Source organism: Clostridium sp., assembly GCF_047777555.1.
Taxonomy (GTDB): domain Bacteria; phylum Bacillota; class Clostridia; order Clostridiales; family Clostridiaceae; genus Clostridium_H.
Map to the genome: position 1 here is coordinate 1 of NZ_JBKEEV010000005.1, position 57,671 is coordinate 57,671.

General features: G+C 30.3%; 61 protein-coding genes, 2 tRNA genes and 2 pseudogenes (1 of these 65 running past the window's edge). 11 read left to right on the forward strand and 54 right to left on the reverse strand.

Annotated features, from left to right (window positions below; genetic code table 11):
- Positions 1 to 619 (reverse strand): annotated as a pseudogene (locus ACFWTK_RS09125) (BadF/BadG/BcrA/BcrD ATPase family protein); the annotation flags it as partial.
- A 306-nt stretch (positions 620 to 925) separates the two neighbouring features.
- Here ACFWTK_RS09125 and ACFWTK_RS09130 point away from each other — a divergent pair.
- Positions 926 to 1,600, forward strand: a complete 675-nt coding sequence (locus tag ACFWTK_RS09130) for an ABC transporter ATP-binding protein (RefSeq protein ID WP_415875712.1) — start codon at positions 926 to 928, stop codon at positions 1,598 to 1,600.
- 212 nt (positions 1,601 to 1,812) lie between these two features.
- Here the strand turns inward: ACFWTK_RS09130 and ACFWTK_RS09135 are convergent, their stop codons facing one another.
- The 3 genes from ACFWTK_RS09135 to ACFWTK_RS09145 form a co-directional block, all read right to left on the reverse strand.
- Positions 1,813 to 2,043 (reverse strand): hypothetical protein, encoded by a 231-nt coding sequence (locus ACFWTK_RS09135; protein WP_415875713.1) that lies wholly within the window; start codon positions 2,041 to 2,043, stop codon positions 1,813 to 1,815.
- 97 nt (positions 2,044 to 2,140) lie between these two features.
- On the reverse strand, positions 2,141 to 2,308 hold the full coding sequence (locus ACFWTK_RS09140; protein WP_415875714.1) for a hypothetical protein: 168 nt from the start codon (positions 2,306 to 2,308) through the stop codon (positions 2,141 to 2,143).
- Between the two features lie 314 nt (positions 2,309 to 2,622).
- Positions 2,623 to 3,933 (reverse strand): transposase, encoded by a 1,311-nt coding sequence (locus ACFWTK_RS09145; RefSeq protein WP_415874814.1) that lies wholly within the window; start codon positions 3,931 to 3,933, stop codon positions 2,623 to 2,625.
- Between the two features lie 281 nt (positions 3,934 to 4,214).
- On the opposite strand from ACFWTK_RS09145, the gene ACFWTK_RS09150 reads away from it, so the two are divergent.
- The 4 genes and pseudogenes from ACFWTK_RS09150 (at position 4,215) to ACFWTK_RS09165 (ending at position 7,329) form a co-directional block, all read left to right on the forward strand.
- The gene (locus tag ACFWTK_RS09150) at positions 4,215 to 5,828 is read left to right on the forward strand and encodes a recombinase family protein (protein WP_415875715.1); all 1,614 of its coding nucleotides are present in this window, start codon (positions 4,215 to 4,217) and stop codon (positions 5,826 to 5,828) included.
- A 29-nt stretch (positions 5,829 to 5,857) separates the two neighbouring features.
- Positions 5,858 to 6,043 (forward strand): annotated as a pseudogene (locus ACFWTK_RS09155) (spermidine/putrescine ABC transporter ATP-binding protein); the annotation flags it as partial.
- Positions 6,036 to 6,845, forward strand: coding sequence for an ABC transporter permease (locus ACFWTK_RS09160; RefSeq protein ID WP_415875716.1), 810 nt, complete (start codon positions 6,036 to 6,038; stop codon positions 6,843 to 6,845). The pseudogene ACFWTK_RS09155 and the gene ACFWTK_RS09160, both read left to right, overlap by 8 nt.
- 91 nt (positions 6,846 to 6,936) lie before the next feature.
- On the forward strand, positions 6,937 to 7,329 hold the full coding sequence (locus tag ACFWTK_RS09165) for a tetratricopeptide repeat protein (RefSeq protein WP_415875717.1): 393 nt from the start codon (positions 6,937 to 6,939) through the stop codon (positions 7,327 to 7,329).
- Here the strand turns inward: ACFWTK_RS09165 and ACFWTK_RS09170 are convergent.
- The 34 genes from ACFWTK_RS09170 to polA form a co-directional block, all read right to left on the reverse strand.
- A complete protein-coding gene (locus ACFWTK_RS09170; RefSeq protein WP_415875718.1) occupies positions 7,326 to 7,901 on the reverse strand; it encodes an accessory gene regulator ArgB-like protein in 576 nt (191 codons plus the stop codon). The genes ACFWTK_RS09165 and ACFWTK_RS09170 overlap by 4 nt on opposite strands.
- On the reverse strand, positions 7,885 to 9,237 hold the full coding sequence (locus ACFWTK_RS09175) for a sensor histidine kinase (RefSeq protein WP_415875719.1): 1,353 nt from the start codon (positions 9,235 to 9,237) through the stop codon (positions 7,885 to 7,887). Before ACFWTK_RS09175 ends, ACFWTK_RS09170 begins: the two co-directional genes overlap by 17 nt.
- Positions 9,238 to 9,329: 92 nt before the next feature.
- Positions 9,330 to 9,473: a cyclic lactone autoinducer peptide gene (locus ACFWTK_RS09180; RefSeq protein WP_415875720.1), complete on the reverse strand. Its 144-nt coding sequence runs from the start codon at positions 9,471 to 9,473 to the stop codon at positions 9,330 to 9,332.
- Between the two features lie 737 nt (positions 9,474 to 10,210).
- Positions 10,211 to 11,386 carry a transglutaminase domain-containing protein gene (locus ACFWTK_RS09185; protein ID WP_415875721.1) on the reverse strand — a complete coding sequence of 392 codons (1,176 nt, stop codon included), beginning with the start codon at positions 11,384 to 11,386 and terminating at the stop codon, positions 10,211 to 10,213.
- Positions 11,379 to 12,227 carry a recombination regulator RecX gene (gene recX / locus ACFWTK_RS09190; protein ID WP_415875722.1) on the reverse strand — a complete coding sequence of 283 codons (849 nt, stop codon included), beginning with the start codon at positions 12,225 to 12,227 and terminating at the stop codon, positions 11,379 to 11,381. The genes ACFWTK_RS09185 and recX overlap by 8 nt, the downstream gene beginning before the upstream one ends.
- On the reverse strand, positions 12,227 to 13,480 hold the full coding sequence (locus ACFWTK_RS09195) for a M16 family metallopeptidase (RefSeq protein WP_415875723.1): 1,254 nt from the start codon (positions 13,478 to 13,480) through the stop codon (positions 12,227 to 12,229). The genes recX and ACFWTK_RS09195 overlap by 1 nt, the downstream gene beginning before the upstream one ends.
- A gap of 126 nt (positions 13,481 to 13,606) precedes the next feature.
- Positions 13,607 to 15,190 (reverse strand): glycoside hydrolase family 57 protein, encoded by a 1,584-nt coding sequence (locus tag ACFWTK_RS09200; protein WP_415875724.1) that lies wholly within the window; start codon positions 15,188 to 15,190, stop codon positions 13,607 to 13,609.
- Positions 15,183 to 15,578: a DUF4912 domain-containing protein gene (locus ACFWTK_RS09205; protein ID WP_415875725.1), complete on the reverse strand. Its 396-nt coding sequence runs from the start codon at positions 15,576 to 15,578 to the stop codon at positions 15,183 to 15,185. Before ACFWTK_RS09205 ends, ACFWTK_RS09200 begins: the two co-directional genes overlap by 8 nt.
- A 371-nt stretch (positions 15,579 to 15,949) precedes the next feature.
- Positions 15,950 to 16,978, reverse strand: a complete 1,029-nt coding sequence (locus tag ACFWTK_RS09210; protein ID WP_415875726.1) for a CsxC family protein — start codon at positions 16,976 to 16,978, stop codon at positions 15,950 to 15,952.
- A gap of 116 nt (positions 16,979 to 17,094) precedes the next feature.
- Positions 17,095 to 17,724 carry a DUF4489 domain-containing protein gene (locus tag ACFWTK_RS09215; RefSeq protein WP_415875727.1) on the reverse strand — a complete coding sequence of 210 codons (630 nt, stop codon included), beginning with the start codon at positions 17,722 to 17,724 and terminating at the stop codon, positions 17,095 to 17,097.
- A gap of 193 nt (positions 17,725 to 17,917) precedes the next feature.
- Positions 17,918 to 18,715 carry a CsxC family protein gene (locus ACFWTK_RS09220; RefSeq protein WP_415875728.1) on the reverse strand — a complete coding sequence of 266 codons (798 nt, stop codon included), beginning with the start codon at positions 18,713 to 18,715 and terminating at the stop codon, positions 17,918 to 17,920.
- 138 nt (positions 18,716 to 18,853) lie between these two features.
- Entirely contained in the window at positions 18,854 to 19,717 is an 864-nt protein-coding gene (locus tag ACFWTK_RS09225) for a CsxC family protein (protein WP_415875729.1), read from the reverse strand.
- A 177-nt stretch (positions 19,718 to 19,894) separates the two neighbouring features.
- Positions 19,895 to 20,059: a rubredoxin gene (rd, locus tag ACFWTK_RS09230; RefSeq protein WP_415875730.1), complete on the reverse strand. Its 165-nt coding sequence runs from the start codon at positions 20,057 to 20,059 to the stop codon at positions 19,895 to 19,897.
- Between the two features lie 160 nt (positions 20,060 to 20,219).
- The gene (gene mgsA / locus ACFWTK_RS09235; RefSeq protein WP_415875731.1) at positions 20,220 to 20,591 is read right to left on the reverse strand and encodes a methylglyoxal synthase; all 372 of its coding nucleotides are present in this window, start codon (positions 20,589 to 20,591) and stop codon (positions 20,220 to 20,222) included.
- A 12-nt stretch (positions 20,592 to 20,603) separates the two neighbouring features.
- Positions 20,604 to 21,722 (reverse strand): rod shape-determining protein RodA, encoded by a 1,119-nt coding sequence (gene rodA, locus ACFWTK_RS09240; RefSeq protein ID WP_415875732.1) that lies wholly within the window; start codon positions 21,720 to 21,722, stop codon positions 20,604 to 20,606.
- Between the two features lie 104 nt (positions 21,723 to 21,826).
- On the reverse strand, positions 21,827 to 22,093 hold the full coding sequence (gene minE / locus ACFWTK_RS09245; protein ID WP_415875733.1) for a cell division topological specificity factor MinE: 267 nt from the start codon (positions 22,091 to 22,093) through the stop codon (positions 21,827 to 21,829).
- Between the two features lie 12 nt (positions 22,094 to 22,105).
- Positions 22,106 to 22,903, reverse strand: coding sequence for a septum site-determining protein MinD (gene minD, locus ACFWTK_RS09250; protein ID WP_415875734.1), 798 nt, complete (start codon positions 22,901 to 22,903; stop codon positions 22,106 to 22,108).
- Between the two features lie 14 nt (positions 22,904 to 22,917).
- A complete protein-coding gene (gene minC, locus ACFWTK_RS09255; RefSeq protein WP_415875735.1) occupies positions 22,918 to 23,550 on the reverse strand; it encodes a septum site-determining protein MinC in 633 nt (210 codons plus the stop codon).
- Between the two features lie 140 nt (positions 23,551 to 23,690).
- Entirely contained in the window at positions 23,691 to 26,720 is a 3,030-nt protein-coding gene (locus ACFWTK_RS09260; protein ID WP_415875736.1) for a penicillin-binding transpeptidase domain-containing protein, read from the reverse strand.
- A gap of 17 nt (positions 26,721 to 26,737) precedes the next feature.
- Positions 26,738 to 27,229, reverse strand: coding sequence for a rod shape-determining protein MreD (gene mreD, locus ACFWTK_RS09265; protein WP_415875737.1), 492 nt, complete (start codon positions 27,227 to 27,229; stop codon positions 26,738 to 26,740).
- 11 nt (positions 27,230 to 27,240) lie between these two features.
- Positions 27,241 to 28,086, reverse strand: a complete 846-nt coding sequence (gene mreC / locus ACFWTK_RS09270; RefSeq protein ID WP_415875738.1) for a rod shape-determining protein MreC — start codon at positions 28,084 to 28,086, stop codon at positions 27,241 to 27,243.
- A gap of 9 nt (positions 28,087 to 28,095) precedes the next feature.
- Positions 28,096 to 29,196 (reverse strand): rod shape-determining protein, encoded by a 1,101-nt coding sequence (locus tag ACFWTK_RS09275; RefSeq protein ID WP_415875739.1) that lies wholly within the window; start codon positions 29,194 to 29,196, stop codon positions 28,096 to 28,098.
- Between the two features lie 26 nt (positions 29,197 to 29,222).
- Positions 29,223 to 29,909, reverse strand: coding sequence for a RadC family protein (radC, locus tag ACFWTK_RS09280; RefSeq protein ID WP_061857146.1), 687 nt, complete (start codon positions 29,907 to 29,909; stop codon positions 29,223 to 29,225).
- A 15-nt stretch (positions 29,910 to 29,924) separates the two neighbouring features.
- The gene (locus tag ACFWTK_RS09285) at positions 29,925 to 30,500 is read right to left on the reverse strand and encodes a Maf-like protein (protein WP_415875740.1); all 576 of its coding nucleotides are present in this window, start codon (positions 30,498 to 30,500) and stop codon (positions 29,925 to 29,927) included.
- A gap of 10 nt (positions 30,501 to 30,510) precedes the next feature.
- The gene (locus ACFWTK_RS09290; protein WP_061857148.1) at positions 30,511 to 30,771 is read right to left on the reverse strand and encodes a DUF4321 domain-containing protein; all 261 of its coding nucleotides are present in this window, start codon (positions 30,769 to 30,771) and stop codon (positions 30,511 to 30,513) included.
- A gap of 148 nt (positions 30,772 to 30,919) precedes the next feature.
- On the reverse strand, positions 30,920 to 31,609 hold the full coding sequence (locus tag ACFWTK_RS09295; RefSeq protein ID WP_415875741.1) for an SPOR domain-containing protein: 690 nt from the start codon (positions 31,607 to 31,609) through the stop codon (positions 30,920 to 30,922).
- 264 nt (positions 31,610 to 31,873) lie between these two features.
- A complete protein-coding gene (locus ACFWTK_RS09300; protein ID WP_415875742.1) occupies positions 31,874 to 32,455 on the reverse strand; it encodes a C40 family peptidase in 582 nt (193 codons plus the stop codon).
- Positions 32,456 to 32,622: 167 nt separating this feature from the next.
- Positions 32,623 to 33,105, reverse strand: a complete 483-nt coding sequence (locus ACFWTK_RS09305) for a GNAT family N-acetyltransferase (protein WP_415875743.1) — start codon at positions 33,103 to 33,105, stop codon at positions 32,623 to 32,625.
- Positions 33,106 to 33,251: 146 nt separating this feature from the next.
- On the reverse strand, positions 33,252 to 33,851 hold the full coding sequence (locus ACFWTK_RS09310) for a hypothetical protein (protein ID WP_415875744.1): 600 nt from the start codon (positions 33,849 to 33,851) through the stop codon (positions 33,252 to 33,254).
- Between the two features lie 82 nt (positions 33,852 to 33,933).
- Positions 33,934 to 34,368: an ACT domain-containing protein gene (locus tag ACFWTK_RS09315; protein ID WP_415875745.1), complete on the reverse strand. Its 435-nt coding sequence runs from the start codon at positions 34,366 to 34,368 to the stop codon at positions 33,934 to 33,936.
- A 260-nt stretch (positions 34,369 to 34,628) separates the two neighbouring features.
- Positions 34,629 to 34,713 (reverse strand) — tRNA-Leu (locus tag ACFWTK_RS09320).
- A gap of 63 nt (positions 34,714 to 34,776) precedes the next feature.
- Positions 34,777 to 35,379 (reverse strand): lytic transglycosylase domain-containing protein, encoded by a 603-nt coding sequence (locus ACFWTK_RS09325; protein WP_415875746.1) that lies wholly within the window; start codon positions 35,377 to 35,379, stop codon positions 34,777 to 34,779.
- A complete protein-coding gene (gene coaE / locus ACFWTK_RS09330) occupies positions 35,360 to 35,986 on the reverse strand; it encodes a dephospho-CoA kinase (protein WP_415875747.1) in 627 nt (208 codons plus the stop codon). Before coaE ends, ACFWTK_RS09325 begins: the two co-directional genes overlap by 20 nt.
- 41 nt (positions 35,987 to 36,027) lie before the next feature.
- The gene (gene polA, locus ACFWTK_RS09335) at positions 36,028 to 38,673 is read right to left on the reverse strand and encodes a DNA polymerase I (RefSeq protein WP_415875748.1); all 2,646 of its coding nucleotides are present in this window, start codon (positions 38,671 to 38,673) and stop codon (positions 36,028 to 36,030) included.
- A gap of 244 nt (positions 38,674 to 38,917) precedes the next feature.
- On the opposite strand from polA, the gene ACFWTK_RS09340 reads away from it, so the two are divergent.
- Positions 38,918 to 38,999: transfer RNA gene (locus ACFWTK_RS09340), tRNA-Leu, on the forward strand.
- A 104-nt stretch (positions 39,000 to 39,103) separates the two neighbouring features.
- On the opposite strand, the gene ACFWTK_RS09345 is transcribed toward ACFWTK_RS09340, so the two are convergent.
- From ACFWTK_RS09345 to ACFWTK_RS09375, 7 genes are all read right to left on the reverse strand, one after another.
- The gene (locus ACFWTK_RS09345; protein WP_415875749.1) at positions 39,104 to 39,808 is read right to left on the reverse strand and encodes an ABC transporter ATP-binding protein; all 705 of its coding nucleotides are present in this window, start codon (positions 39,806 to 39,808) and stop codon (positions 39,104 to 39,106) included.
- Between the two features lie 2 nt (positions 39,809 to 39,810).
- Positions 39,811 to 40,584, reverse strand: coding sequence for an ABC transporter ATP-binding protein (locus ACFWTK_RS09350; protein WP_415875750.1), 774 nt, complete (start codon positions 40,582 to 40,584; stop codon positions 39,811 to 39,813).
- Positions 40,571 to 41,512: a branched-chain amino acid ABC transporter permease gene (locus ACFWTK_RS09355; RefSeq protein WP_415875751.1), complete on the reverse strand. Its 942-nt coding sequence runs from the start codon at positions 41,510 to 41,512 to the stop codon at positions 40,571 to 40,573. The genes ACFWTK_RS09350 and ACFWTK_RS09355 overlap by 14 nt, the downstream gene beginning before the upstream one ends.
- 11 nt (positions 41,513 to 41,523) lie before the next feature.
- Positions 41,524 to 42,408, reverse strand: coding sequence for a branched-chain amino acid ABC transporter permease (locus ACFWTK_RS09360; RefSeq protein ID WP_415875752.1), 885 nt, complete (start codon positions 42,406 to 42,408; stop codon positions 41,524 to 41,526).
- Between the two features lie 99 nt (positions 42,409 to 42,507).
- Positions 42,508 to 43,686 carry an ABC transporter substrate-binding protein gene (locus tag ACFWTK_RS09365; RefSeq protein ID WP_415875753.1) on the reverse strand — a complete coding sequence of 393 codons (1,179 nt, stop codon included), beginning with the start codon at positions 43,684 to 43,686 and terminating at the stop codon, positions 42,508 to 42,510.
- A gap of 440 nt (positions 43,687 to 44,126) precedes the next feature.
- On the reverse strand, positions 44,127 to 44,453 hold the full coding sequence (locus ACFWTK_RS09370) for a hypothetical protein (RefSeq protein WP_415875754.1): 327 nt from the start codon (positions 44,451 to 44,453) through the stop codon (positions 44,127 to 44,129).
- A 61-nt stretch (positions 44,454 to 44,514) separates the two neighbouring features.
- On the reverse strand, positions 44,515 to 44,718 hold the full coding sequence (locus tag ACFWTK_RS09375; protein ID WP_415875755.1) for a hypothetical protein: 204 nt from the start codon (positions 44,716 to 44,718) through the stop codon (positions 44,515 to 44,517).
- A gap of 134 nt (positions 44,719 to 44,852) precedes the next feature.
- Between ACFWTK_RS09375 and ACFWTK_RS09380 the strand changes: the two genes are divergently transcribed.
- Entirely contained in the window at positions 44,853 to 45,776 is a 924-nt protein-coding gene (locus ACFWTK_RS09380; protein ID WP_415875756.1) for a S66 peptidase family protein, read from the forward strand.
- Positions 45,777 to 46,179: 403 nt separating this feature from the next.
- Here ACFWTK_RS09380 and ACFWTK_RS09385 read toward each other — a convergent pair whose 3' ends face one another.
- A complete protein-coding gene (locus ACFWTK_RS09385; protein ID WP_415875757.1) occupies positions 46,180 to 46,533 on the reverse strand; it encodes a hypothetical protein in 354 nt (117 codons plus the stop codon).
- A 163-nt stretch (positions 46,534 to 46,696) separates the two neighbouring features.
- On the opposite strand from ACFWTK_RS09385, the gene ACFWTK_RS09390 reads away from it, so the two are divergent.
- Positions 46,697 to 46,861 carry a hypothetical protein gene (locus tag ACFWTK_RS09390; protein ID WP_415875758.1) on the forward strand — a complete coding sequence of 55 codons (165 nt, stop codon included), beginning with the start codon at positions 46,697 to 46,699 and terminating at the stop codon, positions 46,859 to 46,861.
- Between the two features lie 142 nt (positions 46,862 to 47,003).
- On the opposite strand, the gene ACFWTK_RS09395 is transcribed toward ACFWTK_RS09390, so the two are convergent.
- From ACFWTK_RS09395 to ACFWTK_RS09415, 5 genes are all read right to left on the reverse strand, one after another.
- Entirely contained in the window at positions 47,004 to 47,138 is a 135-nt protein-coding gene (locus tag ACFWTK_RS09395; RefSeq protein WP_415875759.1) for a hypothetical protein, read from the reverse strand.
- 91 nt (positions 47,139 to 47,229) lie between these two features.
- On the reverse strand, positions 47,230 to 48,138 hold the full coding sequence (locus ACFWTK_RS09400; protein WP_415875760.1) for a ribonuclease Z: 909 nt from the start codon (positions 48,136 to 48,138) through the stop codon (positions 47,230 to 47,232).
- Positions 48,139 to 48,301: 163 nt separating this feature from the next.
- Positions 48,302 to 49,183 (reverse strand): hypothetical protein, encoded by an 882-nt coding sequence (locus ACFWTK_RS09405; protein WP_415875761.1) that lies wholly within the window; start codon positions 49,181 to 49,183, stop codon positions 48,302 to 48,304.
- 162 nt (positions 49,184 to 49,345) lie between these two features.
- Positions 49,346 to 49,486, reverse strand: coding sequence for a hypothetical protein (locus tag ACFWTK_RS09410; RefSeq protein WP_415875762.1), 141 nt, complete (start codon positions 49,484 to 49,486; stop codon positions 49,346 to 49,348).
- A gap of 22 nt (positions 49,487 to 49,508) precedes the next feature.
- The gene (locus tag ACFWTK_RS09415) at positions 49,509 to 49,667 is read right to left on the reverse strand and encodes a hypothetical protein (protein ID WP_415875763.1); all 159 of its coding nucleotides are present in this window, start codon (positions 49,665 to 49,667) and stop codon (positions 49,509 to 49,511) included.
- Positions 49,668 to 49,870: 203 nt separating this feature from the next.
- Here ACFWTK_RS09415 and brnQ point away from each other — a divergent pair, with 203 nt between their 5' ends.
- Complete coding sequence (brnQ, locus tag ACFWTK_RS09420; RefSeq protein WP_415875764.1) at positions 49,871 to 51,184, forward strand: branched-chain amino acid transport system II carrier protein; 1,314 nt, start codon at positions 49,871 to 49,873, stop codon at positions 51,182 to 51,184.
- Positions 51,185 to 51,398: 214 nt separating this feature from the next.
- On the forward strand, positions 51,399 to 51,881 hold the full coding sequence (locus tag ACFWTK_RS09425) for a DUF4883 family protein (protein ID WP_415875765.1): 483 nt from the start codon (positions 51,399 to 51,401) through the stop codon (positions 51,879 to 51,881).
- 112 nt (positions 51,882 to 51,993) lie between these two features.
- Here the strand turns inward: ACFWTK_RS09425 and ACFWTK_RS09430 are convergent, their stop codons facing one another.
- Positions 51,994 to 54,918, reverse strand: coding sequence for an insulinase family protein (locus tag ACFWTK_RS09430; RefSeq protein ID WP_415875766.1), 2,925 nt, complete (start codon positions 54,916 to 54,918; stop codon positions 51,994 to 51,996).
- Between the two features lie 220 nt (positions 54,919 to 55,138).
- Between ACFWTK_RS09430 and ACFWTK_RS09435 the strand changes: the two genes are divergently transcribed.
- Complete coding sequence (locus ACFWTK_RS09435) at positions 55,139 to 55,975, forward strand: PHP domain-containing protein (protein ID WP_415875767.1); 837 nt, start codon at positions 55,139 to 55,141, stop codon at positions 55,973 to 55,975.
- Positions 55,976 to 55,993: 18 nt separating this feature from the next.
- On the opposite strand, the gene ACFWTK_RS09440 is transcribed toward ACFWTK_RS09435, so the two are convergent.
- Positions 55,994 to 57,409, reverse strand: coding sequence for an aminopeptidase (locus ACFWTK_RS09440; RefSeq protein ID WP_415875768.1), 1,416 nt, complete (start codon positions 57,407 to 57,409; stop codon positions 55,994 to 55,996).
- 116 nt (positions 57,410 to 57,525) lie between these two features.
- Positions 57,526 to 57,671: the 3' portion of a magnesium transporter CorA family protein gene (locus ACFWTK_RS09445; protein ID WP_415875769.1), read on the reverse strand. It continues 796 nt past the right edge of the window; only the last 146 of its 942 coding nucleotides appear in the window; the start codon falls outside the window, past its right edge — the gene reads right to left on this strand; it ends in the stop codon at positions 57,526 to 57,528.

Below are 57,671 nucleotides of genomic sequence, written 5' to 3' on the forward strand. Positions count from 1 at the left end.
TAGGTTTACCGCAGGCAAGTCCACTAATAGTCTGATTAACTACTGCTTGAAATACAGAAGCTGCTAAATCTTCCTTTGCCGCTCCCTCGTTTAAAAGAGGTTGTATATCGCTCTTTGCAAAACCCCACATCGTGAAGCTATAGGATAGATTACTTTATGCTTCTTGGCCATTTCATTTAACCCTTGAGCATCAGTTTGAAGCAGTGATGCCATTTGGTCTATAAATGCTCCAGTACCTCCTGCACATGTTCCATTCATTCGTTGCTCTATACCATCTTTAAAATAGGTTATTTTAGCGTCTTCTCCACCAAGCTCAATAACTACATCTGTTTCAGGTATAAATCTTTCTACAGTCTTAGTTGATGCAATTACCTCTTGGATAAAAGGTACATCTAGCCATTTGGATACTGCAAGTCCACCTGAACCTGTTATCATTATAGTTATTCTGCTATCACTAAATTTTGTATATGCTTCTTCAATTAAATCAACAATAGTGCTTTTGATATCTGAGAAATGCCGTCTATATCTACCATAGATTAAATCATCATTCTCATTCAAAGCCACTAAATTTAACTGTTGTTGAACCTATATCCAATCCTAAATGTAATTTTTTCCTCATATCTTCCTTCCTACTCTTTTTATTTTTATACATGCTTTAAAGAAGTATAAATAACCTCTTCAAGCATAAATTATTTTAATTAAACTCGTCAATTAACTAATTATAAAGTTTTTAATTATTTTTTTCAATATCAGGTTTTGCTCCTTTTTCTCACATTTTTTGAATATATTCTTGATTTATTAATATTAATATGAATTAGCTATTTTAATCTATGATTTGTTTTTATTATCTATTAATACTCTCTATGCTTTAACATTATTTGTTGTAATTCATATAATGAATTAGAACATCTTAGGAGTTGATGTTATGAAAGAATTAAGGATATCTCATGTTTATATGAACTATCATACTTTACAAGGTGAAACTAAGGCATTAGAAGATGTTTCTTTTTCAATATATGACGGCGAATTCGTAAGTATTGTAGGACCTTCAGGCTGTGGTAAATCTACTATCCTAAACATTATTGCACAACTTTTAACTCCATCAAAGGGTGAAGTATTAGTGGATAATAAAAGCCTTATTGAAGCCAATCTAAAAATAGGATATATGTTTCAAAAGGATCATCTATTTGAGTGGCTAACCGTATGGGATAATGTACTTTTAGGTCTTAAAATACAACATAAAGTAAATAAAGAAAATGAAACTAAAATTACAAAACTTCTTAAGGATTATAACCTTTGGGATTTTAGAAGTCACTATCCGAATCAGTTATCTGGAGGAATGCGCCAAAGGGTAGCTTTAATAAGAACTCTTGCCTTAGACCCTAGTATACTTCTATTAGATGAACCTTTCTCTGCTCTTGATTATCAAAGTAGACTGAATGCAAGTGATGAAATATTTAAAATTATAAAGCATGAGAAGAAAACTGCTATTATGGTTACACATGATATAGCAGAATATATTTTTATAAAAATATTACTATCAAAAAAATTCCTACATTATTATATATACTATTTTATACTTACACTAATTACTTTATAATTCAGTAAGATATATACTTTATGCTTACAATAACTACTTTATAATTTAGTAACATATATACTTTATACTTACAATAACTACTTTATAACTCAGTAACATATACTTTATAAAATAGACAAACTGACATCAGCTCATTTTTTAACCTTATGTAATACCATATCTATAAAATTACTTAAACGAATTCTAGTAAAATAAAAAGCCTTAGATTAGCTCTAAGACTTATTTTTTTCTATTCCTATAGGAGATAAAGCTGTAAATTTTCCTTGTTCCTGCGCTTGTTTAAGAATACTGTTATAAATCTCTTCTATTTCTTCAGGACTTGTAATTCCAACTCTATCCTCTTCTGCTGTATAATCCTCATAATAACGTTTAGCTTCCATATGCTCATTTATCAAAGTTCTTAATACAATGATTAACTTGCTATCTTCTAATTCTATTTTCATATTATTCCCCCTTTCACTTCTGATAATAAAAAATATTCTATAAATATTATAAAATTCCTCTAATTTTGTATGCTAAAAGGTTTTTATAATTTGTAAGTCAGCCATTTAATTTCTTATCTTTAATTGGATCTTCTATTATAAACTCTTTAGATTTTTCCTTTTTATGCTCCCACCAAATGTCAAACAAGGCATTAGTGAAGTTGATGCTGGCCACTTCTAGCGCTTCTGGATTAACAATTTCCACTGCAATCTTTTTCTTAGCCATGTTAACTCCCCCTATTCCTTTTTATAACATAATATGTTTTAAAATATTTCCCTATGACATCTTTAATAGATAATGAGAAAAGTAAAAACTGAAATGAAAATAAATAATCTTCATCAAGCAGAAGGAAATGCTTTATATCTTAGATATGAGCATAATTAAATAAAAAATAAAACAATAAAAGTTAAATTATTACAATTTTTACTAAGCGTAGCTTAACTATCTAAAATGGAACTTAAATTGAAATGAAAGAAACAAAAAAAGGGCAGACTATCCCCTTGGTAAAATTGATGCTTAAAAATTTTAATATAACTTATTTAAGCTGTTCTTCTTAGTGCCGATAGGGATTTTGATTTATCAACACAACCAGATTTTATAGCAGCAATTGCAACAGTTAAAAGACAAATGTGTCCTATAGTATTCAGATTAGTAACAGAGTTAATATTTTTAACATAAGCTTGTTCAGTATTAAGATTTTTCCATCTAGAATTGTATCTTTCCGATTCAGTTCTTAGACTATATGTTTTCTTAAAAAATATAGAATCACGATTTATAGAGGCTCTATAATCAGTGCCAATGCTTATGTATTTTACACAACCTCTGTTTTTCTTACCGTTAAAGAATTTTTCATGTTTACATGGGCATAAAGAATCATCTTTAGAAGTTCTATAAGGGCAGCAAAACTTTTGCTTAATATAGGAATCAAAATATTGTTTACCATCTTTATGCATAGCTAAACCGCCATCACATATAACATTACCAGTGGATGTTAAGTTATTTTTCTTAGTACCACGCTTATTTAAGGCAATGAAGGCAAGACCTTTAAGGGTATTGCGAATAAAATCATGATTTTGCTTTGAATCATAGCCTTTATCAGCAATAATGTAACTGCCTTTGAGTGAAAACCATTCATTTGTAGCAGTAAGAATTTCTATAAGGTTAGAAATTTCATTGACATCAGCGGTTGTAGTAAATTCAGCAATAGGCAGACCAGATATAGCATCACAAATAACATGATTTTTGTATCCCCAATAGAATTCATATTTTTTCTTTGAATTATTGGGCTTATCTTCTGAAACTTGAACATTCATGGAGTTATTAGCGGTATGAACTCCTAACCTACAATCTTTATCAGAAGATGGAGGATTGTTTTTAGAAAATTTGTTATTTGAAAAACATTTAGGATTATTAAATTTAGTATTAGCTTTAACAGGAGTGGCATCAACTGATATAAAATTGTTGTCAATAAACCCTAACTCTTTAAGAACGTTAACTTGTTTTTTCATGATTTCTTTAAGATAAGAGTTAGATAAATTTTTAATAAATCTCTGAAAAACCCAGTATGAAGGTAATGGTTTAAGAATATTGAAACCGCAAAGCTGGGCTATGATTAAATTATTTTCTAAAAAATCTTTAAGATCAGTAATTTGGGCAAACTTCTCACATTTCATGACAATGAAGGCTCTGAAAAGAGCATGTCGTGAAAAGCCTGTAGGGCCATATTTAGAAGGCACCCTATCGGGTAATGAGGATAAATCAAGGTTATCGAAGATTTTCGTATAAAAATTGATAAGCTTTTGAGAAGTAAAAAGTTCAATTATGTTAAAGATTTCTTGACGTTGGTACATAGAGATTTTCTCCTTTTTAATAATTTTATTTTTAGTACTTATAAAATTCGACAAAAATGTGAGAAAATCCTATGATATATATTTGAGTGATAAAAAAAATTAGCCCTAACGGGCTAGTAATACCAAGGCCTTAGAGTTATGCTCAAGGCTATTATATCTGATATTGGAGGTGATAAAATTAATTTGTTAAGAGTAAAAATGTTATAAATATCAGTAGTTTAAAGCTTTTTAAATAAGATGAGATAAAAATCTAATCTTATTTTTTATAGGGAGTGATAATGATGAAAGCAGCTATATACTCTAGAAAATCTAAATTTACAGGGAAAGGCGAATCCATTGAGAATCAAGTGCAATTATGTAAGGAACATGCTGCTAAATTGAACATAACTGAATATATGGTATACGAAGATGAAGGTTTTAGCGGTAGTAATATAGATAGGCCTCAGTTTAAAAGAATGTTAAAGGATGCTAAAGCTAAAAAATTCGACGTCCTGATTTGCTACAGACTAGATAGAATTAGCAGAAACATATCTGATTTTTCTACCCTTATAAATCAGCTGGAAGCTCTTAATATAGACTTTATTTCAATCAAAGAACAGTTTGATACCTCAACTCCTATGGGAAGAGCTATGATGTATATATCAAGTGTATTTGCTCAGCTGGAACGTGAAACTATTGCTGAGCGTATAAAAGATAATATGTACCAGCTAGCTCGTACTGGAAGATGGCTTGGTGGCAAAACCCCTACTGGATTCAAAAGTGAAGCTATAAGATACTTTGACAGCGAAATGAAGCCTAGAAAGATGTATAAGCTCACTGCTATTCCCGAAGAGCTTGAAACAGTAAAGCTCTTATTTGAAAAATATATTGAGCTTGGTGGAATTCATAAATTGGAAGGATACTGCTTTGAGAATAATATAAAGTCTAGAAATGGCAATAACTTTAACACATCATCACTTATATTTATATTAACTAACCCTGTCTATGTTATGGCTGATCAGCTTTTTTATGAATACTGTATATCAAAAAACATGGACATAGCCTCTAAAATAGATGATTTTAATGGCATTAATGGAGCCATGGTCTATAATAAAAGAATTGTTAAACCTGGTAAAAGTTTGAAACTCCGCGATACATCTAAGTGGATTGTATCTATTGGTAAGCATAGAGGAATTATCTCATCTAAAGATTGGATAATAGTTCAAAATCTATTAAATAAAAATAGCGTCAAAGCTCCAAGAGAAGGAACTAGTCGAATTTCTTTATTAACTCCCTTACTTGTGTGTGCTCACTGTGGTAATAAACTAAGAGCAGTTTATAAATATAGTAACGGTGAAGTTAAACATCATTACTATAAGTGCCGACTAAAAGAACGTTCAAGGAAAACCCAATGTAATATACCTAATCTTAATGGAGCTGAAGCTGAAAAACTAGTAATAGAGGAACTAAAAAGACTAGCTGTTAACAGAGGAGCACTTGCTAAAAAATTAGATAAAACTAAAAAGAAAATAAATAGTAATTTTAAAAATGTAGACAATGAGAAAGAAAAGTTAGAAAATAATATAAAAAACTTAGAAAAATCCATAGAAAATTTGACTATACAGCTTGCTCAAAATTCTTCTTCCACTTCTGCACCTTACATTATAAAACAAATTGAAAAATTGGATAAAGACTTAAATAGCCTTAGGCTTAAACTTAACGCTATTGAAGAAGAAAATAATAATACTCTAGTAGAAAAAATAAATTTGGAAATACTGCAGCAGCAATTAAGTAAATTTAAAGCTAATGTAGATACTATGGATTTTGATATCAAGAAAAAATTACTTACGAGCATTGTTAAAGAAATTGTATGGGATGGAGAGAAGTTAAAGATAAAGCTATTAGGAGCTGACTAATCTCTTTTTTATATAGTTACATTTATATAGATATAGCAGAAGCTATTTCTATGTCTAACAGAGTAATAATTTTATCTAAACGACCTGCTAGAATAAAAAAAATAGTGGATATTGAATTATGCAAAGAAAACGACTCTCCATTAAAATGCAGAGAATCTCCTGACTTTAGGGTATATTTTAACACTATTTGGAAGGAGATGGATTTAAATGAATAATTTTAGCTTAGAACACCAAAATTATATAAATCAGATAAAGAAAAACAGAAGAAAGATAATGTCTGTGAGAATATTGATTTTGGTTGCTATATTCGCATTTTGGGAAATAGCTGGCGACATAGGCTTAATAGACCCCTTCCTAACTAGCACCCCATCTAGGATGTGGAAAAGCTTAGTAAAAATATATAGTGAAGGTACCTTATTTAAGCATATTTTGATTACATGCGGAGAAACTGTTCTAGGCTTTATATTGAGCACAATACTAGGTACTATTATAGCCACTCTCTTATGGTGGTCAGATTTTGCTTCAGATGTGCTGGATCCTTATCTTGTAGTTTTAAATGCTCTTCCTAAAGTCGCCCTAGCCCCTATTATTATATTCTGGGTAGGAAATGGAGTAAAAGCTATAGTGCTAGTTACACTTTTAATATGTATAGTTACAACTATATTAGGAATATTAAATGGGTTTAGAGCAGTAGACAAAGATAAAATTAAACTTTTAAAAACTTTTGGAGCAACAAAATTTCAAATTTTACGTTATCTTATAATACCAGCTAACTTTCCTACCTTAATATCTGTTTTAAAGATAAATGTTGGTCTCTCTTGGGTAGGAGTAATTATGGGAGAATTTTTAGTAGCTAAAGATGGTTTAGGTTTCTTAATTATATTTGGCGGTCAGGTTTCTCAATTAGATATGGTTATGATGAGTATATTAATACTTTCAATATTAGCCTTCTTTATGTATCAAATTGTAGCTATACTTGAAAAGCGTCTAGTACAAGGAAGTACTCACAAAAATTAGAAAATATTTTATAAATACTTTCTATATTTGAGAATATTTTCTCTAAAATCTGATAATAATTAAACATGAGCACCGATATAAATATACGCTCATGTTTAATTATTTTTTACTGGATTTTAAGGAGGAAAATATGAGTTACTTTGAAAAAGCTAATGACTTATATAATAATAAAGAGTACGAAAAAGCCATAGCCGCATATAAAAAAGCTGTGGAGTTTAGCGAAAACACCTCAGCTTCATTATATAATATTGCTGTATGCTTTATAAAACTTAACAACTATGAAAAAGCTATACCTCTATTAAAATCTGCCATAAAAGAAAAGGAAGATAGTAGATACTTCTTTAATTTAGGCTACTGCTACGCAATGCTCAAGGATTTAAAGAAAGCTTTAATATATTTTAATACTGCTTGGGCTTTAGACCATGAAGATTATGAATGTGAAAAAGCTATAAATTTAATTGTTAACAGCTATAAAAGTAGCTAATACTTTACTTTTTCCTTTCTATTAAAATAGTAACCCAAAGGAAGAGTTATGCTTTCTACAAATATAGAAAATAAAATAACTTTTCCTGCACTTCCTCTCAAAAAGATACTTATGCCTGCTAATAAAATAAATATGCATAGTGAAATAATTTTTAAACGATTACGTCTACTTTCACTTATTATAGGCTTATTATAATGATCAACTGGTGCATAAATAATAATAAGCACAATAGATAATAATATAATTATACCTTTTACATAAGTTGACAAGGTAAGTTTAGTTCCACACATAATAATAATGCACATTAAAATAAAACTATTTATAAGACATTGTAAATATGTATTATCATGATATCCTCCTGCCGTAGATCTTAATATGGTAAAGGATAATAAAGCTAATAAGAAATATTTTGTAAGAGATAATATGCTGAAAACTGCTAAATATATTAATATCTTAGAAATTTCGCTTAAAAAACACTCTAATCCAAATTCAATCTTTTTTAGCTCTATATTGGTTAAAGAAGAATTATTCTCATATATAACATTTGTTAATTTTTTAGCTATCTTTTTCATAATATCCCTTCTTTAGTTTTAAGATAATGAGAAACTCCGTTTCTTCTTCTGAACTAAAAAATGTAACCTCTCCTCTGTTCTTCTTAACAAGCTGTTCTACGATAAATAATCCAAAGCCATGGTCATTCTTATTGTCGATTTTAGTAGAAAATCCCTTTTCAAATATTCTAGTTTTAGATTCTTCTGGTATCATTGGTCCATTATTAGCTATAGACAAGTTATACTTATCATTTTCTATATACCCATATAAAGAAACTACTTTTTTTCTTTCCCTTGTATCCCTCAAAACTGCCTGAAATGCATTATCTATAATATTTGATATAATTGCAACTAAGTCATTATCGTTTATATCCAATGCCTCTAAGGAAGACTCAAAGTCTACATCTAAACAAATATTATTTTCAAAAGCATAATTGCTCTTAACAGCAATCAATCCGTCTATATATGTATTTCCTGTATCGCAAAATTTATAGGAAGAATTTAAGTTAGCAATAGAATTCTTTAAATAATTCTTTATCTTTTCGGTGGTATCTGGCTTATTTAAAACGCACATAGCATACACTGTATTTATATGATTAGAAAAATCATGTTTTTCTCTTCTAATTATATCCATTATAGCTTCAAGATTATTTATATATTCTTCTTTAACTTGATATTTATGTTTTATATTCATTAATTCTAACATCTTCTTATAGTTAATTATTCCGATTATTAAAAAAAAGACAAATAATAAAAATAATAAGATATTATATAATAGCATATTGACCCTATTTGAGTTAATAAAATTAACGCTTATAATAACTAATCCTACAAGCACCATATTTAAAGCCCAATAAGCAATATTTCCATCATTTATATCACTATCGGATAAATTTAAAGTATACTTATCACTCCTACCTACTGTAGCCATAAATAATAATCCTTCCGCAATCTTTACAGACACAGCAAATGGAAGTCTTATCCTTTGTAGTTCTTCTGCATTAAAAAGATTAATTCCACTTATATTAGAAGCTAAAACCATAGCAATTAATTCAAAGACTATAAAATATATATGGTAAGCAAGCACCCCTATAAAAGAAACTTTTATTTTTGTTGAGGTGAGCATTGATAATACCATCACAACTAATACCATAATAAAAAAAGTGTGATATACAGTTGGAACAGAAATTGAAATCCAACTAGAAAATATGGCATAAATTAATACAAACAACACTATTTTTAACTTTTCCTTCTTAAAATAATACAACTTTTGTATTAATGTTAAATATATTAAAATTATATCAACCGCTTCAATGGTGCAAATTAACATTTCCACAAAAAAATTTTTTACGTCCATATGTACTATCCTCCTAAAAATATGAGATGCTTATTGATTATATATTTGACAAGCATCTCATATCCATCCAATATGCTTATTAAACAGTGCTTTTATTTAATAAGCTCTTTTGGACATTGAGGTTGATGCAATAATAAAGCTGAAGTACTTGAAGCTGCACTGACACCTATCACTAAAGCTAGGCACCCTAGCAGTCTTAAAGAGTTGTTTTGAAGAACTTTTAATAATTTTTTCATAACAAAATACCCCCTAAATTATTTAATTATGTTTGTTATATGAACATAGATTTCCCTCAATCTATTGGAATACAATAGATTTAACACAAGCACGTTATTTATCAGAAGGAAGAGAGAAATCAATGAACAAAGCTAACAAAAATGAAATATCCATAAAACACATATCTCAATATTTGTTTAAAAGCTTTAATTTGAAAGTATCTCATGGGACTATTGCAAATTGGACTAAAAGCTTAACGTGTACTTAAAATTTAATAAGTTGCCAAGATATGTGGACTCGTTAACTCTTGACGAATAGTGTGCATATGAAATTTTTGTATTTATAAATGGTAAGCGCCATTACATATGGCTTGTTATAGATTATGAAAGTCGATTAGTTATTTTTTTATTATTTGTATCAGTTCATATAGAGATGCAAAATATGCTTTAGCTTATTCTATAATGCCAAAACCTAGAGTCACCTACAGCAATAGTTACGGAGAAGCTTTTATTATACATATAATGTTTAAATAAAATCACTATTTAAAAAAGTAGTCCTCACATAAAAGTACAATCTTTTTAAAAAATTTATTTATGCGTTTGACTTTTTAGACAAATTATGTATAATTATGTAACTCCTTCTTAATAATATAATACATCATATAAAAAATATGTCAATATTGTTTTAATTTTAATACTTATCCTTTAACAATTTTAATAAGAAGGCTTTGCCTAAGCCAAAACCTCCTTATTAAAAATTAAGCTGCTATTTTCTCATTTCTATGGTCAAGTTTAAATATAGTACTATCAAAATAATTTCCACCTTTATAAAAAGTAGTATCTACATTTATCCAACGCTCCTCTTCTTCAATGTAAACTTGATTCCATGCATGACTAACCCAAGATGTACCGTTAAAACCTTCTCCTGTAATAATTCTTACTTTAATTCCATTTGCCTTTGCCATGACAGAATAAAGGCATGCGTAATCAAAGCAAATCCCTTTTCTTGTATAGTAAGTATTAATAGCTCCAGATTTTATGCTAAAATCATTATTTAGTATTTTTTCTACTTTATCATAATCATATTCAACATTCTTGCCAATCCATTCATAAATGGCCTTCGCCTTTGCTCTAGTTGTCTTTTTATCTTTTACCAGATTTCTAGCAAAATTATCTATTTCTTCATTTGATTTAAGCCCCTCTTCTAGAGTTATGCCGTTATAATAGACAATAGTACCACTTGAATTATTGGCTTGTTTTTCTAAATCATTCTTTACTACTATCTTAAAAGAATCATTAATTATATTAGGAAGTTGCTTTGCAAAATTGGAATTTGTTATAGGACTTACTATTTCGTTGCTCAAAAATTCATATACCATTGATCTTTGTAAACTTTTATTATAATCCTCACTTATGTCTGCCATTGTAAGTAAATTTAATACAAAGGTGCTAAGTAATACATAACATACTGCTTTAGGAAGTTGAAATAAAGACCCTAGAATTCTCTTTGTGCAACTGCTTTTCTCTCTCATCCAAGTTTCAATTCTATCTAATAGGGGATATATAGTAATCCTATTTACAATTCCTATAGTTATTTCTACTATTTTATATATTATAAATATAGTAATAGGCATAATTACTATATAAATAAACATAGGTCTATTCTGTATCAAAGATATAATACTATCTGGAATACAGTCATATATTTTTTTATATACTTCCCTATTCCGATTAATAAATATTCCTTTAGATAGATATACTCCTGATATAGAACCTATTATAAAAGCACTATAGCTTGATGCATCCTCTATATCATTTTTTAAATTTTTTGATGAAAATTTAAATAAAAATCCTTTTACAATAGGATATAAAAAAATTATTATTAATCCTATATCTACTGGATTTTGTACTATAACTTCCATTATTTTATTCATTGCTCCATATTTCCTTTAATATTTTTTTAACATACTCCCACCTATATCCTCTTCTAATAAGATACTGGCTTAGCTTTCTATACAACTTTTCAGGATCTCTTTCCGACTTAATTAATATATTATACCTTTTTTCCGCTAAAGTTTTAAGCACTTCTAAGTCGTCTTCCTCTCTTGAATAATCTCCTTGTTGTAAATTATGTGAAAATAAATCCTCTCTTTTTATTACTTCATTTAATGTACTTTTTACTATGTCAAAATCATAACCTCTGCTTACTAAATAATCTCCTAGTTTCTTATATATTTTTTCAAAACTGCTTTCCGATTTAATTAAAGAAACATACTTTTTCTCTGCTAATTTTAAAGCATGGGCCTTTTCATCATCTTCTTTAATGCTGTTAAGTTTATTTTGTATAATATCTTCACTTATACCTTTTTTTAAAAGAAGATATTTTATTTTATTTTTCCCATTAGAAGAAAGCTTTTCTTTTATAAATGTTTCTGCATATTTTTCATCATTTATGAAATTATATTCTTTAAGGAAAGCTATTATTCTAATAACAGTTTTTTCTCCGTACCCTTTATTAAGAAGCTTATCTTCCATCTCCTTTTTGCTTTTATAGCTTTTCTCTATTACCTTAAGAGCATAATTTTTACCTTTTAAATAATTATCTTCTTCAATTATTTCTTCTAACAAGTCTAAATCTACTTTTTTTCCTTTTTCTAAACTATAATGATAAACCAAGTCTGCACTGCATGCAAATGCAAATTCTTCATCTATAAATACGTTAACTCTACTTTTGTCATTTTTTTGTACTTCTATCTTGCTTATAGCCTTTTCCACTACCTACCACTCTTTTCTCGAAGTAATATGTGTATTGTTGGATTCTTTAAAACCTTTCTTGCTACTTTATATATATCTTCACTTTTTATCTTTTCCATATTGTTTATATCATCTACAAATTCATATACATCTTCTTCATCTATAATCTGATGAAGTATATAGTTTGAAAGCTGAGTGGAATCCTCCAATGTACCTGCTACTGCGGTTTTTAGGACCTTTTTCATTAGATTTATATTATTATTATCTAAAACTATTTTCTCATTATTTATGTCGTGTATAATATTGTTTATTATTTTTAGAGCCTCTTTTACATCTTCTTCATTTACAGCAGTATATATGCTCATGAGTTTTACAGATTTTGTAGTATTTAAATCAGAATAAATATCATAAGCTAGTCCTCTTTCTTCTCTTAACTTTCTAAATAATATGGAGTTAGCACTTTCCCCCAGCTTATAATTGAGTATTCTAAGAGCAAGCTCCTCCTGCTTACTTAAATTATGAAAAGTATATAAATAAACTATAGTGCTCTGCTCAATGTCTTTTTTATACGAAACAATTTTTGCAGGTATATTGTCTTCTACTATTACATTTTCTCTAACAAATTCTCCTTTTTTCCAATAAGCAAAATATTTATTAACTAGGTTAAAGATATCATCATGTTCTTGTGGAGAAACTATACTTATATATGCATTATTAGGTACATAATAAGTTTTATAAAAGTTAAACAACTGCTCTCTTGTAAAAGATTTAACTGTACTTTCCTTTCCAATAGTATCTATCTTTATAGAGCTATTTTTAAAAGCATTCTCCATAGTCTTCCTATAACTGTAATCTTCAACATCATCTTTACCTGTTCTTATTTCTGCTAAAATTACTCCTCTTTCCTTTTCTATCTCTTCCTTTGGGAAAGTTGAATTTATGAGCATATCAGAAAATAGCTTTAAAGAATTCTCTACTTCATCATTTAAAGCAGTTATACTGTATACTGTACAATCATAATCCGTATAAGCATTATACTCACCTGCTCTTTGTTCCAACTCTTCGTTCAATTCTTCATTATCCCTATTTTTGGTTCCTTTAAACATCATGTGTTCGACAAAATGTGCTATACCTTTTTCTTCTTTCTTCTCATATATTGATCCTATCTTAACTCCTACATGAATAGCTGCCAGCTGGGTATCCTTTTTTATTGTTACTAACTTAAGCCCATTATCTAAAGTGTATGTTTTTAAATCAAAAATTCCTCTGTTCATATAATCTCCCTTTTCAACCAGTTTTAACCTAAATGATGTATTTGATCTAATCTATATTCTATAAAAACTATTATAGTTTATATTTAATAAAATAAAAAGAAAAATTGCGAAAGGATGCTTCGCAATTTACCTAGACTTATATATTCTATAGTCTATGTTAGGAAAGATATTATCTAATTCTTCTATGCTGGAAAGCCACCTTCCGTCTATTGAGGCTTTTGTTATCTGTTCATATAATTTATTAAACCTATCAACATGAATATTTATTCTTTTTATTGCATATTCTACAGCGGTATTGTTCTTTATTATAAAAGGCCAATCAGAGGATTCTGCTAACATAAGTTCCCTTGCAGCTTGATTTAAAGCTCTTTCTTCAAGCCCTCTTGATTCCAAATAAGTATTTGAAAGTCTTATCATTTTTTGTTCGCACTTATGAAGATCCTTATATACCCAGTGATTTGATGGATTTAGCCATACTGAATAATCACTATTTTCTCCCCAACTTGATGGGCACGGTCTACAGCATTGAACCACAGGGTACTTTTTTAAATATTCTCCTGGAGTAGTAAGCTCATAGTATATCCAATCTTCTGAGCTTTTCCTTATAAATTCATTTATAAAATCCGGTCCTTCAAACCACCAATGGCCATATAATTCTGTATCATAAGGACAAACTATTATAGGTTTAACTTCCATATCCTGATGCAGAGAAACTATTTGATAGTTCCTTCCTTCTGCAAAATGAGCTGCGTGTTCTTTAGCCTTTCTTATAGCATTTTCTCTGTTATAGTACTCTTTAATATCTGTCTTTCCAGTTATTTTATAATATTTTATTCCAGTATCAACTCTTATTCCTGCTCTATTTATATATGGAGCTATGTATTCCATAGGTGCATCATAGCCTAAATCCCTATAAAACTCTCTATAATTAAAATCTCCTGGATACCCCATAAAACTGCTCCAAACCTGCCTTGAGGATTCCATATCTCTGCCAAAAGCGCATATTCCATTAGAGGTAGCAATAGGCGCATGAGTTCCATATCTAGGTCTAGGTTCAGCATGTAATATAGCTTTGCTTTCAGAAATAAAATACTCTATTCCATATTTCTTTAATATATCATCTAAAGAATAATCATAAGCACATTCTGGAAGCCATATGCCTTTCGGTTCATGTCCTATACAATCTGTATAAGATTTCACAGCTGTAGCAATTTGAGCTCTTACAGCCTCTGGATTTATACTTATAAGAGGAAGAAGGGCATGAGTAGCTGAGCAGGTTATTATTTCTAAATATCCAAGTTTATCAAATTTTTTAAATGCATTCATAAGCCTATAGTCATAAGACTTATATATAGATAATATCTTTTTAAATCTATTATTATAAAAAATAGCTAGTTTTTGTAATTCCTTATCCTCCTTTGTACGAACAATCTCTTTTTCTGTTAACTCTATTGATTGTTTTAGATATTGAATATATCTATTATTTAAATATTCATCCTCCAGCATAGACATAAGAGGCGGTGTTATGGACATAGTAATCTTAAATTTTATATTATCCTTTATTAAACCATCGTATACTTCAATCAATGGTATATAGCATTCACTCATAGCCTCAAATAACCATCTTTCTTCAAGAGCATCCTCCGCTTCTGGATGTCTTATAAATGGCATATGGCTGTGAAGTACTAGTGAAACATATCCTTTAGTCAAGTCTATTCCCCCTTATATTTATATAATGCACCTCTGTATTTTCTGATTCTGTATCCCTTGGAGTAGTCACACTATTTGAAGCAGCAACAGATACAAATTTTCCTGTAGGCAAAAGCCTTCCAAGCTTTACAAACACATTTAAATTAGATTCTTTTAAATTAATGTACCAATTATCTGCGAAACTATCCAAATGTATTGTTTCTATCTCTCTTGTAATTCCATCTTTTACTTCACAAACCTTTAAGATAGGCTTAGAATTTTTCCAAGAATCTTGTCCATAAATATCCTCGAATTCTTTTATAGTCATAGGAGAAACATTATAATAACAAAATACTACATGAGCACTTTGAACCATAAGTACTACATTAGATTTTTCATATTGTGTCATATTTATCACCTCGCTTACCTAATTTATTCTATTATACCTTATTTTGGAATATATGTCACTTACTTAATATATATAACTTACCCTTTTAGCATAAAATAATATATAGTAATTTTTAGGAGACCTTTATGCTAAAAAGTAAATTTTCTTCTCCATTTTTTAAGCTACTGATTTTATTAATTTTTATAATCATAATGGAAGCTGTTATAATCTATATAGGATACAAAACTTCCTTAGATTTTCTTCATCTAACTATATTCCTAGAGTTTTTATATTAAAAAAATTAGAAGTTTAGGAAGTTTAGATTTTTATTCACTTCTAAACCTCTTAACTTCTAATGTTATTTTAACTTCAGTTTTATTAAATAATTTTTGCTACTGATTAAATATTTCCTGATTCTGAATTAGGCTAAGTTTTAAAGCTAATATTACTTTTTTCCGCATACCTTTAAAAGTTTCCGCGTCTTCTAATGTATCTTGTAAAAGACTTATATTTTCTTTTATGTTTGTTTCCATTATTTTTATTTCATTTAATTTGCAGTAAATTTTTTCATTAAGGAATTTAAAGTATTCATAATCTTTTTCACCAATGTCTGTGCCATTTTTATCAGGATTGATAACTTCTAATTCTATCATTGAAAGGTCTTTTCGAATTATTGGTGGGACTGTAAAAGAAACCTTTGTAGAACATTGTAAAGGAATATTGAAAGTAGCTTTTTTTATATCTCCACTGATTGTATGTGTTCTAATATTACTTGCAGTGGCATATTCTATGTCTTCCTTTAAAAAGCCTTTTATAAATAGCTTATCTGTACCTAGGATTAAATCGCATTTACTTAAAAAAACACTTTTTTCTAAGGATTTTATCTGAAAAACAGGTTCTGGAAATTTTATAAGTGCTTCTATAAAAATATGCATCTCAAATTCTGACAATACAATAGGTATTTTAGCTACTCCCGACTTAAATGATAGATTGCTATTTAACTCCTCGCTCCTAACAAGTTCAATGGTAGTACTTTCACAAGATATAACCTTTGAACTTGGGATGATTTCATAATCTCTATCTTCTAGCTCACTTGCACTATCTTCTTCTATAACATCTTCAGTATCATAGAGTTTACTTGAATTATTTACAGGATCTATATCATCCATTTTTTTTATAACTTCTACATCATGAGATCCTTCGTTATTTTCATATGTATCTAATGTATTATATTCCTTTTTTAAATCTATACTATCCTTTGGAACTTCTTTTATTCTCATGTTGCTTTCTTTGATTTTTTCAATTAATGCTTTTAAAATTATAATAACTGCAGCCAATTTTTGCTCTGATGTCAAATCTTCCGCTGAATACACTTTATCATCATGGTCACTGTGATGATTATGTTTATGTTTTTTTGACATATAATATCCTCCCTATTATTAGTGCTATAAATTTCAAGGAAACCTCGGAATAGAGGTTTCCTTATACTTGAACTTCTGTTAGAGTATAAATTCTAACAGAAGAAAGTTTATATTATTTAGCAAGCTGATTTAGCAAAAACTGAAAGTGTTGAATTGCTTACATCAAGAATATTATCAGGATCTCCATTTACGGCTGCAATTATCTTAACCGTGTAAGTGCAGCATCCTGGGCAGCTATTGCATTCACAGTGGCTAAAGCTATAAGAATTAGTAATCTGTTCACGACTATCTCTAAAGTCAATTACATAGTCCCAAGTTCCACATTGTATTTCATCGCCATTTTCACATTGTTTGAATAATGCAAAAGTTAATCTAGTTGGAACAGCTACATCATCAAGATTTATATGCCTTATAATAGCACTAAAATTGAATAATACTACTGGATTTTTTAAACAAGTTGTGTCAATAGTAACACATCCTAATGATCTAGGTTCAAAACGTGTTGTACCTGTGTCAGTTCCTGGTATTGTTGTTCCTGTCCCTTGAGCGCATTCGAAAATTATTGGATAAGGGCATGGATTTTTAGGGCAGCATTTTTCATACTTGTGCTCATCACAGCATGATTTCTCATAATAACCGCATTTATCATATCTATCATAATCGTCTTTTTTGTAGCATTTCTTTTCCTCACGGCAATCACATTTCTCATAATCGCGTTTGTCTTCATAGTCGTAATAAACTTTCATAATATAAAATCCACCTCTATTATCCTAGCGTGTCTAATTTTTTAACTTTTGGAAAGCGGCACTTCTCTTATCAATTTTATAGATAGCTAGTCTACTTTTAATATTTCTGCATTATATACTTTTTAGTTTTTAAAAAGTGCACACCCTTCTAATATACTATATGATTAATTTCCATAACGGTTACAGAAATTTATCAATATTTTTCTGGCATGCATTTGTCACATTCACATTCGTCAAATTTATCTTCTTCATCATAGTCGCATTCTTTATAATCTGGTTTTGGGATATACACCTGTTGATTTTGTAATAATTTAATTCCCATATAAACTACCATTTTTTCAGTGAATCTACGGAAACAATTTTCCTCTGTAAATCCTTCAGCACAACGTCTATCGCGATCATAAATATCTGATTCTAAAATCTTTACCCATTCTAATTCACAAAAAACAGGTTCATGATATCTGTTGTAGTGTACCCAAGAATCTTCCTCATCACTTGGACAAATCATAGTATCATCTATAGGTGTTAATCTTTCTTTTACAGACTTTCCGTATATAGGATATCTATCCAACTTAATAGCTGTACAGCAGTGGAAAGGAACATTAACAGTAGTATGCTGTACATTACCACTTATACTATCTTCGCTGACACATTCCACAGTAGAGTATTGGATATTTTTTTGAATATATCCTCTAAGGAATAATTTATTTGTGTGAGGTACTAGATAGCATTGAGTTAAGCATACTTTTTTATCTATTGTTTTTATATCAAATGCACGCTGCTCTAACCTAATATCTGCCTCTACATCTATTTGCACCTTACATTCTGATAACACAACTGGAACTTTAACTACCATTGGGCCTTTATTTCCCATAGGTTTGAAGCACTCACTATCGCATTCACATAAAGTAACTGGTCCAATAACTGCAGACTCACATGCAGCACTCTGTTGATTACATTCAAAATCATTTGCTGAATTGTTTATAATCATTATTCCATCTCCCTTTATACTCTTTAGTATATGAAACTTCAAAATTAGTTAAACTAATCTTAAAGCTTCACACCTACTAATATAGTATTCACAACTACAAAATTTGCTACTTTCTCATGTCCAACATTTCAAATTGAGCTATTCTTCATCATGCTTATAAATGGAGACTTCCCTTCCAATCATTCCCCTTTCAGGATCAAATCCAACTTCTATATTTATATATTCATTATCTTTATCCTTATCGCATTTCTCTACTATTAGCACATCCCCATTAGGCTCTGGAATATAAACTTGTTGATTCTGCAATACCTTTAATCTAATATATATAACCATTTTCTCAACTATTTCTAGAATAGGTTTTTCATGCGGATCCATATTATAATATTGGCATTGGTCATTTAAAAAATCTGTTTCTAATATTTTTGCCTGCTCTAATTCACAGTAAATTGGTTCATATAGTTTACTGTAGTGAATCCATGAATCCTCTTGTTGATTTTTACTAAGCATATTTTTGTCTAAAGAGTTTAACCTTTCTTTATACTCTTTTCCATAAATAGGTTCCTTGGAAAATTTAATTTTTGTTACACATTTAAATGGAATATTAACTGTGGTATGTTGTATATTGCCACTTGCACTTGATTCATTGGAACAATTAACAGTGGAATATTGTATGTTTTTTTGAACATATCCTGCTATAAAAAGTTTATTTGTATAAGGTATGAGTTTGCACTGAGTAAGATAAACATGTTTATCTACAGTTTTAATATCTAAAGCTGCTTCTTGTAACTTTATCTCTGATTCTACATCAACTTGCACTTCTAGTTCAGATAATACTACGGGAACTTTAGCTATTAATGGACCTGTACGCCCCATAGGAATATAATATTGATTTTTACATTCGTTTAAAATAGTTGAGTCTACTACCTCAGATTCACATTTTAAATTACATCGAGTAACTTGACTGTCAATACTTATTGGATTAATAGGATTTTCATTTAACATATACTTTGCCTCCCTGTTTTTGCTCCTAAGGAAAATTCATATAACACACTAATATAATATTCTTAAAAAATAGATGTGCAACTAATGCTCATTATAAATTTTGTTTTTCTATTATTTTAGTAAAAAAATAAGCTTTAGAAGAGTACATTCTCTTTCTAAAGCTTAAGATATTTTATATTATTCATCTATTGGTTCAAATTGATCTTTTCCAACTCCGCATATAGGACATACCCAATCATCTGGAATATCTTCAAAGGCTGTACCTGGTTCAATTCCGTTATCTGGGTCTCCCTTTTCTGGATCATATATATATCCACATGGTATACATACATATTTCTGCATATTTTTTCCTCCTCAGCTTTTATCGTAATCTTAATAGACTCATACTAGTATTTTTACCAAGTATTCTTATAAAATTCGTTTATTCTACTAATTAATTAAATTGAAAATAAAGCTATTGAACTTTTGCTAGTTCAATAGCTTTAACTTTAAGTAACTTTCCTTATCTTTTAGACAAAAGCGCTTTTATAAATACTTCTGCAGAGCCTACATTTGTTGCAAGGGGTACACCATGAACATCACATATTCTTAAAAGTGCAGAAACATCTGGCTCATGAGGTTGAGCTGTTAATGGATCTCTTAAAAAGATAACCATATCCATATCTCCTGTAGCAACTCTTGCTCCAATCTGCTGATCTCCTCCTAAAGGACCAGATAAAAATCTGTTAACTTCTAACCCAGTTTTCTCATTAATACGCATTCCTGTAGTACCTGTGCCATATAGTTCATGGCTTTTAAAAACTTCCTTATATCTTTCTACAAGCTCAACCATTTCATCTTTCATATTGTCATGCGCTATTAATGCTATTTTCATTAAAATCCCCCCCTAAAAATTAATTTTTTTCCTTCGCATGCCTACATTTAAAACTAATCCTATAGACATAAAGTTAGATAAAGTAGAACTTCCTCCATAGCTCATAAGAGGCAATGTTATTCCTGTAATTGGCATAAGTCCAATTGTCATACCTATATTTTGAAATATTGAAAATAGAAATGATGAAATAACTCCTACTGCTATTATGGAACCGAACAAATCCTTAGATCCCTTTGAAATCTTTATGAATTTATAAAGCAATAATCCATATAAAAATAATAGCACTAGAGCTCCTATTAACCCCCATTCTTCTCCAACTACTGCAAATATAAAATCAGTATGAGCTTCTGGAACGTTATTTCCTGCAACTTGAAGTCCCTTAGTAAAACCTGATCCTAAAATTTTACCAGATCCTATTCCCATAAGAGATTGATTAAGCTGAAAGCCTAATCCTTGTCCATGAGCTTCAGGATTTATAAAAGAAAGAAGCCTACCTTTCCAATAACCTTTCATAAGTGGAGAATTCCATATGATCACTATAAGAGCTGCTATTCCAGTAAGTCCACCAAAAATCACCCTTAAGTCTAATCCTGCTATAAAGAATATGCCTAGAGCTATAAAAAATGTAACCATAGTCATACCCATATCTGGCTGTATTACTATAAGAGTCATAGGTAATATAGCATAAAATGCTAGCTTAAAGAAGTTTCTAGGTTCATTTACTTTTCCCTCCATATCATCTATAAGCTTAGCTAACATAATTATCATACCTAGTTTAGCGAACTCAGAAGGCTGTATAGCACGAGATCCTATTCCTATCCATCCCTTAGCACCCTTATGAACGCTTCCTAAAACAAAGTTGTTTAATATTAGCAGTATTATGCCTGCCCAATATATAATACTCGCATAATTACCTATTACCGCATAATCTACTAGCAGTATTAAATATACCACCAAAAGCCCCATAAGCATCCATATGAATTGAAGTTTAGCATAATATATACCTACATTTCTGAATGTAGCGCTATATATATTTATACAACTAAATAAAACTATGAGTACTGCTATAACTATTACACTATAATCCAGCTGCCTTAGAAGTTTTTTGCTTATCTTAAATCTTTTTAGCACTATAATCCCTCCATACAAAGAAAATTATATCATATAAATAACAAAAAGCTATGCGCAAATTTATAATTTTATGCATAGCTTCTTGTTAAATTTGGGATTCCTGATTATCTTTCCCTCATCTTTTTTATAGGTATACTAGCTACAAGGGCTGGAGAACTGCATTCTACTTCCTCTGTTCTCGTAAGCCTTACATCAACTTCACTATCATCAATTATTACATACTTTGAAATTACATTTAATATATCGTTTTTCATCATCTCTAAAAGTTCTGGAGAGACATTTGATCTATCATGAATTAAAATCAGCTTAAGCCTATCTTTAGCTACTTCTTTAGAGGAAGGTTTGCTTGAAAACAACTTAAATAAGTCCATATAATTTCCTCCTTATCTGCGCTTAAATATTTTTTTTAGCGAAGCTAAAAAACCTGTTTCGCTAGTACTCAATGTCATAAAAGGCACTTTTTCACCTAAAATTCTCTTTGCTATATTTGTAAATGCTTGTCCTGATATAGCCTTATCATTTAGTACTACTGGTTCCCCTTTATTTGTAGCTACAGTTATCTCTTCATCTATTGGAACTATTCCTATAAGTTTAATAGCTAAGCTATCTAAAATATCATTTACATCAAGCATATCTCCTCTTTTTACCATATCATAACTCAAGCGATTGACGATCAATTGATGATTCTCGAGCCCTCTTGCATCTAACTTTCCAATGACTCTATCAGCATCTCTAACAGATGTGACCTCTGGATTAACAACTACAAGTGCCCTATCAGCTCCTATAATTGCGTTTTCAAATCCTTGTTCGATTCCTGCTGGACAATCAATAAGTATATAATCAAATTCTTCTTTTAACTCTTTTATCAAATTTAACATCTGCTCTGGACTTACTTCATTTTTGTCCCTTGTCTGAGCAGTTGGAAGCAGAAATAAATTAGGAAATCTCTTATCTTTAATAAGAGCTTGCTTAACTCTGCATCTTTCTTCTACTACATCAAGAAGAGTAAATACAATTCTATTTTCAAGACCCATAAGTACATCTAGGTTTCTAAGTCCTGTATCTCCATCTACTACAACTACCTTTTTCCCAAGTGATGCAATGGCAGTTCCGATATTAGCAGTGGTTGTGGTTTTCCCAACTCCACCTTTTCCTGATGTTATTACTATAGCTTCACTCATAATCTTTTCCTCCATTATACAAATTTATTAGGTAAATATGGTTCTACTATTATAGTGCCATCTTTTATTTTGGCAACTTCAGGGTAATAAGGTTTTTCATCATCTTCTGGAGCACGTGTCATTACATTTGCTATCTGGAGAATCTTTGGCTGAAGTCTAAAAGCAGATATAATCGCCTTCGTATTGCCAGAGTTTCCGGCATGAACGTTTCCTCTTAAATTACCTAAGACAATTACATTTCCTCCAGCATAAACTTCAGATCCTGGATTTACGTCTCCAATTATAACTATATTTCCTGGATATCTAATGATTTGTCCGCTCCTTAAAGTTTTACGATAAAACTTTGTTCGTCCTTCATATACTCCTAAAAAAGTTTTACTTTTTGATTCTTCTATTTCCTCAAAAATGCAATCTTTAATCATAAATTCATCGAATAAAACATCCTTCAATACAATTATCTGCTTTTCATTAAATTCCTTTAGCTGTGTTATGATTTTTATAGTTGCATTCCTATAAAATTTTTTGCCAAGGGTTAACCTTTGTACAAAGTCCTCCATCATATCATCAAAATTTTCAAATTTATTCATGTCAATTACTACACTTAAGCCATCTTTATTCCCTTTTAATATTATACCGTCTTTCAACATATTAACCCTCCATAAACGCCCTATGGTTATATTTCAACATTGTTTTCATAATTCCTTCTTTAATTAAAATAAATTTTAAAAAAACCAGATATATATCTGGTTTTTTACTGTTGCACTCTATTTACTTCTAATTGAGTCTTTTATTGAGACTTATTACTAGTGTTATCTACATTATAATTATACATAGGTACATATTCTGGATACTCATTCTTTAATCTATCCTTAAAATACGTCTCATATATAGCTCTTGCAACAGGGGCAATGCTTCCACCATGGCCACCGTCATATATAACAATTGCAACTGCTATCTCTGGATTATCATATGGAGCAAACCCTACATATACACCATAGGATGCTCTTCCATAATTATCTTGAAACTTATTATAAGTTGCTGAACCAGTCTTTCCACCATTTTTTATAGGAAAGTCTGCAAGAGCACCGCTTGCTGTACCTTCACTAGTAACATCCTTCATTCCTAATTTTACAATTTCAATTGTCTCCGGCTTTAAATTTACCTTCTCAATAATTTCTGGTTTATATTCTTTAACTACATTACCATCTTGATCCAATATCTTATCTACTAAATGCACACTATACCTGTTTCCTCCATTTACAAGGGTTGCAATATAATTTGCAAGCTGTAATGGGGTAAATTGATTTGTACCTTGACCAATGGATGCATCATATACGTTATTTTGATTGTTAATATTAAAATTAGCGTCATCAATAGAATACACAATAGCCAGCCAAGCCTGCTCTATTTGATCTTTAACATATTTATCGTAGCTGAGTTTTTTGCTAACATCACCAGTATAGCTTTTAGAGTACTGAGCATATCCGTTTTCATATTTATTCTTAATGACATCATCTTTTTCAGATAGTTCAAATAGCATATTCTTTATATCTTCTGTACCCTTCTTTTTATACTGCATTTCTTCCAGTATTCTACTTCTTAGTTTTTCTTTAAGCTTTTTAACATCTTCATCATCATTTTCATTATTACTAATACTTATTCCAATGTAATGAGTAGCATATCCTGATGTTCTAGAGTCAGTTCCTTTAGCCAAATAGCCTAATAGGGAGTCTAAATACAGTGTAGAAAATGTCCTTCTTCCTGTCTCTAGATTATATACTTGACCAAACCTTTCAGAAATTTCAATACCAGTTGCTGGCTTTACTCCTTGTGGCGCACCTAGCCCAAACATCCAAGCATAGTGAGCTATAGCATCAAATCCGCCATTATATTTCTTTTGTTGATATAGTCTATCTCCTAACTCAAAAAAGTAATAGTTAATAGATTTTTCTAAAGAAGTTATTAAATCTACTTTTCCATAGTTTATACTATTAAAGTTTCTGCCTTGATATCCATGCTTCGTAAAGATGCTTGATGTGTATATAGATTCATTTCCGTTTACAACTCCTTCTTCTAAAGCTGCAACAGCCGTCAATGGTTTAAAAGTAGAACCAGGAGGCGTAAGTCCTTTTGTAGCATAGTTATATAAAGGTTTCGGATATATGTCATAATAGTCTTGCCTTATAGTAGTGTTATTTTTTATAGTCTTATCTATTGGAAATAGCTTATCCACTATCTGTTGTATAGACATTCCTTTGTAAGCATCTCTTGCTATATAATTTGTTTTTAATAAATTCTGAACATATTTAGTTCCAAATGCTTCTAAATCTGGGCTAAAGTATTGCTGCTGCAATTCTGGAGTAAGTCTACCCGGTACAGCAAACAAATTAGGGTCATATCCAGGCTTACTTACCATAGCTAGGACTCCTCCAGTTTTTACATCTAGTACTACAGCCGCTGCCCTTGTAGCATTAGATGTATCTACGTCGCCTACCCTACCTGCTGCTTGAAGTTGCTTCATTACATCCTCAAGGGACTTTTCAGCGGCATATTGTAAATCTCTATCTACTGTAAGCTGAACAGTCTTTCCTGGATATGGTTCTTTTCTTCCAAGCTCTTTCATTATTCTTCCTTGCTTATTTATTTGAACAATTTTAGTTCCTTTAGAACCTCTTAAAGTACTCTCAAATGCGCCCTCTATACCTGATGCACCTATATAATCCGAACTAGTGTCATACCCTTTTTCTTCATACTGCTCTTGCTGTGAAGAATTAATTTTAGATAGATATCCCAAAAAAGCTGAGCCTAACTCTCCGTAAGGATAAACTCTTACAGGTTCCATAGTAACTTCTATTCCAGGAAGTTCCTCATATTCCTGCATAGTTATAAAAGCTGTATTCTTCTTTATATTTGATGCCACTACTACTGGCTTAAATCCATAATAGCTTTGAAGTTTCATAGCATCCTTAACAAGCATGAATCTTCTTTTTATTTCAATAGAATATTTATTTTTGTTTATATTATATTTTGATACAAGTCCGTCAAAAACTTCATTTGGCATATTTTTATAAAGCTGAGCAAATTGTTCATCTTTTTCTTTAGCCTTTACATTATATTCCTTTAAATAATGTTGTAAATTTTCATTTTCATTCGAACTATTTTCTAAGGCTGTAAACAGTTCAGTATATACTAATTTATTTTCTTCTTTATTTATTCCATAAAGATCCAATAGGTAATTGAAAGTGTCCTCTGGAGTTTTCTTTAAAAGTTCTTCATCAATCTTTGCTTTTTCATCATCATCTAATTCATCCTTTTTCTTATCCGGGAATAGTTCTTGCCTTATCTTATCATCCATTCCTCTATCTTTTTTAAATCTTAGCTCCAAGTTTTTTCTTGTACTAGCATTATCAGTGCTGAATTCAAATCTAAATGGATTTATCTTAAGCTCAAAATCGTCCTTTTGGACCTCTCCATTTTCATCTAAAATTTTAAATACCTTAGCCATAGTTGTAAAAAAATTTTTTTTACTTTCATTTGTTTCTGTAAACACTAAAGTATATCCCTGCTTACTTTCAGCAAGAATATTTCCTTTGGAATCTATTATATTACCCCTTGGTGCAGTTATAGAGATGTTCCTAATAGACTTATTACTTGTCATCTCTTTATACTCATCTGCTTTCACTATCTGAAGATAGACAAGTTTTGATATAATCAAAGAGAATACAATTACCATAATAATCACTAAAGCTGTATATCTATTAAACTTCTTATCTTTTTTCTTTTTTGCTAGGCTAATTTGTTTTTTTGATTTTTTCATAGTTTCAATCACCACTTTTAAAATTTCCAATTCTTCATCATAAAATCTACATTTGAAAGTTTATATACCTTCTTGTACATAAAAATGGTTACTATCATATTGTAAATACTTATATATAGTATAAGTTTACCATCAGTATATTGTTTTACTATATATAATATTGCAAACATTAAAATACCTTTTAAAATGCTCAGAAAAAAACCAGCAATAATAGGTATTAAGGATTTATCCTTAAAGATAGTTTTTCCAATCTCTGCAGCAATTAAGCAAATTAACATGTTGATTAACATGTTAATTCCAAGTCCGTTTGTTAAATAAACATCTTGCAATAATCCAGATAAAACTCCTATAAAAACAGCACTCCAGCTTCCAGCTATAATCGAATAACATATAGCAAAAACAAACAATAAACTAGGGTATGCCCCTTTAATAGAAAAAAAGGGCATAAGTGTATTATCTAGAATCAAAAATAATATTGATAATAGCGATACAGTAATTATTCTTTTCATATTATCTCACCTTAGTATTTAACTTCTCTTTCATTTTTAGGAATTACTACAAACATTTCTTCTAACTTATTGAAATCTACACTTGGTTCAACCAAAGCATTTTTTATAAGTTTCCCTTTATCTTCCTCTATATTTATAATAGTTCCTATCCTTATTCCTTTTGGATACAATCCTCCAAGTCCAGAAGTTAGTACAATATCTCCTTTTTTAGCTTTGGAATCCAAAGGAAGATAATATAGTTTAGCCAAAAGCTTATCATTATAATCCCTATATCCTTTTATAACTCCATCGTTTTCCCTAGTACTATTCACCATTCCTGCAACAGCTATATTTTCATTCACTAAGGATTCGACTATTGACCAATTATTTCCTACATCAGTTACCTGTCCAACTAATCCCCTACCAGTAACTACTACCATCTTCTTTTTTATTCCATCATTAGAGCCTCTATTAATTATAAATCCATCGAGCCAATTATCTCCACTTTTACCGATTATGTCACATCCTATGTATTTATACTCATCCTTTTGATTTTTAAAATTAAGCATTTCTCTTAATCTCTCATTTTCATTAGATAAAGCATCATACTTTAATGCTTTATCTTTAAGCTCAAAGTTTTCTGCTCTCAGTTTTTCGTTTTCCTTTTTTATTTCACCAAAATTAGTAATAAAGCTTATGCTGCCCTTAACTTTACTATTAAATTTATACACAACACTTTGCACCGTATTCAAAACAACACCTATACCATTTTCCGCAGTAGTCATATTTTCTTTTTTTACAGTATACCCAATTAATAATAAAAAGCTAACTGACAGCACAATAACAGTTACTGTCAGTTTATTTTTCAGGAATGACATATCTACTCTTTACTTCCTACTCATTTTATCTATATTATCTAGTGCCTTGCCTGCGCCTACTGCAACACAGTCAAGTGGTGATTCAGCTATGTGTATTGGCATATGAGTTTCATTATGAATAAGTTTGTCAAGACCTCTCAACAAAGCTCCTCCTCCGGTAAGCATTATTCCCTTATCCATTATGTCTGCTGCAAGCTCTGGTGGAGTCTTTTCTAAGTTAGTTTTAATAGCATCAACAATTGAAGCTACTGGCTCACTTAAAGCTTCTCTAATCTCCTCTTCTCCTATTTCGATAACTTTTGGAAGTCCTGTAATAAGGTCTCTTCCTCTTATCTCCATTTTTCTTTCTCCATCAGCGCTTATTTTCACCTTTTGTAGACTTACATTTTCGCTTCCTTTTTCTTTTTCTTCTTCCTCTTCTGTTACTGCTGCAGCTACATCTTCTTCTTTTACTGGATATGCTGAACCTATCTCCATTTTAATATTCTCAGCAGTTCTTTCACCTATCATAAGATTATATTCTTTTTTGATATATGCTATAATAGCCTGGTCAAGTTCATCTCCTGCTATTCTTAGAGATTTACTTGTAACAATACCACCTAAAGACACTACTGCCACCTCAGTAGTTCCTCCTCCTATGTCAACAACCATGCTTCCAGTAGGTTCATGTACTGGAAGACCAGCTCCTATTGCTGCTGCCATAGGTTCTTCCATTAAGAAAACTTCTCTAGCACCAGCTCTTTTGCTAGCTTCTTCAATAGCTCTTTTTTCAACAGCTGTTATTCCTGATGGGAAACACACTACTATTCTTGGACTAGTAAATGCTGATCTTGAGCATACTTTAGCTATAAAACTTTTAAGCATTTCCTCAGTAACATCAAAATCTGCAATTACTCCATCTTTTAATGGCCTTATTGCAACTATATTACCAGGAGTTCTTCCTATCATCTGTTTTGCTTCATTTCCAACTGCTAAAACCTTATTTGTAATCTTATTTATAGCTACAACAGAAGGCTCTCTTAAAACTATTCCCTTTCCTTTAACATAAATTAGGGTGTTAGCTGTACCCAAATCTATTCCAATGTCCTTAGTCATTCCAAATAATCCCACAGTTAATTCTCCTTTCAATTTACAACCTATAAAATGCACTTTTCTTTTAAACTTATATAACTTCCATTTCCAATTATTAAATGGTCTAATAAATCAATTCCTAAAAGCTTGCCACATTCTTTTAATCTTTCAGTAACATCAATATCCTCCTTACTTGGAGTAGGATCTCCTGAAGGATGATTGTGACATACTATAATTGAAGCGCTGTTTTTTATTATAGCTTCACTAAAAACTTCCCTTGGATGAACTATAGAAGAATTTAAACTTCCTATGGATACATCCTTCATGGATATCACTACGTTTTTAGTATTAAGCATTATAACCCTTAAATGTTCTTTTCTAAAATATCTCATTTCTTCCATAACTAAGCTTACAGCATCCTTAGGCTGTTTTATTGAATATATATCTCCTGATTTGTAAGCTCTAAACCTTTTAGCCAGCTCTGCTACAGCTAAAATTTGAGATGCTTTAGCCTTGCCTATACCTTTTAAGCTCATAATTTCTTCACATGACAAACCTAAAAGTCCATTTAATCCTCGACTTTGGCTTAATATTCTACTGCTTAAATTTATTACATTTTCTTTTTGTGTACCAGTTCTTAAAATAATGGCTAGAAGTTCACTATTAGATAAAGCTTCTGCTCCATATTTTAAAAGTCTTTCTCTTGGTCTTTCACATTCTGGCAAATCCATAATTTTAAACATATCTTTCATACATATATGCTCCTTCTATAGATTTACCCCCATCTCCTTAAGCATTTTGTTTAATTTATTTAAAGGAAGACCTACTACACTATAGTAATCTCCTTTTATTTCTTCAACAAACACTCCACCAAATCCTTGTATACCATAAGCTCCAGCTTTATCCATAGACTCTTCTGTTGCTATATATTTTTTTATTTCTTCATCGCTAAGAGAAGAAAATTTAACGTGAGTACATACATAATCTATTTTAATATTTTTTATTTTTGTGTCAACAATAGCAATTCCAGAGTATACTTGATGAATGTTTCCGCTGAGCAACTTTAACATACTAAAAGCTTCTGATTTATTCTTTGGTTTTCCTAGCACATGGTCTTTAAAGGAAACTATAGTATCGCATCCTATTATAATAGCATCATTATCAATTTTACTAGCCACGTCTAACGCTTTTCCTTTTGCAAGCTCCATTACATAATCACTACAGTTTCCTTTAAACTTTACTCCTTCCTCATCAAAATCGCTTGCAATTATAGAAAAATCATTAGTAATTCTTCGAAGAAGTTCCTGTCTCCTTTCGGAAGCGGATGCTAAAACCAAGTTCATAAGATCACTCCTAATATTTTCTATATAATAATATAGCCAAAATTACTCCGATTATAGCCATTATGTTTACATAAAAGTTAACTCCAAAAGTAAGCTCAACAACTTTTAAATTCAGTATAAATGGATTTGAAGTTCCAATACGATAAGTATTTTTTAAAAAGCTTAATGCTTCAAAACTATTTCCAAGAACTTCTCCAAGGAAACTTCCGCATATTCCTCCTAATAATACCATAAAAACCAAAAAATTATTACTTTTAGCGTTACCCCTCACTTTATGTACTCCTTTAACTTTTTTATCTTATATAGTTTAACATTTAATAAATTCTTAAACAAGTCATTAAATATATAATTTTTATGAATTTATTTTATACTATATTTTAAAAAAGCACCCAAAATAATTTTGGAATGTCTTTACATATTTATATCTTTAATTCCTTTAATTTTTTATATAAATATATATTATATTCTTCTAAATTCTCTTTATGCACTTCCTGTGGTAAATTACTTACGTATTTTTTTAAATCTGATAACACACTATAATTCTTATCATCTTCACTTACTTCTTTTAGATTAGCACACCATTCTTTTAATTGCTTTGTCTGTACTGATTTTACTTCATCCTTGGATAATTTGTCCAAAATCTGCAGTTCTGCATCCACAATCTGAATTATTTGCAAATCACAGGGGTTGTTTAAATCATATTTAAAACTTACTTTAGAAAAATCTATCTTATTTTCCTCAAGTTTTTTTATAACTTCATTTGCTTTATCTTCAGTGTATATCCCAAGAATCACTTTTGTTTTATTATTTTCTTCCACTATAAAAGGTTTACCAATAGCTAATAGGCTTGTTTTTATTTTTTCAGCATTCTCTTTATTAGAAAAAACCCCACATTGAATAGCTAAAATTTTTTTATCTAAGATAGGTTGTACACTTTTCTTTGGAATCTTCGTAGAATTGGAAGAACCTTGCTTATTAATATCTTTTATAAATAAATTTGATATTATACTTCCAGAAATAAATGCTAATATTAATATTCCACATATTAAAAAGATAAACATGAAAGTATATCCCATAATATTTTTATAACTTTTCTTCTTATAAATCATATCTAGTATATCCCATAATCATCCTCCTAAATTGATTTATTATACTTCCAGAAATAAATGCTAATATTAATTTCCCATATTAAAAAGATTAGTATTTTTATCTTTCTTCTTTAAAAAATAATCATATCTAGTATATATAATATTCCTATAAATTTAACAATTTTTCCCTTAGTTCTATATTATTTATAAATTTTTTTTATGCTAAAAAGCCCCAATCAAATTCGACTGAGACTTTTTCTTAGATATTCATTATATATGTATTTATCATTCTATTATTCTTCTTGCCTTTGAATATCTGGATTCATAATAAGATTCATTCAATTCACTTACCATAACTCTTTTTCGTCCTGAGGATGCATGTATAAACTTGCCATTACCTATATATATTCCAACATGGCTATTGGATCCCGACGTATTAAAGAATACCAAATCACCAGCCTTTAAACTTTTTCTAGATACAGATCTGCCCATTTCAGCTTGAGCCCCTGTATAATGAGGAAGAGAATATCCAAATTTTTTATAAACATAAGAAGTAAATCCTGAGCAGTCAAAAGAGTTGGGACCGGAAGATGCCCAAACATAAGGTTTGCCTAAAAACTTATATGAATATTCAACTAAACTACTAGACACACTGCTGCTTCCCCTTGATATCCTTTCTTTTTCTGATTTAGCTTGTGGAACCTTTATTACCCTATTACTCTGTATCTTCGCGGAACGGACACTGGTACTATTAGTTTCTTGAACTCCCGTATCCGCTTTGGCTTCATAAGTATTAATATACATCACAGCAGTAACTACAAATAAAAACAGGACCTTAATTAAAATTTTTCTTTGTTTAATCTTCATCCTTACTTCCTCCTAAAATATATTAATTATGTTAACGTTATCATAAGCTTCTATACTACACCTGCAAATTGACTCATATTTTATCCTTGCATAAATATTTATATATATTTTAAATTATATTTTATAAAGTAAATTCTTGTCAACATTGTTATCAGTATCAATAAATACTAGATCTTATCACTGCAATTCACCAATATAATGCTCTTATCATCTACTCCTTGTAATAACTTTATAGGATTAAATTGATTTTCCTTCCAAAAGCCTAAAGTTTTAAAGTTTGTTTTTTGGATTTTTGCATAAAACCTAACTATTCCGCAGTCTTTTGAAAAATAATTTATAATATAGTTTAATATCTGACTTCCTAGACCTTTACTTCTTGCTTTGCTTCCTATTAAAAAATAAACCAACCAAACTTCATTAGGATTTTTAAATTCTACTTTTCCTTTAATTATTCCTATTAAATCTTTATCTTTATAAACCTTCAAAAAGAACTCGCACTCATTAAGGTAGTATTCTAAAAATCTTTCGTAAAAGTCATCATATTCAATAAAATTATCTTCATACTGAAGCCAACCATATACTCCAAGTAAGTCTTCTTTTTCTATGCTTGAAATTTTTATATCATCAAATTCTAAGTTAATATGGAACATAAACCACACCTCTATATTTTATTTCTACATAGAGAGCAATTTTCCTTTAAAAAAAATAACTCTTGGTTTTATTTATCCAAGAGTTATTTTTAGTGTAATTGTATAAAAATTTCCACTGTATTCAAAGTTAAAATATATTGTAATAATTAATCTTCATAATACATCAAAGTAAGTCTTATAATCCTTCTTATATACCTTTTTGCCATAGGATATGACATTCCACATCTTCTTAGCAATGCAAATATCCCCGAATTGTATCTTTCAATTTTCATAAGTATTTTATTTATATCATCTGCATCATAATCCCTTGTTTTTTTGTTATCAGAATTATTAAATTCATCTTTTTCATCACGATAGTCTTCATCTTCCATTTCCATCATATTCATACCGTGAAGATTTTCTTCGTACATCTGCGGCATCATGCCCTGCATATTTGGAGACATCATTTCTGGCATCATACCTTGCATATTTGGAGACATCATGCCCATCATTCCCTGAGGCATCATCATATTATGCATTTCATAAGGCATCATACCCATCATAGGATATAATCCTTGATTTCCTTGAGGCATGCCCATCATTCCCTGCATACATGGTGGGGTCATTGCTGGAGCCATGCCTTGCATGTACATAGGCATAGGTATCATATCATACTCCATATCCATATCCATGTCCATATTAGAGTTTATTTTCTCCTCTTCAGCCTTATTAGCCTTATTTAATCTATCAGCTGTGCTAAAATCCATATACATACCCTCCATAATAATTATAACTACATTATTAAATTATGCATATGGTGGTATTTTAAGCACAATTTTTTACTATAATTTACTCCATAGCTATTAACCTAACTCTAACCACATCATTCATATTTTTTACTTCATCAATAAAGCTATTTAAATCTATTTCCATATTCGATATGTCGAAAGTTATAGTAACACTGGCTGCATTGTTTACAGGTATATCCTGATTTATTGTTAATATATTTCCATTTACCTGAGCTATTCTATCTAATATTTTAGATAGAGTACCAGCTTTATGAGATAACAAAAATCCTATGGTAGCTTTTTGAACATGAGTTCCCTCTGATATAGAGAATACAAAATCCTTATACTTGTAGTAGGAGCTTCTGCTAATTCCCACCACCTTTACAACTTCAGTTATATCTTTACATTTTCCTGTTCTTAAAAGTTCTTTTGCTTGAACTACCTTTTCAAAAACTTCAGATAAAATTTTTGTATTTATTATCAAAAACTTATCCATTTTTCCTCCTAAAAATAAATACTCTAGTTTTTATTATCTCTCCTCAATTCATTATTATACTATCTTTTAATAATACAATTCAAGATGATAGTGTTAGTAAAGAATTTATCTTAGCTTTTCAATTTTCTTCTCTCACAAAAAATAAAGGTACCGCACATTTTAAAAATTGAATATTTCATCAAACGTACCATACTTTTTATAAGGATTTTCTTATTTAAAAAAAAGAAAAATCCTTGAAACGCTCAAATCAAGGATTTTCTTGGTGCAGAAGATGGGACTTGAACCCATACACCTCTCGGTATACGCCCCTTAAACGCACGCGTCTGCCTATTCCGCCACTCCTGCATAACGAATATTAAAATCTGTAATATTATTATACTACCATAACATTCGTTGTCAATATATTTATTAAAAATAGTTTGAAATGATCTGTCTTAATAGACTAACATAATCATTATCCTGAGTATATAGAAATTTGTATAAATTATAATTTACTTGTACTTTTTTTACATACTTATCTGTTTCTTCAAAAGGTATATAATTTAATTCTACTCCGTTTGTTGAATTTTCATAATTGTTAAGCCACTTTTTTACATTACCTCTTCCACCATTATAGGCGGCTAATATCAATTCTATATTAGGGCCAAACTCTTCCTTTAAATTGTTCAAATACCAACACCCCATCCTTATATTGACTTCAGGGTCATGAAGCATATCTACACTAAAATCGTCAAGTTTCATCTGTTCTGCAGCCCATTTAGCTGTAGATGGAGTCAATTGCATAAGTCCTTGAGCATTTTTCACAGATACAGCATTTCTATTGAAATTACTTTCTACTTTAATAACCGCTGCTACTAAAAATGGATTTAAATCATATTCCTTAGAATATTTAACTATATAGTCATAATATTTTATGGGATATATTTTTCTTCCTATAGGCTTTAAGTTAATGATAAAAATCATTAGCACGACTATAATCACAAAAATTGCTCTATTTTTCTTTTTCCTCATTATTCCTCCCTAAACTGCATTTTATCTTTCTCAAAATATCTTCTAATTGTTCTCTTGTATGTTCTATACTGCCGCTGTTATCTATTATAAAATTAACTTCATCTTTTTTCTTATTTAGAGGAATCTGAGATTTTATTCTATTTAAAACTTGTTCCTCATCAAGGTTATCTCTGTTCTTTACTCTACAAATTTGTATTTCTTCACTTACCCAAACCAAAATATTAACATCCATATTTTTATGAATAGAATGCTCAATCAAAGTCGGTGCATCAACTATACACAAACTCTCTCCCATCTTAGCATACTCATTTATCCTTTTAAATATCTCTTTCTTTATATAAGGTATAATTATATTCTCTAATTTTTGCCTTAATTTATCATTCTTAAAAATGTAGTTTCCAAGTTCCCTCCTTTTTAATTTTCCCTCACTATCTATAAATTGGCTTCCAAAAGTGTCCTTAATTTCATGTAGTATTTCTGGATAAATACTCAATACTTCTCTAGATATAATATCTGCATCTATAACTGGTATATTTTTTCCTTTAAGCATATTAGAAACAGTACTCTTTCCGCTCCCAATGCCTCCAGTTAATCCCACCTTTATCATTATTTCCACCCCCGCTTTTTTCAATAATCATTAAGCTTCCTCTACTTAGCTTCGTACCAGCTCTCCCCTATGTTCACATCTGCTTCTAGTGGAACTGAAAGCTTCATAACATTCTCCATCTTTTCAACTACAAGATTTTTTACTTCTTCAAGTTCATCTTTATATACATTTAATATTAATTCATCATGGACCTGAAGTATGAGAGTACTTTTTAAATTTCTTTCTCTAAGTTCTTTATACACATTTACCATAGCTAACTTTATAATATCTGCTGCACTTCCTTGTATTGGAGTATTCATAGCAAGCCTTTCTCCAAGAGCCCTTACCATCTTGTTTTTGGACTGTATTTCCTGTATATGCCTTCTTCTATTCATTATCGTCGTTACAAATCCATCTTTTTCAGCCTGCTTTATAGTATTATCTATATACTTTTTTATATTAGGATATCTATCAAAATAGGTATCTATAAATTCCTGAGCTTCTTTTCTAGACACATGTATATCTTCAGAAAGGCTAAATGCTCCTATACCATACACTATTCCAAAGTTTACTGCTTTTGCGTTACTCCTCATAAGTGGAGTTACTTCATCTACAGGCACCTTAAATACCTCAGAAGCTGTCATAGTATGAATATCACTATGATTTTTAAATGCTGCTATAAGTTTTTCATCTTCTGCAATATGAGCAAGCACTCTCAGCTCTATTTGAGAATAGTCTGCAGAAAGTATAACACATTCTTCATTATTTGGTACAAAGACCTTTCTTATTTCTCTTCCCATTTCATACTTTATAGGTATATTTTGAAGATTTGGTTCTGTGCTTGATAGTCTTCCCGTAGTAGTTACAGTCTGATTAAAACTAGAATGTATCTTATTATCTACATCTATTACATTTTTTAATCCTTCTACATAGGTTGAATCTAACTTGGTTATCTGCCTATACTCTAGAATTTTTGATATTATAGGGTGTTTATCTTTTAACTTTTCTAGGACTTCAGCATTAGTGGAATATCCTGTTTTTGTTTTTTTCACTACTGGTAAATCCAGCTTTTCAAATAAAATTTTCCCTAGCTGCTTTGGAGACTTTATATTAAACTCTTCATCTGCAAGAGAGTAGATTTCTTTTTCTAAAGCCTCTATCTCTTTTTTAAATTTCTTTCCTATTTCAACGAGCTTTTCTCCATCAACTTTAAAACCCTCATACTCCATAGCTGCCAAAACCTCTACAAGTGGAAGTTCTACATCATATAATAATTTTTCCATATTGAGTTTATGTATTTCTTCATCTAATTTCTCATATAAATTTTTTAAATAATAGGTTTCATTAACCTTAATAATATCTTCTTCACCTTTAATATCTATATTAAGCTTATCTTTTATCATTTCTTTTAATATATAATCTTTATTTGAAGGTTCTATTAAATAAGCAGCTATTTTTGTATCAAAAATTACCCCTTTTAAACTTATTTTATTCTTTTTTAAGACTACATAAGCCATCTTAGCATCATGGCATACTTTTTGTATATTTTCATCCTGAAAAAGTTTTTCTAGTAGAGATAATAACATTTCTTCATTTTCTTTATACATCTCTTCAATATTGATTATATATACTTTATCATCGAAGCTTAAATAAATTTTGTTAAATTTGGACTTAGAATAGATGGAAGCATCAATAAACTCAAATTGAAGATATACTATATTATTAATATTTTCTATTAACTCTGAAAATGCTTTTGTGCTTTTTATTTCTTCATAATTTACTTTAGAAATTTCTTCACTTTCATTTGTACCCTCTTTATCTTTAGAATCCGTGTTATCTTTCTCTTCCAATTTCTCTAAAAGAGACTTGAATTCTAATTCTTTAAAAATCTGTTTAACTCCCTCTACATCATAAGTTTCCTTAGATTTTATATCATCTAGATCTATGTCAATAGGTACATCTGTAACTATTGTTGCAAGCTTTTTACTAAAAATAGCCTGTTCCCTATTCTCTATAAGATTTTCTTTCATCTTCTTACCACTTATATTATCTATATTTTGCAGTAAGTTTTCTATGCTTCCATATTCTTTTATAAGTTTAAAAGCTGTTTTGCTTCCTATTCCAGGAACTCCTGGTATGTTATCAGATTTATCTCCCATAAGTCCCTTTACATCTATAAATTGAGTAGGAGTAACTCCGTATTCTTCTATCATCCTATTTTTATCATAGATTTCTTTCTCGCTCATTCCTTTTTTAGTTATAACTACTTTTACATTATCCGTAGCAAGTTGAAGAGCATCTCTATCCCCTGTTACAATGTAAACCTCGATGCCTCTCTCTTCTGCAAATCTTGATAAGGTACCAATCAAATCATCTGCCTCAAAACCATCTATTTCAAATATATTTATAGCTAACTTTTCTAGCAATTTCTTAAGCACAGGAAACTGCTCTCCAAGCTCTGAAGGCATTTTTTCTCTTCCAGCTTTATATTCATCATACTGCTTATGCCTAAAAGTAGGAGCTTTTCTATCAAAGGAGGTTACTATATAATCTGGCTCTATTTCTTCCTTCATTTTTAAAAGCATTTTTATAAAACCATATATAGCATTTGTATGCATACCTTCAGAATTAGTAAGATCAGGTAAAGCAAAAAATGCTCTATACATAAGACTATGCCCATCAAGTATTAATAATCTTTCCTTTTTCATTTTTATAAACCTCCATATTTCATCACATATTACAGCCGTTTTTCCATAGTTACTATAACTAGTTTACTCATTTTCTTTATTTATATCAATAAGAATGGTAAAATATTAAGTATAATTTAACAAAATCTTTGCCCTTGTTCATTAATAATTATTCATCATAAGGTTATACATATTATTATCAATTTTTGAAGATTGGTGCTTGACTTAATTTTGCTATTATGATATTATAATTTTCGTGATATGCGCCGCTGTGGCGGAATGGCAGACGCATTCGACTCAAAATCGAACGGGAAACCGTGCGAGTTCGACTCTCGCCAGCGGCACCAAAAAGGCTTTGAAGAATTCTTCAAAGCCTTTTTTTATTTTATAAAGCAGCAAAAAAAGCCACCAGCTAAGCTGGTGGTACATGACTAATCATTCCTTTAATAATTTAAGCACCAAGATACGCACTTTTTATGCCTTCATCTTCTAGTAGTTCCGATGCTCTACCCTCCATTTCCACGCGTCCATTCTGTATTACATAAGCCCTATGGGCAATCTTTAGAGCCATAGAAGCATTCTGCTCTACAAGCAGCACTGTAGTGCCGGATTTATTTATATCTTCTATTATGGAAAATATCTGTCTAACAATTAAAGGTGCAAGTCCCATAGAAGGTTCATCTAAAAGAAGCAATTTAGGTCTTGACATCAAAGCACGTCCCATAGCAAGCATCTGCTGCTCTCCTCCTGACAGCGTTCCTGCCATCTGACTCTTACGTTCTAAAAGCCTTGGAAAAATTTCAAATATCTTTTCGTAATCCTTTTTGATTTCAGCTTTATCTTTTCTAGAATAAGCTCCCATCTCCAAGTTTTCCATAACAGACATATTAGCAAAGACTCTTCTTCCTTCAGGTACATGAGAAATGCCCAGTGAAACCATATTATTTGCATGCACTTTATTTAGTTCATTTCCTTCAAAAACTACCTTTCCTACCTTAGGCTTCAATATCCCAGATACTGTTTTAAGTGTTGTTGTCTTTCCAGCTCCATTTGCACCTATTAAAGTAACAATTTCCCCTTGATTTACTTTTAAACTAATCCCTTTTAAAGCGTGAACCGCTCCGTAATATACGTTAACATCAACAAGCTCTAACATCTTTAGTTTTCACCTCCAAGATAGGCTCTAATAACCTCTGGATTACTTTGTATTTCTTCTGGAGTTCCTTTTGCAATAAGTCTTCCGTAATCTAACACATAAATTTTGCTGCATACAGGCATTACGAGAGACATATCATGTTCTATAAGAATTATAGTTATATTAAACTTGTCTCTAATCCATTTTATAAGATTCATAAGTTCATTAGTTTCATTTGGATTCATTCCTGCTGCTGGTTCATCAAGAAGTAAAATCTTAGGATCTGCTGCAAGTGCTCTTGCTATCTCTAATCTTCTTTGTTCACCATAAGGCAGATTTTTGGCTAGTTCTTCTTTTTTATCATAAAGATTAAAAACCTGTAAAAGTTCCTTTACTTTTTTATTGGCTTTCTCTTCTTCCTTATAATAAGAAGAAGTTCTAAATAGAGATGAAAATAGCTTATACTCAATATTTTTGTGAAATCCCACTCTTATATTTTCTTCCACAGTCATTTCACCAAATAACCTTATATTTTGAAATGTTCTAGCTATGCCAGAACTAGCTATTTGATAAGGTTTTATTTTACTAGGATGAACTTCCTCATCAAATTTATATACTATCTCTCCTTCTGTGGGATTATAAATACCAGTAAGCAGATTAAAAAACGTGGTCTTTCCTGCACCATTAGGTCCTATAAGTCCAACTATTTCCCCATGCTCTATTTTCATTCTTACTTCACTTACTGCCTTTACCCCACCAAAAGACATGGAAATATTATTTACCTCAATTACTGACATTTTCAATTCTCTCCTTCTTAAATAATTTAAATTTATGATTTCCCATTAGTCCCTGTGGTCTATATACCATTATTAAGAAAAGTATAACTGAATATATAACCATTCTAAGCTCCGGAAATCCTTGAAGTAGAAGAGATATTATAGAGAGCACTACTGCTCCCATAATTGAACCCATAATACTTCCCATACCACCAAATACCACTATAACTAATATATCTATAGATTTCATAAATCCAAAGGCATCTGGTTTTATGAAATAAAAGTATCCAGAGTATAATGCACCTGCAATTCCTGCAAAAAAGGCTCCTATTCCAAAAGCTAATACCTTATAAAAAGTAGTATTAATTCCTACAGATTCCGCTGCAATCTCATCTTCTCTAATTGCTATGCAGGCTCTTCCACTTTTGGACTCTACAAAATTTTTTATTATAATAATAGTAGCTGCGACCATAACAAATAACCATGTCCAATTTGTATACTGTGGTATATCATTAAATCCGCTGGCTCCACCTAGATACTCATTATTAAGAATAACTATTTTTATAATTTCTCCAAAACCTAGTGTCGCTATAGCAAGATAATCTCCTTTTAATCTTAGAGTAGGAATTCCTATTACAATTCCTGCAATAGTAGCAACTGCTGCTCCAATTAATAAACTGACAGAGAATGGTAACCCTAATTTTGCAGTTGCTACAGCTGAAGCATAAGCACCAATAGACATAAAAGCTGCATGTCCTAATGAAAATTGTCCTGTAAACCCTGTAATAAGATTTAAACTTACAGCTAGTATTATATTAATGCCTATAACCACAAGATTAAGCATAATATAGGAGTCTATGATTCCGATCCTTGTTAGCACTTCTCCTAATAAGTATAGGAAAAGTATTAAAGCAGTAGTTATTATATTATTTTTACTTAATATTTTCATTTCCTCTCCTCCTATACTTTTTCCTTTACATTTTTGCCTAAAAGTCCATTAGGCTTGACTAAAAGTATCAATATCAATATGGCAAAAGCTACAGCATCTTTATATAATGATCCTCCATATGCACTTACCATAGTTTCAGTCATTCCAAGGAGATATCCTCCAAAAACTGCTCCAGGTATAATTCCTATTCCACCTATTACTGCAGCCACAAAGGCTTTAAGTCCAGGAACTACGCCCATTAAAGGATTAATAGAGTTATAGTATACACCTATTAAAACTCCAGCAACCCCTGCTAGAGCAGAACCAATTGCAAAGGTAAAAGATATAGTCCTGTCAATGCTTACCCCCATATACTGAGCAGCTTCTTTATCCATAGCAACAGCTCTCATTGCTTTGCCAACCTTTGTTTTATAAATTATATATTGAAGCAGCAGCATCAATATAACAGTTATCACAATTATATATATATCTATAGTGTTTAATACTACATTACCACTAAACATCTTTATACTGTTATTTTCAAGTATTGGTGGGAAAGTTCTAGTTTCAGCATTAACAAAGTACATAGTCCCATATTCTATAAAAAGAGAAACTGATATAGCAGTTATAAGCGCAGCAATCCTAGTAGAATTTCTGATAGGCTTATATGCTACTTTTTCCACTACAATGCCTATAATTGCACAGGAAAGCATAGATACAAGAAGTGCAGGAATAAAACCGAGATGCAAAAAGGTTGTAGCTGCAAATCCTATATAAGCTCCTAACATATATATGTCACCGTGTGCAAAATTTATAAGATTTATAATTCCGTAAACCATAGTATATCCTAAAGCAATCAATGCATAGATACTTCCTAAAGAAAGTCCATTAATTAATTGTTGTAAAAATTGACTCATTCTTATCACTTCCTCATTAAAAATCATATTAAAGAGTACAAATACTGTTTTAAATTCATATTGTACTCTTTAATAATAGCTATTCTTTTGATTTATTTTCTATTTGGCATCTAATTTTTTCAAGAAAGTTTGTTCTCCATCTTTCATTTGAAGTATAGTAATTGATTTTATTGGGTTGTGATTCTCATCTATAGTAATTGTGCCTGTTACACCTTTAAAATCTTTAGTTGATGCAAGAGCATCTTTAAGCTTCATAGGATCTGCTTCTCCAGCTCTCTTTAAAGCATCTGCACAAAAATATGCTAAATCATATCCAAGAGCATTAAATGCATCTGGTTCTTTATTATATTTATCTTTAAATGCCTTTTGGAATTTTACAACTTCTGATGAAGTGTCTTTTGAAGAATAATGATTTGTAAAGTAGACTTCATTTAACGCAGACTTTCCAGCTAGTTCAAGAAGCTTTGGAGATTCATAGCCATCTCCTCCAAGTATAGGAATATTGATTCCTAATTCTCTAGCTTGCTTTATTATTAGCCCAACTTCTTCATAGTAACCAGGCAAATATATTACATCTGGATTTAATCCTTTGATATTTGTTAGTACGGCTTTAAAGTTTGTATCTTTTGATTGATAAGCCTCTTCACTTAAAACCTTTCCTCCAAACTTTTCAAAGGTTTCTTTAAAGCTTTTAGAAAGTCCCTTGCTATAATCACTAGCGCTGTCTACAAGTAAAACTACATTTTTCTTTCCTAAATCCTCATAAGCAAAGTTAGCCATTATAACTCCTTGGAAGGAATCACTAAAACAGGTCTTGAAAATAAACTCTCTAACCTTACCATTACTATCTACTGTAACATCATCCGCAGTAGCAGATGCAGAAATCAAAGGCACCTTATTCTGAATAGCTACTGGAGCCGCTCCCTTTGTATTACCAGATGTGGCAGGACCAAGTATAGCTACAACCTTATCTCTAGTTGCAAGCTTTGATGCAACATTAGCAGCTTCTGCTGGTTCAGATTTATTATCCACTTTTACAGCTTCTATCTGTTTTCCTAAAACTCCTCCTGTTTTGTTTATCTCCTCAAAGGCTAGTTCAATACCTTGAACCAAGCTTTGACCATAGGTAGCTACCTGTCCAGATAATTCATAATCTAAACCTATCTTTATGGTTTCTGAGCCCCCATTACTCGATGCACTTTGTGTGCTTTTTCCGCATCCTGTTACTGCCCCTGTAACAAGTAATGCTGTTAGCATCAATGCTAATTTCTTTTTCATAAAATTTCCCCCTTTTTATTACTGTCCCTATTTAAAATTATATAAAAGCACCTCTACATGTATTTCATAACATATAGAGGTGTTTTTTACACTGTACCACTCTACTTCACAATTTCACACGGAAATAGTCTCTTTCAGGTTCCATTAAACCCTAGCTTTTTAACGCAGCCCCACGGTATAACCTACTTTATTTCAATTATACAATTCCGAAGTGATCATTGCTATCTAAGTTAACCTGGTTCTCAGCTAATCCAGTTCTCTGTAGTTAACTTTATCGACAGTTTTGTCTTCATCATAATTTTTAAATATTATTTATTTTTTTAAATTATCTAAAAAATGTTAATTTATTATTAATGATAGTATCACATACTCAAACATATGTCAACGCTGGGAAAACATTTACATAAAATTTTTTAAATTCTTAATTATAATTTATAAAATTAATTATTTTTTGAAATTTTTATATTATCATAATGCATTTCTTTAGTGTTTTGTTGAATATTATTAACTGCTGATAGAAGATCATGCATAAAATTAGCTCCCCTTGAAATCAGTATACCCGTTAAGAGTATGCCTATATATGGTATGTGTGATGGTATACCTAACATAGATAGCATGTCCATTTGAGTTGCTAAAGCTATAATTAGTCCGATAAATAAAGCCCCTATCTTATCAAAGTTAAATTTTCCTTTTTGCCATACCATTTTTAATGTCTCCCATACAGCCTCAGCAATCATAGAAATAATTATTAAATTTAAAATACTCATTTTCTAATCCTCCTCATGTATAGCCATTATGGTGATAGTTATTAAATTTTTGTTTAATAACTTAATAAAATCCATTTATATCTATGCTTGCTGAAGTTTTATACAGCAAATATAATAAATAAAGCATAAAAACACAAAAAACTCCGCATCTTATGAAACTCATGTAATCTGTCTTTTTCTTTTCTTTTTTAAAACATTTGCCAAGCTCTTTTAAGGGTTCTCCCACCTCTTCATGTAGGATTTCTTGTAAATCTTTTTTATCCATATACCCACCTCCTAAGTAAATATATGATAAAAAAAATAAAAAGTTTCGTATTCTTATAGTTTTTATTAACCTAATAAAAACATAAATCATATAATAATTTATATGATTTATTTCATTTTAAGAGGTGATTATCCTTGGCAATAAGACCTCCTATCTTAAAAGCAGGAGATACTGTCGGAATAGTAACTCTAGGCAGCCCTTTGGATGCTAGTATAATTAACGCCAGAATATCTACACTTAGAAGTATGGGCTTTAATGTGGTACTAGGTAGATATGTATATTCATATACTGGATATCTTGCAGGAAGTGATGAAGAAAGAGCTTCTGATCTTATGCACATGTTTTTAGACACAAGAGTAAAAGCTATCATACCAACAAGAGGAGGCGTTGGAGTTGCTGGCATTTTACCTTATCTTGATTTTAACCTTATAAATAGAAATCCTAAAATTATTACAGGCTACAGTGATGTTACTGTTTTACTTAATGCTTTATATCAGTTTTCAAACTTAATTACTTTTCACAGTCTTCTCCTTATAGACTTTTCAAACTCTACTGTACCTTATAACTTCAATCAATTTTTTGCAGCTACTTCCACCATTATATCTCCAAGAAGATTAGAAAATCCTCCTGGAATTCCGCTTATAAGCAGAGTTATGGGTAATGTAACTGCTCCTATAGTTGGAGGAAATCTAACATCTCTTGTAGGAACTCTTGGAACTCCTTATGAGATTGATACTAAAGATAAGATTCTGTTCTTAGAGGATGTTCATGAACCTATTAATACAATCTATAGATATATAAATCACTTAAAACTTGCAGGAAAATTCAGAGACTGTGTTGGAATACTCATGGGTGAATGCACAGAATGTTCCCCTCAATACGGAAGGACTTATGAAGATTTGATAAATGATGTGATTGTTCCTTTAGGTAAACCTCTTATGACAAATTTAAGAACAGGCCACGGTATCTATAAAATGGCAATACCTATTGGAGCCGTTGTAAATCTTGACACATTTAATAACACACTTACTATAATGGAACCAACGGTTAGCTTATAAAAAAATTGTAATGCAATTTTCTTAAAAAAAAATAATTAAGCAGAGCTTAATTATAATCCACCATTGCTAGCAAGCTGCAATGAACGTAATAAAACCTACGGTTCTAATTGATTAAATATTTCAACATCACTTATGGGATTTGCATTGTAGAAAGCGTTGAACAAGCATTAGATACTCTTTATTTCTGGATTTAAAACACCGTAAGAACCTTCTATTGTCTGAACAGTAATGAGCTTAGAAGGTTTATGGGTTTTAAAGCCAGAAATATTAGAGCTTCTTTGCGTAGTAAAGCTTTCCTAAATGCAAATCTCATACGGAATGTTCAATATTAAAGATTGTCACAATTTATTTCTATTAAAACACAATAACAATAAAGCCCTAAGTTAAACCTTAGAGCTAGCTTTTATCTGTTTTTAGCATTATTCATTACTTGTCCGTTATTTTTTGCTTGTTCTTGCGGTATACTGCATTTTGTACTCTGACAAACATTGCTTATAGATGATACTATATCATGCATAAAATTCGAACCTCTAGATAGGAGTATTCCTGTTAAAATTATCCCTATATATGGAATCCTAGTTGATATTCCTACTAATTGAAGCATGTCCACACCAGTTGTGAAAGCCAATATTAAACTAACAATTAAAGTTCCTATTCTATCAAAGTTAAACCTATGCTTTTCTTGCCATACCATCTTTAGGGTTTCCCATACAGCTTCTCCTATCATAGCTATTATTATCAGGGACATCATATTCATAAATGCTCACCCCTGATACCATTATATGTATTCCATATTACTTTGCGCCTTCTTAAAAGTATTTTTACTTTCTCCTATCAATCTATTTTTTAACAAACTTTGTTATAAAAATCGGCTTATTGGAAATAATTCTTAATACACTTTAATTTGGAGGTAATAGACTATGAATACAGATAAGGATATTAAGCAAATAAGTGTTTCTACTGTAATAGTTGCAACTGAACTAAATAAAGGAAGAGTTAAAGAATTAATTCAAGAACTTCAAGACCTAGATGCCATTGATGATTCTGATGCTGAAGTCATAAAAGCCGCTACAGATTACCTATAAAAACAGTGAAGGAGTGGAATCACCAAGATGGAAATGGAGAAAAATTAAAGTGCAAGTTAGAAGTTAGATTTTAGAATATTAAATATTAAAATACAAATACCTAACTTCTAACAAGCACAGCGTTTAACTTGAGAAGCTTTGATTATTCTATTGGCTCTCCATCAAAGTTTGTATATCTTGGTGGAGTTCTTTTATATCTTTTTTGAGTGTCGTCCTGTGGCCTGTGGCCATCAACTTTTGTGCTTTTTTTATGCTTTTCTCCCTTTATCTTTACCATATTAAGCTCCTCCCTAGTGTAGGTCTTTTTTATTGTTTTTGTTTCTCTTCTATTATTAATTTTCCCTACTAACTAACCTTTATACTTTCCTCTATTTTTCAAAAGTTAATTCTTTAACCATAAGCTCCTCTCCAAGCTTAGTATTTTCAAAAATTTTTTTAGTTTTCTCAAGAAAATCCTCTGGATTTTGAAGAAGAGGGCTGAAATGAGTAATCCATAACTCTTTTACTTTAGCATCTTTAGCTAAATTTGCACATTCTGAAAAAAGCATATGTTTATTTTCCTTTGCCCTATCTAAATAACTGTCATCACCATACATGCCTTCTCCTATAAATAAGTCAGCCTCCTTTAAAAAATCAATAAGTTTTTGACTTGGCCTTAAATCAGTGCTATAGCAGAGCTTTATTCCCTTTCTTTCTTCACCTAATACCATATCTGGAGTAAATATTTTATTTCCTTCATAAGCCTTTTCTCCTTTTTGAAGTGTATTCCAGTAAACTTTAGGAATATTGTTTTCCTCTGCTTTTACCTTATCAAATTTTTTTCCTCTCCTGACTTCAATGCTGTATGCTAGACAATCTATGCTGTGTTCTACAGAAATTGCATTTATAACATAATCTTTAAACTTAAGGTTTTTAATTTCTTCATCTATTTCAATTAAGTTTAATTCGTACGGCAGCATTGGGGTTATTACTGTAAGAGCTTTTACTACTTCTTTTAAGCCTTTAGGACCTATTATAGTTAAAGGTTCCTTCCTATCAGCATTACCAATGGTACTTAAAAGGCCTGGCAAACCAGCTACATGATCAGCATGAAAATGAGTAATGCAAATTACATCTATAGCCTTTATACCCCATTTTAACTTTTTAAGTTGAATTTGAGTTCCCTCTCCACAGTCAATAAGAATCATGCTGCCTCTACAGTTAGCAATTAGGGATGTTAGATATCTATCAGGAAGAGGCATCATTCCTCCTGGTGCCAATAAACAAACTTTTAGCATAATTATTACCTCATTTTTATATTTATATTATTATATCAAATTCATAATTTATTAAAACATAGCCTTATTTCTTAATCTATGCAGAAAATAAATTTATATAAAACTTTTTTATTTAAAAATTTAGAGGAACAGCTTATAAAAATCTGTCCCTCTAAATCATTTATTATTCAATTGCGTCAATATCTTTTTTATTTTTTTCTACAGATACTATTTTATCTAGAACTATTGCTACAGTATCATTTAGTACCACTATACCTTCTCCAACTCTTGTTACAGTTCCATTTATAGCTCTAAATAATTCGTCTAAAGCGGAAGTATTTACTTTGAAATTTTTTCCTATTTTATTGCTAAAATACTCTCTTAATGATCTTTCACAATATTCAACATCATCTGCTCTTTCATCTTCAGGTGAAGATAATAACTCTACTCTTGGCAAATCTCTTGAATAAATGCCTATTATCTTATGAATTGGAATTACAGCATAATTATAAGGTGTTTGTACCTTAACTAAATAATTTTTTATGCTTAAAATCCTTGCTTCTAATATTGTTCCTTGTTTTTCTGTTCCTATTTCTATATCTTTTGCTCCTAATTCTGATAACTGCTCTAATATATGCTGAAGAGGTCTAATGCAAGCTTCATTTAAATATTCTGTAAAATCTTTTGTACATTTCTTCTCACTCTCTATATTTACAGCATCTTCTACATTACCTTCTATTATATTATCTTCTACATTCTGTAGGTTTTGAAAATCTTGTGTTTTTTCAGTTGTCTCAGCTCCTTCCACTCCCTGATTAGAATGTACTTCTTCTGACAATAAATTTTCCTCTCTAAAGTCATCTTTCCAAAATTCATCGTTATTCCAATCAAAATCATTATTGGATGCTTCATCCTGGACTGCAGAAGGCATATTTGTCTCTTCTTCATTCCATGAAAATCCGTCATCCCACCTATAATTTTCATCTGTGTTATAACTATTGGTTTCCCATATATTGTTATCCCAGTCTGTTTTCATATCTAATTTACAGGTATCATCAGAACTCATTTATTTCACATCCTTTTTCACCAAATTAATTATTCTATATCTTTGGTTTCTATATTCATAATATGTTTTTATGTTTATATTAGTTCATAGTTGTATGGCGAAATGATGTGAAATTTCGTTTAATATAAAAAGGGGCTTGTAATACAAGCCCCTTTAACCTTATTATCTCACTCCGGATCTTCTCTTTTTTTCTTTTGGCTGCAGCTCTTCACCTATTTCTATATTAGCTTTGCGAATCTCTTTCTGATATTTTTCATTAATCTTATTTGTAGATTTTTTCTTACTGTTTGCTTTTTTATCCATATTTATTATCTCCTTTTATAATCTATTTAAACTGATTTATAGGAAATCCTTTTCCATTCTTTCTCTTTTTATCCGTACTTGGCATCCCCATATCTTCAGAGGCTTCCATGTTCACTTTCCTAAATTCTCTTGAAAGCTTTTCTGATATCATATGAGTTTTACCACTATTTTTATTTCCCACATTAACCCCTCCTTATTTTTAACCCTATTTCCTTATTATTTTAACCACTTTTTTTATAATAATAGATTAATTTTAATGGGAAACAATATTAATATGTTTGATTTAGCTTAATTTTTACACAAAATATATATTTTTTATTATATAATTTTGTCTATTTATGATATTATTTTATATGTATATATTTTAACAAAGGGAGTTTTGACATGAAAAATAAAATGAAAGATTATTTTGTAATAGGCTTTGCCTTATTTGCTATGTTCTTCGGAGCTGGGAATTTGATATTTCCCCCTACTCTTGGACGAGCGGTAGGTTCTAAATATCTTCCATCTATATTAGGATTTTTAGCTACAGGAGTAGGATTACCTTTAATGGGAATTTTATCTTGTATAAAAAGTAATGGTGATTTTATGTCAATGGCTGGTAAAATTGGAAAAGATTTTTCCTTAATTATTACCTCTGCATTGATACTTGCTATAGGTCCAATGCTTGCTATTCCTAGAACCGCTGCTACAACCTTTGAACTGAGCTTACAACCTTTTTTTCCTAATATGAATCCCTTCGTAGCAGTTTTATTATTTTTTTTAATTAACCTTGCTTTTGTATTGAAGCCTAATTCTATAATAGATAATATAGGTAAATTTTTAACACCTGTTCTTTTAATAATGTTATCATTAATAATAATAAAAGGTATAGTTTGTCCTATAGGAGAAATATATGATACTAATTACACTAATGTATTTTCTAATTCTCTTCTTGAAGGATATCAAACCATGGATGCTATGGCTTCAGTAATTTTTGCATCCATAATTGTATCTTCTGTAAAGAGCAAGGGTTATAAAACTTCTTCAGAAATATCACGTGTAACAGTAGCTTCTTCTATAGTAGCTGTTATAGGCTTGAGCTTTATATATGGAGGTCTTTTATATTTAGGAGCTCAGACTAATGGTATATTACCTGGAAATATTTCTAGAACAAAATTAGTTTCAGATATTGCTAAACATGTTCTTGGAAACTTTGGAGCTATTGCATTAGCTATATCTGTAGGTCTAGCTTGTTTAACTACTTCCATAGGGTTAACTTCTACAGGAGCAGAGTTCTTTACCAAACTTTCTAAAGGAAAAATTTCTTACACTGTAAATGTAGTTATTATTACAATAGTAAGCATGATAATATCCCTAAAAGGTGTAGATATTATAGTTTCACTTGCTTCTCCTATTTTACAGATATTATATCCTGTAGTAATTATTTTAATTGTAATAAATTTTCTAGGAGATTTTATCAAAAATAATAAAATTATAGTTATTACTGTTTATACTGCATTAATAATTTCAATTTTAAGTACTATAAATTCTTTAGTACCTAGTATTACTTTTATAAGCACAATCTTAAATTTAATACCTTTAAGCAGTCTAGGTTTTGCTTGGCTTATTCCTTCATTAATAGCTTTCTTTATTTCCTATATTGCTTTTGGAAACAAAGAGCCATCAGTCTCACAAAATTTTGAAAAGGTATCATAATAATATTATTAATTAATAATTATCTTTATTTTATATAATTTAAGATTTAGGATTAAAAAATACAATCAATTAATATTTTGATGGATAAGCAAACTTGCTTATCCATTTCTTTTTTTGACTTTTAACAACTTTTAATGTTTATTTCTGTTTTGTAATAATAAATCCAGAATTAGCATATTTTTATTTATAGGAATTTGAAAGAGGTGAGAATGTCTTGAAAAAAGGAAGCTTTATATTTTTGGCATTATTCTTAATTGGAGGCATCCTTTTATGTACTAACCTTTATCTTAACAGAAAAAAACCAAACAATTACTATTATACAAATCTATTAGCTAAAAACTTAACTTTAAATGAGGATGTGAATGTTAGGGTACTTGATACTAATTTCTATAAAACAGAATCTTTTAACAATGAAGATATAGAATCAATAAAAAGTTTTTTAAAAGAACTTAGAAAACCAAACTTTATATCTAAACCTGTATTTTTAACTCAAAAGCCAGAATACAAGATTTTTTTTGATTTTACAAAAATTAATGAAAAGTATGTTATAAATATATACAATAACGAATACATATCAGTTCAACCCTGGGATGGAGATTTCTCAATGGATTACATAAATATGAAAAACATATCACCTCGATATAATCTATATAGCCTAGGGAAAAATGCCTTTGTAAAGGAACCAAACTTTAAATAAAAATAAACAGCTAGTATTTAAGCGTTAAACTTATATTAATATTGCATAATAATTAGAAGACAACCTTTAAAAACGTAGAGAGTTAACAATTAAAAGTTAACTCTCTACATTTTTATTTAAAGACTTCTTTAAGTTCTTCAAAGACTTCCTTATTTTCTTTTAGTTTAGATGAATTTCCTAGAACACATAAGTAGTTTTTAGACATGCAGTCTTTTATCATATCTGCAAAGGCTCTTATATTCTCCTGAGTACATCCTAAAATTTCATCTCTTTCTCTTTGAACATCTTCATGGGTAATTTTGCTTAAATAATAAGCTAAAGCTTTCTCTGACTTTGAAGATGGAGTTAAAGGAGCATCTAAACTGCTTATTGTGCCTATTATATACTTAGTCATTTCTCTGTTATCTACTGTAAAGTTCTTTAAATATTCTTCTGCTTTATCATAAACATTTATGGTTTCTTTTAAGTTAGGGTCTCTATAGGAGCCGAAAAACATATTCCCACTTCTTCCGAAGCTGGCAAAAGCGCCATAAGCACCTCCGAGAACACGAATTTTATTCCACAAATAATCTAAGCTTTCTATAGTTCTAAGAACCTGCATACTTCCTTTATACTCATATCCTAATTCTCTATAGTTATATCCTTTAACTACATATTGGACATCTCCTTGAGTTAGGAGGCCTTCATTTTTGTTTTTAAATTCAAGATTATATTCTTTTATTTCAAGGTTATTATCTCTTAACTTACTTAAAAAGTTTTCTAAATTTCCTTCTATGTCTTTATAACCTTCCTCATCAACAGCAACACTTATAATTAAGTTTTTCTTGTTGAAAATAGCTTTTTCTACTTCTTGAAGATTTTTTATAATTTCATCAACCTTGCTATCAAAATTTTTCTCAAGTTCTTCAACAAATTCGTAGAATTCTAGTCCTGATATAAGCTCCTCATATCTTCCAACTGGAGAGAAATATGAAAATAATCTGTTTGCAGCTACAATGTGTCCTGCATCAAATATAGCCATTTCTAATCGAGACTTCATTTCTTGTATAATCTCTTTTAATCTTTTCTCATCGTCTAACTTAGTTCTTACAAGAATTTCTTCTAAAAGTTCTAACAATTTAGGAACCTTTTCTGTCAAAGCTTTTGATTTAACAATAAACTTAGGAACGTATTCTCCCTTTGTTCCATTTTGTATAAATGTTGCTGACGAAAATGCAACTCCACCAGTATATATGTTTATCTCATTAGATAAATCACTGTAATCATAGTTTTCTGTTCCTATTTTTCCTAGTATTCCTGATAATAGGCCTATATAAGGTATAAGTTTTTCTTCTACTGTTCTAGTATCAAATACAAACTTTATATAAGCAATTTTATTTGTAAACATGTGGTGAAGAAGCAGAGTGTTATTTCCTAGCTTCATTTCCTTTAAAGGCAGCTTCTCTGCTTTAGGATTAATATCCTCTAACGAAAGCAACGGTATTTTCTCTAAGTCCTCCTTAGATTCTTCAGATGTTTGTCTTTCTCTAAGAGCAATGGTTCTATTTATCATGTTTTCTATCTCTTCTTCTGAAAGAGAAGCCTTATACTGCTTTAACTTATTTTTAAGTCTTTCATCTTTCTCCTCTGCAAGACCAGCTTTAGGACTTAAAACAAGCATTGTACCATGATTTGCTTTTATCAAATATTCCTCAATTAGTTTTTCAAAATAATCTGTAGTTAAAGATGACTTTATCTTAGATAAAGTTTCTTCATATTCTAAATAAGTTAATGGATGTTTATCATAAAGCCAGCTATCCATAGCCTTAGTGTAATATATTAATCCTTTTGGATAACTTCTAGTATCTTCTTCCCTTAATCTAAATTCTTTTATATTTATACATGCTTCAATTAACTTTTTATCTATTCCATCTTTCACAAGAGAGTTTAATGTGTCAAAAACTATTTTCTTAAACTCCTCTTTTTTATTTTCATTAGAATTCTTTACTATAATACTAAATACTGGTTGAAGTATTCCATGGTCAAAAAATCCGTATACATCTTTACCTATGTTTTTTTCTATAAGAGCTTTTTTTAGAGGCGCTGCTGGTGTTTCTAAAAGAAGATATTCTAATATTTCAAAGGCTAAATATATTTCTGGATTGTTTTCTTTAAATCCAAAATTTAAGCTTAAAAATGTTTTATCCTCACCTACATTTTCTCTAGCTATTGGATATTCTCCCTTTACTTCTTTTATTTCTCCAAAAGGTTTTTGATAATCTATATGAGAATCTATTTCTTTTCTTTCAAATTTGCTTAAATAATCTTTATCTATAAATTCAAGCTGTTTTTCTAAATCACCATTTCCATATAAGTATATATAACTATTGGATGGATGATAAAATTTTCTATGAAACTCTAAGAATTGTTCCTGTGTTAAATCTGGAATATATTCAGGGTCTCCTCCAGATTCCACTCCATATGTAGTGTCTGGAAATAAGGATTCTTGAATCTTTCTATATAAGACATCCTCTGGTGATGAGAAGACTCCTTTCATTTCATTATACACTACTCCCTTATAGGTTATTTCATCTTCTTTACTATTGAGCTCATAGTGCCATCCTTCTTGAGCTAATATTTCCGGATATTTATATATATTAGGATAAAAAACCGCATCTAAATATACATCCATTAAGTTAAAAAAGTCCTTTTCGTTTCTACTAGCTACAGGATATATTGTTTTATCAGAAAAAGTCATAGCATTTAAAAAAGTATTTAAAGAACCTTTAGCAAGTTCAACAAAAGGGTCTTTTATAGGAAACTTTCTTGAACCGCATAATACAGAATGCTCCATAATATGAGGCACACCAGTGCTGTCACTTGGTGGAGTTCTAAATCCTATTGAAAACACCTTATTATCATCATCATTTTGTAAACTCAAGAGTCTTGCACCACTTTTTTCATGTTCAAATATCCTGGCTTTAGAGTTTATTTCTTTAACTTCTTTTTCTTCAACTAATTTAAATCCATGATAAATTTCATTTAATTTAAACTCCATTTAATGTCCTCCTTTATCTATGTATGTACTTATATTTTACCAAAATTTTCACAAGAATATTAAACTTTTTAATAAATATAGTATTTACTTTATTATTTACTTTATATTAGACTATATTCTCAAAAGCTTTATATCTATAAAAAATTAGCTTTATTTTATTACATATTGAGGTATATAATTATTAATAACTGTGAATTTTAAATTATAGAGGGGTGATATAATGTATATTAAAGGAGATTTTCATCTTCACACTACTTCATCGGACGGCAGATTATCCCCTAGCGAATTGGTGAACTTAGCAAAAAATGAAGGGTTAGATATTATAGCTATAACTGATCATGATAATACCTTTGGGGTAGAAGAGGGTATAAGAGAAGGAAAAAGCATTGGAGTTAAGGTTATTCCTGGTATTGAACTGTCTACTAGATACAATGATGAAAACATTCATATATTAGGTTATTTTAGAGATGATTCTTTCAAGTCAGATCACTTTCAAAATTATTTAAAGGAAATACAAGACTATAGAATAGTCAGGGCTGAAAAAATAATAAACAATTTAAAAAAGTTTTTTAATATAGAATTAAACTTTCAAAAGCTGCTTGATGCTAATCACGGAGTAATTGCAAGACCTCATATAGCTAAAGCTATAATAGACGCTGGATATCCTTATGATTTTAAATATATTTTTCATAAATTTTTAAGCTCTAACAGCCCTGCCTATGTCCCAAATAAAAGAATCAGCATAGCTGAAGGAATTGAGGTTTTAAGATCTGTTAAAGCTGTCATAAGCCTTGCCCATCCTACATTAATTAAGAAATCTCCAGTAGAGGAAATTATAAAACAAGATTTTGACTGTATAGAAGCAATTTACCCTCTTAATAAGGAAGGTGAAGAAGAATTCTTTAGACATCTAGCTAAAAAGTACAAAAAAATAGTTACTGCTGGTTCTGATTATCACGGTGTTGGTGAAGAAGATCATAAACATGGATATATCGGAACCTCTACATTAATAGGTGAAGAACTTAATATATTTTTAGAAAAATTGGAGCCCCTATAAACATAGGGGCTTTAGTTTTTAAGCTTCTTTTAAGAAAGCATCATATGCTCTCATTGTTTCGTATACGTCTGCTTTAGATACAACTTCCCATGGTGCGTGCATGTTTTGAACAGCAACTCCACAGTCTATAACTTCCATTCCGTACTGAGCAAGGATGTAAGCTATAGTTCCACCGCCGCCTTGATCAACCTTTCCAAGCTCAGCAGTTTGCCATGTAACATTGTGCTTATCCATTATAGCTCTAATCTGACCTACAAATTCTGCATTGGCATCATTTGAGCCAGATTTTCCTCTAGCACCTGTATATTTATTAAACACAACTCCTTTTCCAAAGTAAGCTGAATTTCTCTTTTCCATTACTGATGGATAGTTTGGATCGAAAGCTGCACTTACATCTGATGATAGCATTTTTGAATTTGAAAGAGCACGTCTGAATTTCAATTCATTGAATCCTTCTTTAAGTTCCATAACTTCAGCTACTACATTTTCAAAGAACTTCGATTGCATTCCTGTTGCTCCAACACTTCCTATCTCTTCTTTGTCAACTAACAAAGTAACACAAGTTTTAGTTGGATTGTTAACCTCTAACATAGCTTCAAAAGAAGTATAAGCACATACTCTATCATCATGTCCATAGGCCATAACCATACTTTTATCAAACCCATAATGTCTTGCACGTCCAGCTGGTACAACTTCAAGTTCAGCAGATACAAAATCTTCTTCATCTATGCCATATTTCTTATTTAACAGTCTTAATATGTTTTGTTTTACCCTGTTTTTAGCTTCTTTATCTTTTATAGGCATGCTTCCTACTAATACATTTAAATCTTCTCCCTCAATGCCTTTAGCTAACTTCTTTTCCATTTGGTTTGCAGCTAAATGAACTAAAAGGTCTGAAATTCCTATAACTGGGTCATCATCATCTTCTCCTATAACTACATTTACAAGGCTTCCATCTTTTTTAGCAAAAACTCCATGGATAGCAAGAGGTATTGTTACCCATTGATACTTTTTAACTCCACCATAATAGTGAGTATCAAGCATAGCTAAATCTGTGTCTTCATATAATGGATTTTGCTTTAAATCTAATCTTGGAGAATCTACGTGAGCTCCTAATATTCTCATGCCTTTTTCTAGAGGTTCATTTCCTATTACAAACATAGCTAAAGTCTTATCCATATTATTTGCATAGACTTTATCTCCGGCTTTTAACTTACCATTTTCCTTTATGATATCTTCAAGATTTCTATATCCTTTTTTCTCTGCTATAGTAACAAATTCTTTTACACATTCCCTTTCAGTCTTGCATCTTGACATAAAATCTATGTATCTATCATTTAATGCAAATACCTTCTCTAAATCTTCCTTAGAGTATTTGTCCCAAGCATAATCATAGTTTTTTTCTAAATTTTTTATATTCTTTTTTTCTGACATATCCTTTCCCCCTATCTCTATAATTTGTTACAGCTTTTGCCCTATTGGGTTCAAAATTCATTATATCACAAAACTTAGGATTGCAAAAATAACTCATGAAATCAACTTATTATTATTTATAACCACCTTTTTCTCTTAAATACGTAGATAAGAATTCCAGATATAACTATCATTATTAGAACTATATAATAATATCCATAGGCAGACTTACTAAATGGCATTTTTTCAAAATTCATTCCATGCATACTTGTTAGCAAATTTA

Coding starts and splice junctions, on each gene's coding strand:
- ACFWTK_RS09130 (WP_415875712.1), top strand. CDS start 926: ATGAAAGAATTAAGGATATCTCATGTTTATATGAACTATCATACTTTA.
- ACFWTK_RS09135 (WP_415875713.1), bottom strand. CDS start 2,043: ATGAAAATAGAATTAGAAGATAGCAAGTTAATCATTGTATTAAGAACT.
- ACFWTK_RS09140 (WP_415875714.1), bottom strand. CDS start 2,308: ATGGCTAAGAAAAAGATTGCAGTGGAAATTGTTAATCCAGAAGCGCTA.
- ACFWTK_RS09145 (WP_415874814.1), bottom strand. CDS start 3,933: ATGTACCAACGTCAAGAAATCTTTAACATAATTGAACTTTTTACTTCT.
- ACFWTK_RS09150 (WP_415875715.1), top strand. CDS start 4,215: ATGAAAGCAGCTATATACTCTAGAAAATCTAAATTTACAGGGAAAGGC.
- ACFWTK_RS09160 (WP_415875716.1), top strand. CDS start 6,036: ATGAATAATTTTAGCTTAGAACACCAAAATTATATAAATCAGATAAAG.
- ACFWTK_RS09165 (WP_415875717.1), top strand. CDS start 6,937: ATGTTTAATTATTTTTTACTGGATTTTAAGGAGGAAAATATGAGTTAC.
- ACFWTK_RS09170 (WP_415875718.1), bottom strand. CDS start 7,901: ATGAAAAAGATAGCTAAAAAATTAACAAATGTTATATATGAGAATAAT.
- ACFWTK_RS09175 (WP_415875719.1), bottom strand. CDS start 9,237: ATGGACGTAAAAAATTTTTTTGTGGAAATGTTAATTTGCACCATTGAA.
- ACFWTK_RS09180 (WP_415875720.1), bottom strand. CDS start 9,473: ATGAAAAAATTATTAAAAGTTCTTCAAAACAACTCTTTAAGACTGCTA.
- ACFWTK_RS09185 (WP_415875721.1), bottom strand. CDS start 11,386: ATGAATAAAATAATGGAAGTTATAGTACAAAATCCAGTAGATATAGGA.
- ACFWTK_RS09195 (WP_415875723.1), bottom strand. CDS start 13,480: ATGAACAGAGGAATTTTTGATTTAAAAACATACACTTTAGATAATGGG.
- ACFWTK_RS09205 (WP_415875725.1), bottom strand. CDS start 15,578: ATGACACAATATGAAAAATCTAATGTAGTACTTATGGTTCAAAGTGCT.
- ACFWTK_RS09210 (WP_415875726.1), bottom strand. CDS start 16,978: ATGTCAAAAAAACATAAACATAATCATCACAGTGACCATGATGATAAA.
- ACFWTK_RS09215 (WP_415875727.1), bottom strand. CDS start 17,724: ATGAAAGTTTATTACGACTATGAAGACAAACGCGATTATGAGAAATGT.
- ACFWTK_RS09220 (WP_415875728.1), bottom strand. CDS start 18,715: ATGATTATAAACAATTCAGCAAATGATTTTGAATGTAATCAACAGAGT.
- ACFWTK_RS09225 (WP_415875729.1), bottom strand. CDS start 19,717: ATGTTAAATGAAAATCCTATTAATCCAATAAGTATTGACAGTCAAGTT.
- rd (WP_415875730.1), bottom strand. CDS start 20,059: ATGCAGAAATATGTATGTATACCATGTGGATATATATATGATCCAGAA.
- mgsA (WP_415875731.1), bottom strand. CDS start 20,591: ATGAAAATAGCATTAATAGCGCATGACAATATGAAAGATGAAATGGTT.
- minE (WP_415875733.1), bottom strand. CDS start 22,093: ATGGACTTATTTAAGTTGTTTTCAAGCAAACCTTCCTCTAAAGAAGTA.
- minD (WP_415875734.1), bottom strand. CDS start 22,903: ATGAGTGAAGCTATAGTAATAACATCAGGAAAAGGTGGAGTTGGGAAA.
- minC (WP_415875735.1), bottom strand. CDS start 23,550: ATGTTGAAAGACGGTATAATATTAAAAGGGAATAAAGATGGCTTAAGT.
- ACFWTK_RS09260 (WP_415875736.1), bottom strand. CDS start 26,720: ATGAAAAAATCAAAAAAACAAATTAGCCTAGCAAAAAAGAAAAAAGAT.
- mreD (WP_415875737.1), bottom strand. CDS start 27,229: ATGAAAAGAATAATTACTGTATCGCTATTATCAATATTATTTTTGATT.
- mreC (WP_415875738.1), bottom strand. CDS start 28,086: ATGTCATTCCTGAAAAATAAACTGACAGTAACTGTTATTGTGCTGTCA.
- radC (WP_061857146.1), bottom strand. CDS start 29,909: ATGAAAGATATGTTTAAAATTATGGATTTGCCAGAATGTGAAAGACCA.
- ACFWTK_RS09285 (WP_415875740.1), bottom strand. CDS start 30,500: ATGAACTTGGTTTTAGCATCCGCTTCCGAAAGGAGACAGGAACTTCTT.
- ACFWTK_RS09295 (WP_415875741.1), bottom strand. CDS start 31,609: ATGATTTATAAGAAGAAAAGTTATAAAAATATTATGGGATATACTTTC.
- ACFWTK_RS09300 (WP_415875742.1), bottom strand. CDS start 32,455: ATGAAGATTAAACAAAGAAAAATTTTAATTAAGGTCCTGTTTTTATTT.
- ACFWTK_RS09305 (WP_415875743.1), bottom strand. CDS start 33,105: ATGTTCCATATTAACTTAGAATTTGATGATATAAAAATTTCAAGCATA.
- ACFWTK_RS09310 (WP_415875744.1), bottom strand. CDS start 33,851: ATGGATTTTAGCACAGCTGATAGATTAAATAAGGCTAATAAGGCTGAA.
- ACFWTK_RS09315 (WP_415875745.1), bottom strand. CDS start 34,368: ATGGATAAGTTTTTGATAATAAATACAAAAATTTTATCTGAAGTTTTT.
- ACFWTK_RS09325 (WP_415875746.1), bottom strand. CDS start 35,379: ATGAGGAAAAAGAAAAATAGAGCAATTTTTGTGATTATAGTCGTGCTA.
- coaE (WP_415875747.1), bottom strand. CDS start 35,986: ATGATAAAGGTGGGATTAACTGGAGGCATTGGGAGCGGAAAGAGTACT.
- polA (WP_415875748.1), bottom strand. CDS start 38,673: ATGAAAAAGGAAAGATTATTAATACTTGATGGGCATAGTCTTATGTAT.
- ACFWTK_RS09345 (WP_415875749.1), bottom strand. CDS start 39,808: ATGTTAGAGCTTGTTGATGTTAACGTATATTACGGAGCGGTTCACGCT.
- ACFWTK_RS09350 (WP_415875750.1), bottom strand. CDS start 40,584: ATGTCAGTAATTGAGGTAAATAATATTTCCATGTCTTTTGGTGGGGTA.
- ACFWTK_RS09355 (WP_415875751.1), bottom strand. CDS start 41,512: ATGAAAATATTAAGTAAAAATAATATAATAACTACTGCTTTAATACTT.
- ACFWTK_RS09360 (WP_415875752.1), bottom strand. CDS start 42,408: ATGAGTCAATTTTTACAACAATTAATTAATGGACTTTCTTTAGGAAGT.
- ACFWTK_RS09365 (WP_415875753.1), bottom strand. CDS start 43,686: ATGAAAAAGAAATTAGCATTGATGCTAACAGCATTACTTGTTACAGGG.
- ACFWTK_RS09370 (WP_415875754.1), bottom strand. CDS start 44,453: ATGAGTATTTTAAATTTAATAATTATTTCTATGATTGCTGAGGCTGTA.
- ACFWTK_RS09375 (WP_415875755.1), bottom strand. CDS start 44,718: ATGGATAAAAAAGATTTACAAGAAATCCTACATGAAGAGGTGGGAGAA.
- ACFWTK_RS09385 (WP_415875757.1), bottom strand. CDS start 46,533: ATGAATATGATGTCCCTGATAATAATAGCTATGATAGGAGAAGCTGTA.
- ACFWTK_RS09390 (WP_415875758.1), top strand. CDS start 46,697: ATGAATACAGATAAGGATATTAAGCAAATAAGTGTTTCTACTGTAATA.
- ACFWTK_RS09395 (WP_415875759.1), bottom strand. CDS start 47,138: ATGGTAAAGATAAAGGGAGAAAAGCATAAAAAAAGCACAAAAGTTGAT.
- ACFWTK_RS09400 (WP_415875760.1), bottom strand. CDS start 48,138: ATGCTAAAAGTTTGTTTATTGGCACCAGGAGGAATGATGCCTCTTCCT.
- ACFWTK_RS09405 (WP_415875761.1), bottom strand. CDS start 49,183: ATGAGTTCTGATGATACCTGTAAATTAGATATGAAAACAGACTGGGAT.
- ACFWTK_RS09410 (WP_415875762.1), bottom strand. CDS start 49,486: ATGGATAAAAAAGCAAACAGTAAGAAAAAATCTACAAATAAGATTAAT.
- brnQ (WP_415875764.1), top strand. CDS start 49,871: ATGAAAAATAAAATGAAAGATTATTTTGTAATAGGCTTTGCCTTATTT.
- ACFWTK_RS09430 (WP_415875766.1), bottom strand. CDS start 54,918: ATGGAGTTTAAATTAAATGAAATTTATCATGGATTTAAATTAGTTGAA.
- ACFWTK_RS09435 (WP_415875767.1), top strand. CDS start 55,139: ATGTATATTAAAGGAGATTTTCATCTTCACACTACTTCATCGGACGGC.
- ACFWTK_RS09440 (WP_415875768.1), bottom strand. CDS start 57,409: ATGTCAGAAAAAAAGAATATAAAAAATTTAGAAAAAAACTATGATTAT.